The 57,671-nt window shown below is 31.1% G+C and carries 46 protein-coding genes and 1 tRNA gene (1 of these 47 running past the window's edge); 21 read left to right on the top strand and 26 right to left on the bottom strand.

The window, feature by feature from the left end; translation table 11 throughout:
- The 6 genes from HY951_09350 to HY951_09325 all read right to left on the bottom strand — a co-directional run.
- On the bottom strand, positions 1 to 1,102 hold the 5' portion of the coding sequence (locus tag HY951_09350) for a BatA domain-containing protein (protein ID MBI5540249.1). Its footprint begins 941 nt before the window's first position; the window shows 1,102 of its 2,043 coding nt (coding positions 1–1,102); it begins with the start codon at positions 1,100 to 1,102; its stop codon lies beyond the left edge, outside the window.
- Between the two features lie 216 nt (positions 1,103 to 1,318).
- A complete protein-coding gene (locus tag HY951_09345) occupies positions 1,319 to 1,591 on the bottom strand; it encodes an HU family DNA-binding protein (GenBank protein MBI5540248.1) in 273 nt (90 codons plus the stop codon).
- A gap of 492 nt (positions 1,592 to 2,083) precedes the next feature.
- Entirely contained in the window at positions 2,084 to 3,241 is a 1,158-nt protein-coding gene (locus tag HY951_09340; GenBank protein MBI5540247.1) for a DUF4831 family protein, read from the bottom strand.
- 452 nt (positions 3,242 to 3,693) lie between these two features.
- Entirely contained in the window at positions 3,694 to 4,887 is a 1,194-nt protein-coding gene (locus tag HY951_09335) for a hypothetical protein (protein ID MBI5540246.1), read from the bottom strand.
- An 85-nt stretch (positions 4,888 to 4,972) separates the two neighbouring features.
- On the bottom strand, positions 4,973 to 6,184 hold the full coding sequence (locus HY951_09330) for a DUF819 family protein (GenBank protein MBI5540245.1): 1,212 nt from the start codon (positions 6,182 to 6,184) through the stop codon (positions 4,973 to 4,975).
- Between the two features lie 95 nt (positions 6,185 to 6,279).
- A complete protein-coding gene (locus tag HY951_09325; GenBank protein MBI5540244.1) occupies positions 6,280 to 7,167 on the bottom strand; it encodes a zinc-dependent peptidase in 888 nt (295 codons plus the stop codon).
- 269 nt (positions 7,168 to 7,436) lie between these two features.
- On the opposite strand from HY951_09325, the gene HY951_09320 reads away from it, so the two are divergent.
- Together HY951_09320 and HY951_09315 are read left to right on the top strand one after the other, a co-directional pair.
- Complete coding sequence (locus HY951_09320; GenBank protein ID MBI5540243.1) at positions 7,437 to 9,008, top strand: hypothetical protein; 1,572 nt, start codon at positions 7,437 to 7,439, stop codon at positions 9,006 to 9,008.
- Positions 9,009 to 9,589: 581 nt separating this feature from the next.
- Entirely contained in the window at positions 9,590 to 12,796 is a 3,207-nt protein-coding gene (locus HY951_09315) for a UvrD-helicase domain-containing protein (GenBank protein MBI5540242.1), read from the top strand.
- Between the two features lie 116 nt (positions 12,797 to 12,912).
- On the opposite strand, the gene HY951_09310 is transcribed toward HY951_09315, so the two are convergent.
- The 8 genes from HY951_09310 to rmuC all read right to left on the bottom strand — a co-directional run bounded on the left by HY951_09310 (position 12,913) and on the right by rmuC (position 25,399).
- Positions 12,913 to 16,233: a metallophosphoesterase gene (locus HY951_09310; GenBank protein MBI5540241.1), complete on the bottom strand. Its 3,321-nt coding sequence runs from the start codon at positions 16,231 to 16,233 to the stop codon at positions 12,913 to 12,915.
- A 268-nt stretch (positions 16,234 to 16,501) separates the two neighbouring features.
- Positions 16,502 to 18,214 carry an SBBP repeat-containing protein gene (locus HY951_09305; GenBank protein MBI5540240.1) on the bottom strand — a complete coding sequence of 571 codons (1,713 nt, stop codon included), beginning with the start codon at positions 18,212 to 18,214 and terminating at the stop codon, positions 16,502 to 16,504.
- 639 nt (positions 18,215 to 18,853) lie between these two features.
- On the bottom strand, positions 18,854 to 19,192 hold the full coding sequence (locus HY951_09300) for a GIY-YIG nuclease family protein (protein ID MBI5540239.1): 339 nt from the start codon (positions 19,190 to 19,192) through the stop codon (positions 18,854 to 18,856).
- A 450-nt stretch (positions 19,193 to 19,642) separates the two neighbouring features.
- Positions 19,643 to 20,221 carry a hypothetical protein gene (locus HY951_09295; protein ID MBI5540238.1) on the bottom strand — a complete coding sequence of 193 codons (579 nt, stop codon included), beginning with the start codon at positions 20,219 to 20,221 and terminating at the stop codon, positions 19,643 to 19,645.
- 237 nt (positions 20,222 to 20,458) lie between these two features.
- Positions 20,459 to 21,094: a PAS domain-containing protein gene (locus tag HY951_09290; protein MBI5540237.1), complete on the bottom strand. Its 636-nt coding sequence runs from the start codon at positions 21,092 to 21,094 to the stop codon at positions 20,459 to 20,461.
- Between the two features lie 772 nt (positions 21,095 to 21,866).
- Complete coding sequence (locus HY951_09285) at positions 21,867 to 22,985, bottom strand: DEAD/DEAH box helicase (protein MBI5540236.1); 1,119 nt, start codon at positions 22,983 to 22,985, stop codon at positions 21,867 to 21,869.
- A gap of 123 nt (positions 22,986 to 23,108) precedes the next feature.
- The gene (locus HY951_09280) at positions 23,109 to 23,990 is read right to left on the bottom strand and encodes a hypothetical protein (protein MBI5540235.1); all 882 of its coding nucleotides are present in this window, start codon (positions 23,988 to 23,990) and stop codon (positions 23,109 to 23,111) included.
- Between the two features lie 47 nt (positions 23,991 to 24,037).
- Positions 24,038 to 25,399 carry a DNA recombination protein RmuC gene (rmuC, locus tag HY951_09275; GenBank protein ID MBI5540234.1) on the bottom strand — a complete coding sequence of 454 codons (1,362 nt, stop codon included), beginning with the start codon at positions 25,397 to 25,399 and terminating at the stop codon, positions 24,038 to 24,040.
- 152 nt (positions 25,400 to 25,551) lie between these two features.
- Here rmuC and HY951_09270 point away from each other — a divergent pair, with 152 nt between their 5' ends.
- Positions 25,552 to 25,932: an SRPBCC domain-containing protein gene (locus HY951_09270; protein ID MBI5540233.1), complete on the top strand. Its 381-nt coding sequence runs from the start codon at positions 25,552 to 25,554 to the stop codon at positions 25,930 to 25,932.
- A gap of 16 nt (positions 25,933 to 25,948) precedes the next feature.
- On the opposite strand, the gene HY951_09265 is transcribed toward HY951_09270, so the two are convergent.
- From HY951_09265 to HY951_09255, 3 genes are all read right to left on the bottom strand, one after another.
- Entirely contained in the window at positions 25,949 to 26,872 is a 924-nt protein-coding gene (locus HY951_09265; GenBank protein MBI5540232.1) for a D-glycero-beta-D-manno-heptose-7-phosphate kinase, read from the bottom strand.
- 137 nt (positions 26,873 to 27,009) lie between these two features.
- Positions 27,010 to 27,861 carry a hypothetical protein gene (locus HY951_09260; protein ID MBI5540231.1) on the bottom strand — a complete coding sequence of 284 codons (852 nt, stop codon included), beginning with the start codon at positions 27,859 to 27,861 and terminating at the stop codon, positions 27,010 to 27,012.
- Between the two features lie 9 nt (positions 27,862 to 27,870).
- Entirely contained in the window at positions 27,871 to 28,380 is a 510-nt protein-coding gene (locus tag HY951_09255; protein ID MBI5540230.1) for a GNAT family N-acetyltransferase, read from the bottom strand.
- Between the two features lie 88 nt (positions 28,381 to 28,468).
- Here HY951_09255 and HY951_09250 point away from each other — a divergent pair.
- The 4 genes from HY951_09250 to HY951_09235 all read left to right on the top strand — a co-directional run bounded on the left by HY951_09250 (position 28,469) and on the right by HY951_09235 (position 31,533).
- Positions 28,469 to 28,540, top strand: a tRNA-Arg gene (locus tag HY951_09250).
- Positions 28,541 to 28,570: 30 nt separating this feature from the next.
- A complete protein-coding gene (locus HY951_09245) occupies positions 28,571 to 29,446 on the top strand; it encodes a T9SS type A sorting domain-containing protein (protein ID MBI5540229.1) in 876 nt (291 codons plus the stop codon).
- Positions 29,447 to 29,732: 286 nt separating this feature from the next.
- The gene (locus tag HY951_09240) at positions 29,733 to 30,131 is read left to right on the top strand and encodes a hypothetical protein (GenBank protein ID MBI5540228.1); all 399 of its coding nucleotides are present in this window, start codon (positions 29,733 to 29,735) and stop codon (positions 30,129 to 30,131) included.
- 145 nt (positions 30,132 to 30,276) lie between these two features.
- Positions 30,277 to 31,533: a hypothetical protein gene (locus HY951_09235; GenBank protein ID MBI5540227.1), complete on the top strand. Its 1,257-nt coding sequence runs from the start codon at positions 30,277 to 30,279 to the stop codon at positions 31,531 to 31,533.
- Between the two features lie 503 nt (positions 31,534 to 32,036).
- Here HY951_09235 and arsM read toward each other — a convergent pair.
- The 7 genes from arsM to HY951_09200 all read right to left on the bottom strand — a co-directional run bounded on the left by arsM (position 32,037) and on the right by HY951_09200 (position 36,525).
- Positions 32,037 to 32,867 (bottom strand): arsenite methyltransferase, encoded by an 831-nt coding sequence (gene arsM, locus HY951_09230; protein ID MBI5540226.1) that lies wholly within the window; start codon positions 32,865 to 32,867, stop codon positions 32,037 to 32,039.
- Between the two features lie 61 nt (positions 32,868 to 32,928).
- Positions 32,929 to 33,468, bottom strand: a complete 540-nt coding sequence (sigZ, locus tag HY951_09225; GenBank protein MBI5540225.1) for an RNA polymerase sigma factor SigZ — start codon at positions 33,466 to 33,468, stop codon at positions 32,929 to 32,931.
- Positions 33,469 to 33,533: 65 nt separating this feature from the next.
- The gene (locus tag HY951_09220) at positions 33,534 to 34,187 is read right to left on the bottom strand and encodes a DUF4395 domain-containing protein (GenBank protein ID MBI5540224.1); all 654 of its coding nucleotides are present in this window, start codon (positions 34,185 to 34,187) and stop codon (positions 33,534 to 33,536) included.
- Positions 34,188 to 34,236: 49 nt separating this feature from the next.
- Positions 34,237 to 35,208: an NAD(P)-dependent alcohol dehydrogenase gene (locus HY951_09215; protein ID MBI5540223.1), complete on the bottom strand. Its 972-nt coding sequence runs from the start codon at positions 35,206 to 35,208 to the stop codon at positions 34,237 to 34,239.
- Between the two features lie 16 nt (positions 35,209 to 35,224).
- Entirely contained in the window at positions 35,225 to 35,911 is a 687-nt protein-coding gene (locus HY951_09210) for a DUF4386 domain-containing protein (protein ID MBI5540222.1), read from the bottom strand.
- A 25-nt stretch (positions 35,912 to 35,936) separates the two neighbouring features.
- Entirely contained in the window at positions 35,937 to 36,167 is a 231-nt protein-coding gene (locus HY951_09205; protein ID MBI5540221.1) for a helix-turn-helix transcriptional regulator, read from the bottom strand.
- A gap of 1 nt (position 36,168) precedes the next feature.
- Positions 36,169 to 36,525, bottom strand: coding sequence for a hypothetical protein (locus HY951_09200; GenBank protein MBI5540220.1), 357 nt, complete (start codon positions 36,523 to 36,525; stop codon positions 36,169 to 36,171).
- Between the two features lie 649 nt (positions 36,526 to 37,174).
- Between HY951_09200 and HY951_09195 the strand changes: the two genes are divergently transcribed.
- The 8 genes from HY951_09195 to HY951_09160 all read left to right on the top strand — a co-directional run bounded on the left by HY951_09195 (position 37,175) and on the right by HY951_09160 (position 44,499).
- Positions 37,175 to 38,458, top strand: a complete 1,284-nt coding sequence (locus HY951_09195; GenBank protein ID MBI5540219.1) for a TolC family protein — start codon at positions 37,175 to 37,177, stop codon at positions 38,456 to 38,458.
- Between the two features lie 10 nt (positions 38,459 to 38,468).
- Complete coding sequence (locus HY951_09190; protein MBI5540218.1) at positions 38,469 to 39,500, top strand: efflux RND transporter periplasmic adaptor subunit; 1,032 nt, start codon at positions 38,469 to 38,471, stop codon at positions 39,498 to 39,500.
- A gap of 17 nt (positions 39,501 to 39,517) precedes the next feature.
- Positions 39,518 to 40,243, top strand: coding sequence for an ABC transporter ATP-binding protein (locus tag HY951_09185; protein MBI5540217.1), 726 nt, complete (start codon positions 39,518 to 39,520; stop codon positions 40,241 to 40,243).
- Positions 40,244 to 40,268: 25 nt separating this feature from the next.
- The gene (locus tag HY951_09180) at positions 40,269 to 40,496 is read left to right on the top strand and encodes an ABC transporter permease (protein MBI5540216.1); all 228 of its coding nucleotides are present in this window, start codon (positions 40,269 to 40,271) and stop codon (positions 40,494 to 40,496) included.
- 33 nt (positions 40,497 to 40,529) lie between these two features.
- A complete protein-coding gene (locus HY951_09175) occupies positions 40,530 to 41,480 on the top strand; it encodes an ABC transporter permease (GenBank protein ID MBI5540215.1) in 951 nt (316 codons plus the stop codon).
- A gap of 57 nt (positions 41,481 to 41,537) precedes the next feature.
- Entirely contained in the window at positions 41,538 to 42,761 is a 1,224-nt protein-coding gene (locus HY951_09170) for an ABC transporter permease (GenBank protein ID MBI5540214.1), read from the top strand.
- Positions 42,762 to 42,803: 42 nt separating this feature from the next.
- Positions 42,804 to 43,493, top strand: coding sequence for a response regulator transcription factor (locus tag HY951_09165; GenBank protein ID MBI5540213.1), 690 nt, complete (start codon positions 42,804 to 42,806; stop codon positions 43,491 to 43,493).
- 226 nt (positions 43,494 to 43,719) lie between these two features.
- On the top strand, positions 43,720 to 44,499 hold the full coding sequence (locus HY951_09160) for a HAMP domain-containing histidine kinase (protein MBI5540212.1): 780 nt from the start codon (positions 43,720 to 43,722) through the stop codon (positions 44,497 to 44,499).
- 58 nt (positions 44,500 to 44,557) lie between these two features.
- On the opposite strand, the gene HY951_09155 is transcribed toward HY951_09160, so the two are convergent.
- Together HY951_09155 and HY951_09150 are read right to left on the bottom strand one after the other, a co-directional pair.
- On the bottom strand, positions 44,558 to 46,924 hold the full coding sequence (locus HY951_09155) for a TonB-dependent receptor (GenBank protein ID MBI5540211.1): 2,367 nt from the start codon (positions 46,922 to 46,924) through the stop codon (positions 44,558 to 44,560).
- 369 nt (positions 46,925 to 47,293) lie between these two features.
- On the bottom strand, positions 47,294 to 48,208 hold the full coding sequence (locus tag HY951_09150; GenBank protein ID MBI5540210.1) for an AraC family transcriptional regulator: 915 nt from the start codon (positions 48,206 to 48,208) through the stop codon (positions 47,294 to 47,296).
- Positions 48,209 to 48,459: 251 nt separating this feature from the next.
- Here HY951_09150 and HY951_09145 point away from each other — a divergent pair, with 251 nt between their 5' ends.
- The 6 genes from HY951_09145 (at position 48,460) to HY951_09120 (ending at position 57,229) form a co-directional block, all read left to right on the top strand.
- Positions 48,460 to 51,780 (top strand): PAS domain S-box protein, encoded by a 3,321-nt coding sequence (locus tag HY951_09145; protein MBI5540209.1) that lies wholly within the window; start codon positions 48,460 to 48,462, stop codon positions 51,778 to 51,780.
- A 349-nt stretch (positions 51,781 to 52,129) separates the two neighbouring features.
- A complete protein-coding gene (locus HY951_09140; GenBank protein ID MBI5540208.1) occupies positions 52,130 to 52,579 on the top strand; it encodes a hypothetical protein in 450 nt (149 codons plus the stop codon).
- Positions 52,580 to 52,717: 138 nt separating this feature from the next.
- Positions 52,718 to 52,882 carry a hypothetical protein gene (locus HY951_09135; GenBank protein MBI5540207.1) on the top strand — a complete coding sequence of 55 codons (165 nt, stop codon included), beginning with the start codon at positions 52,718 to 52,720 and terminating at the stop codon, positions 52,880 to 52,882.
- 204 nt (positions 52,883 to 53,086) lie between these two features.
- The gene (locus HY951_09130) at positions 53,087 to 53,848 is read left to right on the top strand and encodes a hypothetical protein (protein ID MBI5540206.1); all 762 of its coding nucleotides are present in this window, start codon (positions 53,087 to 53,089) and stop codon (positions 53,846 to 53,848) included.
- Between the two features lie 40 nt (positions 53,849 to 53,888).
- A complete protein-coding gene (locus HY951_09125; GenBank protein ID MBI5540205.1) occupies positions 53,889 to 55,031 on the top strand; it encodes a T9SS type A sorting domain-containing protein in 1,143 nt (380 codons plus the stop codon).
- A gap of 173 nt (positions 55,032 to 55,204) precedes the next feature.
- The gene (locus tag HY951_09120) at positions 55,205 to 57,229 is read left to right on the top strand and encodes a T9SS type A sorting domain-containing protein (GenBank protein MBI5540204.1); all 2,025 of its coding nucleotides are present in this window, start codon (positions 55,205 to 55,207) and stop codon (positions 57,227 to 57,229) included.
- The last annotated feature ends 442 nt before the right edge of the window (positions 57,230 to 57,671 follow it).

The raw sequence follows: 57,671 nt of genomic DNA, 5'->3' as shown, positions 1-57,671 counted from the left end.
ATTGAAAAATCTGGAAATTAATATTTTTCTCAGCCATCTCTGTAAAAGAAAATAGTGAATCGTCTTTAAAAAGATTGTAGAAATATTTGGACTGAATATCTCCGTTTATTGCCAGTATATTAATTTTATTGGTAACATCATAGTTGAAGAAATATGAATTGTCATATGTTATCGGATAATCGGTAAGTTCAATTTTTCCACGAATTATACCTTTTGTGATATTTGAGTATGCTAAAGTAATTGTTTCGCTACTGTTTCCTGCGATTGAAAAGTTACTCATAGTCTTAATCGAATCGTTAACAAATAACTTTACAGGAATATTTTGGTAAGAATCTCTGGAATGATTTACAATCTTAACCTGAAGTTTTTCCTGTTGATTTATATTGTGTTCGGGATATTCGAACCAACACGAATCTATTGAAATATTTTTTGCAGGTAATGGAATAGATGGAAATAACATTAAAGAAAGACTTGAATCAGCATTAATATTTTCAGGGTCGATAAAATATTTCTGAAAATCGCTAATCAAACAAAAGTTAACAGGATTGTATTCGTTGTTAGTTTTTGCAATATCTTTTGCTCTTAAAATAATATCAGAAAGTTTAATAGAACGTGGAGATGTGCGTATTGCCGAAATATAATCTATAAGTTGGTCGCTGTTTAAGATATGTTGATGTTTTGGTTCCAGATCATTAGTAATTAAAGCAAAATTAGTTGATGCAGGGTAAACAGAAATAATTTCGAGTGCTTTGTTTTTTGCTTCTTCAATGAGGTTTCCATTAGTTCCGTCGGCATTCATCGAAAAAGAATTATCGATATAAATTGCAACTGCTGGTGAATTTGTTTTAGAAGTTTGATTTTTTGCAGGAATGAAAGGCTGTGAAAATGCGAAAACAAGACAAATAATTGTAAGTATTCTGGCAAGTAATACAAGTAAATGTTTTAATCGGTTTCGCGAACGTGTTTCTTTTGCTACATTGAAAAGGAATTGTAAGCTACTAAAATAAATAGTTTTGTACCTTCTAAAATGAAAGAAGTGTATTATTATAGGAATAGCAATTAAGCCTGTAGCAAATAAAAATGTTGGGTATAAAAAACTCATTACTTAAATAATTGCAGCAAAGTTAATCGTATTATGCAAAATATTTAATTTATATTTTTTTGTTCATAATGTTTAAAAAATAAAAAATGTTAAATATTAATTAAAAAGCTTATGATGCTTATAAATGGGATATTTTAAGAAGTCTAAAAAATAAAATAATAAACAAAAAAAAGAGGCAACCTAAAAGATTGCCTCCTTCTGAACAGATTAATGTTCTTACTTTACAGCTTTTGCTAAGCCTTCGCCAGCTTTAAATTTAGCTACTTTTTTAGCAGCTATTTTAATAGCTTTTCCAGTTTGTGGGTTGCGACCGTTTCTAGCAGCTCTTTTAGCTACTGAGAAAGAACCGAATCCAACTAGAGCTACTCTGTCACCTTTTTTAAGTGCTTTTGTAATAGTAGCAACGATAGCGTCAATAGCTTTTCCTGAATCAACTTTAGTTAATTTTGATTCTTTTGCAACTGCATCAATTAATTCTGCTTTGTTCATGAAGTTTGGTTTTTAGTTAATAATTAATTTTACATAAACATAACAAAGATAATATGTTTTCTGTTGTTTCAACATTAAAACAATAGTAAAATTTGCAATAGAATAAAGCCTCTTAGGGCATATATAGGGTTAAGTTATTGATTATCATAATAATTAAGCTATTAATAACTTGTTGATAATTCAGTGATTGCACATAAAAAAAAATAAAATAATGTGCTAAATCGTATATTAACAGCGTGCAAAACAGCATCCGTTTTTAGCCTGAAATGCTCAAAAACGTCATTTTTTTCTTAATATGATTGAAAACTGAAAAAAAATCGAAATATTTTGGCATTCCACAATACCTGTTTTAGTCATTATTAATAGTATTTATGGCGTATTTTTAATCTGTAGTCTAAAAAATAAACCTTAATGTTAACAGGCTATTTGTAATTTTGAGTGATTGCACTATCATATTATTATTGGAAAACTACTATAATATATAGTGTAAATTTATTTTCCGGTTTTAGTAATGTTTCCGCTAAGTGGATTAAATTCAATATCACTGCAATTACCCTTTAAAGAATTTACAGGTAGATTGTTTAGAATACCAAACTGAGCAATCGGAAATTGTTTTTCTAATAATGCATTATTTCCAACTGAAAGGTTTATTGTTGCCATTTCGGGTATTCTATATACAATGCCCTGTTTTGTACTTGCTTTTTTATGTTTGCTTATTGCAGTATCAAGTTGTGATAAATTACCGTTTCTGTTAACCTCTATAATTAATGGTAAGGCTTTATTACTCTTTTCGGCAAATAACCCTTTTTCGGGGTATAAAAATGCCATAACTTCTCTTTTACCGCAATTCTCAATTGCCGGATAATATAAGAAACGATAATTATATTTTCTTGTATAAGTTTTACCAATAAATAATGAAAGATATTCTTCTTCCTCTTTTCTTAGCTCAGTTATTATTATTTCAGCCGATTTAACTTCGGGTAGCTTATTGTATGCTCCGGAAAGAAGTTTAAACAGACGTTTCCTTAAACGCATAATATGATGTGCAGCTTCTTTTGCTTTGTCTTCAAATGTTGGAGCCTCTATTGTTTTTTTTTGAACAGGTACACGAACCCAGCTGGTATCAACCTTTACCTGCTTCCAAACAGTATCAATAATTTCTTTTACATATTCTTTTTGTGAAAGGGTGGTAAATATATTGGAAGGAAAATACTGTTGGTTATAATTAGCGTTCTTTGATAATGAAGGTATATTATATTCATTTTTTGTACTATTAATAGATAGTAATATGCCGTTATCTGTAAGGTTTAAGCTTTTAATTTTTTTACTGCATTTAGGAAAAACAAAATAATAGTTGTTCGAATCTGGTTCTGCAGAAAGTGTTATATCTGAATTTGAAATAAAATATTCCTGTTTGTTTGTTTGTGGTACATTCTGAATGCCCATATATTTTTCGGCATACTCAGAATAAGGTCCTCTCATTGATCTTACTTCAGTTACTTCTACGTCAATAGCTAATACATTACGAGGAAGGGCATATACCATATAATTCTTGGAAATCTTTTTAGCGTATTTTACATTAACAACCTGAATACCCGAACATGCAGCAAATAATACAGTCAGCGAAATAAAATAAATAAGTTTCTTCATTTGAAAAATAAGATTTAGAAATTTGATTAACGCAGCAAAGATAAAAAGAATACCAATAAATGTTTTTGAATTATTTTTTGTGAAAATAAAATTGTTTGCTAATTCGTGTTTCGAATATATACAAAGTTGCTTTTTCGAGTAACGAAGTGTATCGAGAAGTGGGGTTATGTAGTTTCTGTTGTTCTCGATTATACTCGAACAAGCATTGTGGAGTAGGAGAGCTAAACCCTTTGCTTCTTCGTCCGCCGCGGCGGAAGCGCAGCGTATCGAGAAGTGAAGTTATGTAGTTTCTGTTGTTCTCGATAAACTCGAACAAGCATTTGTGAGGTTTATGTAGTTTCTGTTGTTCTCGATTACACTCTCCGCCGCGGCGGACTTGCATTTATGGTGATGTAAAGTAAAATCACATGCTTCTTCGAGTAGTGAAACGTATCGAGAAGTAGGGTTTATTACTATTTCTTCTTCCTGCATTTTCCTTTCAGAAAATCAATCTTTATTGAAGCATATAAATCAAAGCCCTTATTTACTCCAACACCTACCGAACCTAGAAGGTTATCTGTGCCAACTGTTATTTTCCAGAATCTTAATGCCAGACCGACCCTTACATATTTAAAGTCGGAAATTGAAATAGGTAAACTTGCTTCGTATAATCGTTTCTCATATCTTGGAGCAACAGAAATCATAGTTGGTCTTCTAATTGAATATTGTGCAAGTTCAAGCGACTGAACAAATGCTCCGTGAAAATACCAGTTATGAGATTTTGTTGCAGGATGGTAATCAAACTGAAAACATATTGCAGTGGGAAGTGCAACAGAAAATTTATCTTTTGCTAATGATGAACTATAACTCTGCAATGTAGAGTCATTACTATTATTAATAGTATCCTGACCGGCTAAATTGTAATTAAAATTAGTAGAGCTTACACTTTTCGAGAATCTTAATGATCCTATATCAATTATTGATATTCCAAATTTATATCTGTAGTCGTAATATTTTTGCTGACATAATTTAAGAAATGGCTTTACACTTTCGTTGTTTACCTTTTTATGATACGTTACTCCAATGTCGAAACCAAAACCTTTTCCGTATCCCATACCACCACCGCCTAACATTCCACTGTTCCGAATATTTTCGTATGGGTCATTATTAAACGAACCACCAGCATTGCTTGTTGCGTAATAGGCTCCGCCAGCACCGAACAGCATTTTAGCAGTTGCTCCAACAGCCCACATTGATTTTTCAACCCGGTAAAGCACATGTGCGTAACTTAGTCCAACTTCGCCCCATGCGAGACCAGCAACTTTATATTGATTTGCCAAACCATCATTACTTGAAATTCTTTTGTATGAGATGGCTGTTCTTGCAGCGTTAACAAAAGCAAAACAATGTTTACCATTGTTAACCATAAATGATGGTCCGTTAAGTCTGAAGTTTGCAAATGCATTCTTACTCATATCGGTTTGATAAAATATATTAGGAGTAAGTACATTTATATCCAGATATAATTTTGAATCTGCCATTGAGCTTGGATTCATCGAAAGACCATTTACTCCGGCGTAATTACTTCCTATAATACCAAGCATTTCCTGAGCAATAGTAGACATACCATATATTAATATGAAGCAACATACTATTAATTTTTTCATAATATGGTAACGTATTATGTTAAGGTTAAATTTTAGCAAATATAAAAAATAATGCTAAATCATTAATTTTCTTTTAGAATAAAAATTAGAAAGGCATTAAAAGATTTCCAATAAATATTCCAAAGTAATTACCTAATATATAACCTAACGACCCAACAAGCATTGCCGGAACTATCATATGATTCCAACCTTTGGCAATTGCCATTGCAGCTGCAGTTGTTGGTCCACCTATATTTGCATTCGAAGCCATAACAACTTCCTCAATTTTGAAACGGAATAGTCTTCCGAATAATAAGGTAAAGATTAGGTTTATAATTACAATAATTGCACAAAATACCAGTAACCATGGTGATTTTTCTATTATTAATGATACTGAAGCCGGAATTCCTATGACAACAAAAAAAACCTGAATAATAAATGCTCCAATTTCCTGCGATCCACCAAGATTACCAAAAAATCTTGAAAAGAAAGAAGCCAGTAACATTGTGAGAGTTGTTAAAATTAAATATTTATTGCCCAGTAATTCTCTGATAAATGATAAGCTTATATCTGATGCAGGAATTACAGAGCTGAAATAACTAGATATTACTTCAGAAACCCATACTATTGAAAGCGAAAGTGCAATACATAATGCAATGTCCTTTAACGAAATCTCTTTTGCTTTCCAGAAATCGGCTGATAAATTACTTTTATTATTTGAATTTTCGGCAACCTTATTTTTATCATTCTTATGACTAAGAAATTTTATAATAAACGAAATTGATGGTAATGCAATCAATAATAAAAAATATAAAGCCATTACAAGATTGTCTGAGACAACTGCAGCAGATGCAAGTTCACCTGAGGCTTTGAACGATTGTGCCATTGCAATAAAATTTACACTACCACCAACATATGAGCCTGCCATCATTGCTGCTACTTTGTATAGTGATGGGATCAAACTTTTTAAAACAAAAAAACCAACTATGGTTCCTACAAGAGTTCCCAGCGAGCTAAATAAAAAAAGTATAACCAGCCTTCCGCTTTCTTTCCATATTTTTTTAATATCGGCTTTAAACAGTAATAATGGGATAGCCATTGGAACTAAAAATGTCCAAACGTCATCGTAAACCTTTGCTTCAGTTGGTATTATTTTAAAGTTCGAGAAAAGTGCAGCAATAACCATTGCTAAAACACAACCGGTAATTTTTGATGCCCATTTATATTTTTGTTCTAATATTATACTAGTGGCAGCAATGGCAGTAATGATAGTCCATAATGCTAAGGTGTTGTCGGCACTTATAAAAGTTGTTCCCATCTAATAATTATAAAAAAGAACGAAGTAATAAATAAATATAGATATATAAAAATATTAATTGCACTAATGTAATTGATGAAACTTCTGATGCTATCTTATAATTTGTTATAATCTAAACAAAATGGAATGTAATTATCAGTTGGAGTATAATCATTGAAAGTTTCAGGTTCATGAGGATACTTTAAAATACTATCCCAGGAAATATTCCCTATTTCATTTTTTAAAGGATTCTGTTTAAACAAAACACATAGATCCCGATAAGTTCCCCAATAATGCTCAATTAGCTTTTCTGGTAACTCAAAGAAAACTTCTACGGCTATTGAAAAAAACTCATGTGGAGAACTGTATGCATATTTTCTGAAAACTGGCTCTTTTCCATTTTTAACAGCTTCAATTTCCTTTTTACCGCAATAAAAAATATGTTTTACTATGCTGTATTCAAAAACAAATTCAGGCTGAGACTGCATCATTTCAATTACTAAGGCATGTGCCAGTTCATGAATTACTAAATTTACTCCATCATGCAAATTAGCATTGCCTTTTAAAATGTCCTCCCACGAAAGTGAAATGTACCCTTGTAATGATGTTTTCCCTAAATATTTTACTCTTTGTTCTATAGCTTTGTATGAATGTGGAAAAATAACTATAGTATGAAAAGTATATAGTCTTATAAAGTCTCTTCCCATACTTAATTTTGCAAAACCCGCACCTATAATTATTTTCATCTCGGGTGTGATATTCAGACCGTCTTTCCCATAATATTTAAGGTTACTGTTAAATCTTTTGATTATGTTTATGAATAGTGTTTTTTGATCAGTATTTAGCCTTAAGTAATAATCATAACCATTTAAAAATGACTCGATCTCAGATTCGTATTTTTTTCTGGCTCTTGGTTTTAAATATATTAAATTGAAGAAATAGTAAACAAGACCAATAACAATAATTATTAATATAAAATTATCTGTATTAATATATCTCATCATATTTAAAATAAGGAAAAATATATCTTTTTGAATGTTACAAAGAAAAGAATGTTTAAGATAAAATCATAAAAACTATTAAAATTATAATTCATAAATTCAAAATATTGTAACTTGCAGCAAACATTAATAAATACCAAATTCAAAAAACCAAATTCAAAAAACAAAGAATCAATATGAGATGTGAATCAACTATAAAATCAAAAAAAGAATAATAAACTTTTAACTTTCGACTTTATAACTTTAAACTTTGTAATTTTCAACTAAATACTATGAAACAAACATTTTTAACTATCAGTTTAATCGTTGCGATTATTTTTTCAGGGATGGCGCAATCTGTGCTGCCAATGAAAAAAGTTTCTCTTTTTAAAAATTCTACTTGTCTTGTCAGTAAAGAAGGACAGCTAAAATCAAAAAACGGAGCATTTGTTTTACCCGTTCCAACTACTGCCCTTTATGGAACTTACTGGATTGGATCGGCAAAAGAAAATATGCTAAAATCAGTAGTGTTTAAAAGTGATACTCTTAAAACTACATCAAAAGCAAAATATATTGATCAGCTTATTCGCGCTAATATTGGTAAAGATGCTATTCTTGTATTACAAACCGGAGAAAAAACCGATAAAACAATTTCGGGAAAAATACTGTCGTATATACCTGAGTCGGGATTAGTGAAAATTAAAGATGATAATGGAAAAATTACTTTTATTCCTTATTTGAAAATTGAATATGTAACTTTTGCTACCGATAATTCAGAATATACGAATGACAGTATTGCACGCACCGCCACTTTGAAATTTGAAAAAAACAGTGATAACGTTTCTCTACAGGAATATTATTTACAACAGGGTATGAGCTGGATTCCTTCATATTTCCTTAAATTAATTAACGAAAAAGAAGCCCGTCTCGAGATGAAAGCTACAATCGAAAACTATGCTGAAGATATTACTGATGTTGAAACCGAAGTTGTTGTTGGCTCACCACAACTTTATTATGGTATGTTGTTAGATCCTATTTCTTATGATTACATGCAATCGCCTACAGGTTCAACAACAAGGACTGCATATGACAGAAATGATAATTTCCTTTTAAGTAATGCAATGCAGCAGGTTCAGACAACAGGGGGTTATGCCGAATCTCAGAATCTTCCTGCATATTTTGAAGCAAATTTTGAAACCGAAGGTGAGAAAAATAACGATTTGTATTATTATAATCTAGGAAAAATAACATTACCCAAAAATTCTAAAGGAATTTTCCCTGTTTTCTCTTCGGTGCTTGGTTATAAAGATATTTACAAAGCTGATATTAGCGATAAAGTAAATTTTGCATCAACTCAATATTGTAATAGTAACGAAGATTATTGTGATGTTTTTCATTCTATCGAATTAAAAAATGCAACAACATTCCCATTCACTACTGCTCCTGTTATGGTTCTTACAGAAAAAGGTCAGTTTATGGCACAGGATCAGTTGAAATATACTCCAACCGGAGCGGTTTCTATTATTAAGCTTTCTAAAGCAATAGATGTTGTTATGAAAAACAATGAGGAGGAAGTTTCCCGATTAGAAAACTTTAAAAAGATTGGAAAAACAACGTACCATAAAGTTTTGTTAAAAGGTGTAGTTACTGTTGAGAACCTACAACCAAAACAGGTAATTATTGATGTGGTAAAGCATGTTAATGGTAGCTTTACAAATGATGGTAATGGTAAAGTTAAAAAACAGAAAACTTATAATTCTGTAAACGCTTATAGCGATTTAAGCTGGCAGGTTACACTAAATGCAGGCGAGAAAAAAACTTTAACTTACGAATACGAAGTATTGTTTGCTCCGTATCCGTATTAATTTTATTGTCATTCAGAGCGTCCGCCGCGGCGGATGAAATTGAGCGATGAATCTAGTTCGAGTGTATCGAGAACTACATAAACTACATAACCCGCACTTCTCGATACGCTGCGCTACTCGAAGAAGCAACAAGGTTCTTCGTTACACTCAGAATGACAAAATGGGAATTAGAAAATGAAATGTGAAAATTAAAATAAAAAAGTCTCTTTGTCATTCAGAGCGTAATGCAATGGAGCGATGAATCTAGTGTGGATTACGTACCAGATTCTTCGCTTTTCCGCCGCGGCGGACAGAATGACAAAATGGGAATAAGAAAAAAAAAGTGAAAATTAAAATAAAAAATGTCTCTTTGTCATTCAGAGCGTAATGTAGTGGAGCGATGAATCTAGTTCGGGAACACAGACTAGATTCTTCGCTTTGCTCAGAATGACAAGACAGGAATAAAAAGGAAATGTGTAAGTAAAAATAAAAAATGTTTCTTTGTCATTCAGAGCGTAATGCAATGGAGCGATGAATCTAATGTAGATTACGTACTAGATTCTTCGCTTTGCTCAGAATGACAAAAGTGAGAAGAAATATAAATGAATCTAAAAATATATAAAGCATCAGCAGGGTCGGGGAAAACATTTATGTTAGCCAGAGAATATCTGCGCCTTGTTATTTCAAATCCTTTGATTTATCGAAATATCCTTGCAGTTACCTTTACCAACAAGGCAACCGACGAGATGAAGGAAAGAATACTAGAAGAACTTTACCTGCTTTCTTCCGATAAAAAATCAGATCATTTATGCTTTCTTATTTCTGAATGCAAGCTCACTGAAGAAAACGTAAGGAAAAATGCAAAACGAGCATTCAATCTAATACTTCACGATTATTCTAATTTCTCTGTTTCTACTATCGATAGTTTTTTTCAGAAAATATTCCGTGCATTTTTATACGAGCTTGATATTAAATTTAATTTTGATTTGTTATTAAACGATAACGAGGTTCTTGACGAGGCAGTAAAGCAAATGGTGGAGAGCCTTGAGCCAAACCAACCTGTTACCGATTGGCTGATGCAGCTTATTGATAATAAAATTGAAGATGGTAAAAGCTACAGGATAGAAAGCGATCTTGCAAAAAGCGGAAAAGAAATTTTTCGCGAAAGATTCTCGGAATATCAGAATGAACTCTTTAGCAAGATAACCGATAAAACCTTTTTAAATAAGTACAGAGCCGATTTAAAAGCAATAAAATCGGAATACATAAGCAAAATAAAACAAATTGCACAAAAAGCTGTAAGCGAGATAGAGAAAAACGGTTTTGATGTTTCCGATTTTAACCTTGGCAGCCGTGGCTTTGCAAACTACATTTATAAATTATCAAAGATTACCGAAGATACTAAATTTGAAAATATACAGACAGCTTCTGCCGAAAAATATTTTGTCATTATAAATGGTGATGGTAAATGGTATTCCGGTTCAACAAAGAGAAAGGATGAGGTTGAAAGTTTTTGCGAAACTACATTAAAACATTTATTAGCTGAGGTTTTAAATTATGTTGATAACAATAAACAGAGTTTTAATTCTGCAAACCTGATTTTAAAAAATCTTTATAATCTTGGACTTTTATCTGAGATTGCCAGCGAAGCAAAGTCATATACAACAAAGAACGGATATTTTTTACTTGCAGAAATTCCAAAATTTCTTTCGGATATTATTGGTAACGATGGTGCTTCTTTTGTTTATGAGAAATCAGGTAACCGATTCAGTCATTATATGATTGACGAGTTTCAGGATACTTCGCAGATGCAGTACAAAAACTTTTTACCTCTTATTGAAAACAGTCTGGCGCAGGGTTATGATAATTTAATTGTGGGCGATGTTAAGCAATCTATTTATCGCTGGCGCAACAGCGACTGGCAGCTGCTTTCGCAATCATTACAGAATGATCTGAAACAATTTAATCCCGAACTCATAACATTAGGCGAAAATTACCGGAGCAAACCAAATATTATTGCTTTTAATAATTCATTGTATTCTGTGTTACCAAAGCTGGCAGCTTCTGCCATTGATGAAGAAAACGAAAAACTAAGAATTGAAAATTTATATACTGACCATTTACAGGCTACTCCTGCAAAGGATTTTGCAAATGATGGTTTTGTGAAAGTGAGTTTTTTTGAAAAAGATATTTTTTACGATAAGGTTTATGGCGAATGGCTTCCACAAACTGTTTTTAATTTGTGGAACAGGGGAGTAAAGGATATTGCAGTTTTGGTGCGCGAAAACAGATCTATCCCCGAGGTGTTCTCAACATTATTTAATTTTAAGAATGAAGTAGGTGTACACCCGTGCAGCGATTTCAGGATAGTATCAGGTGAGTCGCTTTCGCTTACTGCTTCGGGTGTTGTTAATTTTCTGGTTTCGTTAATAAGATATACTGTAAATTCTAACGACAGAATTAATATAGGTTTGCTTTTAAATGAATATAATGTTTATTTAAAACATAATGCAGAAAATCCCGAAACATGGTTTGGTAACGGCATTAAAGAAATTGAAAATTTAATTCCCGAATTAAAAAATCCCGAATTTGTAAAGGCTGTAAACCTTTCGTTTTACGAGATGGTGGAGCAGTTTATAAGCATTTTTAATTTGTATTCTATAGTTGAAGAAATTCCTTTTATTTTAAACTTTCTGGATTGTGTGCGCGATTTCTCTAAAAAGCCATTAGCAAGTATTGATAAATTTATTGAGTGGTGGAGTGAAAACGGCGACAAACAACTGGTTTCAATGTCGGATGAAAAGGAGGTTGTTAAAATTGTTTCTATACACAAATCTAAGGGTATGCAGTATGAAGCTGTTGTTATTCCTTTCCCCGACTGGGCAATGCTTCCCTCTAAACACCCGCCGGTGCTGTGGTGCAAGTGTAGTAAAGAACCTTACAATGGCTTGCCTGTAATACCTGTGCAGTTTAATAAAGATATGCAACATTCGTTATTTGCTGCAGAATATTATGAGGAGGTAATACGCTCGGTTATTGATAATGCAAATTTACTTTATGTTGCAACAACACGCGCAAAAACTATATTGGAAATTGCATGCCCTGTAAATAAAAAGGAGGGACAGATTGATATTAATAAATTAATACTTGACAGTTTAAACTCCGATACCGATTGCAATATTAAAGGAAAAGCTAATAAATTTAATTCATTTTTAAATAAAGAAACTCAGATATTTGAAATTGGAAATTTAGACGATATAAAACCTGTAGCTGCCGAGGCTGCTAAAAAACAAGCTATTGCAACATCCGGTAATTACTCTGTATTTAATACAGAAATATTAGTTGCCGATAATAGTTTTGGCACTATGAATGCCGAAGTTGATGAGAAAATTAAATACGGAATTTTACTGCACGAAATTCTTGCACAAATAAAATATAAAGATGAAGCATTAAAAGTATTAAGCCGTTTTTGCACCAAAGAAAAAATTACAAAGCAAGAGCAGAAGCAACTTGGCATAATGTTAACCGAGTTATTTAAAATACCCGAGGCAGGTGAGTGGTTTGATGAAAAAAACGAGGTAATGACCGAAATTGGGATTGTTGTTAAAGGCAAAGGCATACAACGCCCCGACAGAGTTGTGCAGCGCGATAACAAAATAATTGTTATTGATTATAAAACCGGAAAAGAAGATACACAAAAACACAAAAGCCAGGTAAACCGCTATGTAAATCTTATTAAAGAAATGAATTACACCAATGTAGAAGGCTGGCTTTTATATACAGATTTGATTAAGGTGGAGAAGGTGTAAAACATTTTTAGGAACTGTTGAGGTGTACCCTAAAATGATAAATGCTTTATAAATGTTTATTGTTACAAAAGCATTTCGCTTGCCAAGTTTTTGCCAAATATTTTATGCCAGTGATTTTATTGTTTCATTTCTAATATTTTTTTGTCATTATCATCACGATATAAGTCGAAAATTCTTTGTTCATAATATGTACTATTAATTCCATTTTTATTTCTTTGAAACCATTCTATAAAGTTTTCATCTAAATGTAATTCATCAATATATAGTTTTTCTTGATTTTGAGCACCACATAATCTCCAAACAAAAGAAGAATATCTAAACAAATTCAAAAGTTGATCGTACCTTTTTTGTTTTGACCAGTACTCCCATGCTAAAAAATGACACTTGTTTAATAGGTTTTGAAGTCGCTGGTAGAATGAATAGGTATATGAAACATTTAGTCCTAATAAATCAGAATATGTAATCTCATTAATATTTTTTGAGCCTAAAACAATTTCAGCTTTTGCAGCCCAAGCTCTTACTTTTGTGTAAATGTCATTTTTTGATTCAACAATAATTTTATCAAGAAGCTTAATATTACTTTCATCATTGTTCATTCTGCAAATTTCCAATATTATATTAGCTTTAAGAGTATTAAATCCTAATTTTTCAGCCTTATTTTTCATTGAATTTAATTTTCGAATTTTTTCAGTTTCATCTTCAATAAATTTTGCTATAACATATTCTGCTGAGAGATATACTGAACTATTTTTATTTTTCTCATTCGTTTTAATTTGGTTGGCATAATCTATAGCTTCATCCTTTTTATCTGAAGAATCATAAGCAAATGCAATACTTAATCTTATGTCATTTCTATCACTTTTGCTTAAAGAATTATTTTCGTCATCACATATTGATTTTAAGATTGTTATAGACTTATCGTAAAAGGAAGTCATACGAAGATTTTGTCCTAACTTTTTTGTTAAAAAAGTTCTAGTATCCTCAAAATCATCAATTATAACATCTTTTATAAGTAATAAAGTTTCTTCAATTAGTGAAATAGCATCTTTATATGCTCCATTTACAGAAAAATGTTCAATTAGAGAAATAGAAATACGTGTCATTCGTTTTATCTCAGTTTCTTTTTTGTTTTCTATGCCATGAGATAGAATAAATCTAATTGCAATTTGAAGATTCTGATAGACCATTAAATCCAATTCAGCATCTTTTGGTTGAATCAATTTTATATTATTTCTCCAATTGTTGCCTAAATATAAATCACAAGCTAATTTATATATATCCAATTTTTCTTCTTCATCAATTAAAGAACTGACATAATCTCTAATTATTCTTGGTACTTTAATAATTTTAATTATTTCACTATCATTTTGTTGGTTGTCAAAAATTGAATTTACTTGTAAAGTTTCAATTAATTTGTTTTTTAATAAGTATGAAATATCCTCTTGATGGAATGGTTTTGTTGAATCAAATCTTTTAATACGATCAAATGTTTCTCCGTTATGTAATAGTGATAATATTGATAGTAGAAAGAATTTACGATTACTCTGTTTGTTATCATTTGTTTGTAAAAATCTGATTTCGTTTTTTATAGCTTTTGCCAAAATGTTATTAACTTCATTAGCCGAAGAAGTTTCTAATTCCATATCACCTAAATCTGATAATGGACGGAATTTCAATTGCTCAATAACTTTATCAACATATAGCGGAATACCACTTGACAATCTATGGATTTTTTCAAAATCTAAAGAAGTAAAAGTACTATGTAATTCTTGTGAGTTCTCAACAAATTGCTTAACAGCAGGAACGTCTAATGGAAATAGGTCAATACTGTTGAAAAACTTATCATCAGGTTTAAATGAAGAAATTATTACGATTTTCAAGTTTGAACTAAAATCAAATATTGTCTTAATGAACTCTTTTAACTTAACAGATTCATTTATTAAGGCATCATTTAGTTTATTGAAAACTATTAATGGTCTATCAAGTGTATTTATTATATCTAAAAATTCTGTAATGTTTTGAGAAAAAGTGTTTTTAAATGTGTTAATTAAATCATCAAGCGTGTTTGCTTCTTCACAATTTAAACTAAAACAATTGCCATGATTTATATTTGAATCACTTAAAATTGAACCAATAAATTCATCTTCACCAAGTCCAAATTTAGTTACTAGCCAACAATACTTTTGAGAATTAAATTTATCTATAGCTAACATTCTTTCATGCAATCGTATACTCAAATGTGATGGGATAGTTTTGTATATACTACGAACTAAACCTTTATCAGTTATATTTTTCTTGTCAAAAAGATTCCCCCCTTTTTTTTCAATGCTTTTAAATGTTGCATCGTCATGATCTTTAGTTTTAATTTCAAGTTCATTAAATGATTCTTTTAGAACCTCAAAATATGAAAGTGTAGTTTTATCTAGATTGAATTCATCATTTTGAATGATTTTAAGAACATTCGATTGCGTTCTATGAGATATTCTTGGCCAAATTGTTTTAGAAATCTTTCCAGCGTCAATGTTATAATAACCTGCATTATAACCATGAATTCTAATAAGGCTCGACTTATCATTATAATACTCCAGACCAAATAATGAAGGAGCAATGGATATCCTATTTGTAGAATAACCATTTAAAGACCTGTGTGTACATGCAGGTTCATGCATGTGACCACATAAATGGTCTAAGTAACTATCCTTACAGTAAATTTCATTATGGAATTCTTCTTTCGAGTTAGGTTCAAACCATGCAGAATGATGATGTGTTAGCAAAATTGATAAATCATTTGATTTTAACCATTCAAAATATTTATCCTTAAATAGAAAATAGATTTGCTTGTTATAAACACCAAGTTTTCCTTTAGCGTCTCCACCATAAAGCTGTAAAAAAGATGTGTTCAATCCAACAACTCCTAATTTTGAATTATTTTTAATTATTGTAGTATAAAAATCGCCAGGTAAAAATCCCATACAAATATTTTCTGGCTTCTTTATCAAAGTGTTTTCATGCCAATCAGTATAATTGGCAAATCTTTCTATAATAAAATTATGATAATCATTTGGCGCTTTCCAAAAATATTCATTTTTAATATCATCATTTATCCAATTAATAAGTACTTTATTTGTGGCATGGTTAGGATCAATTATTCTTTCTAAATCATGATTTCCTGGTACACATATCAAATATGGATTGAGGCTGTGTTTGGAAAATAATGCCCAAAGTTCTTGGAGAAAAGCTTCAAGCAGTTTGAACTCATTTTTGTGTCCTTTTTGAACTAAATCCCCCGAAAAAAATACAATGTCAAGTGAATCCAGTTTTTTTAGAATAAATTCAATATCTTCGAATAAAATGCTTTTTGTTTGAGAAATTAATCCTTTTTGATTATTGTCGCCGATATGTAAATCAGAAAAATGAAGGAAGTTTATTTTTTCCATAATAATATTTTTTTTGATTTCAAATTTGCTTTCCTATAAACTCTTTGTTTTTATTCTATTTATTTTTTTAAGTGAATGTTACAAATATGTTTGTTGAAAATAGTCATACAGATACATCAAATATTAGTGTATTATATTGTTTTCTCATTAATTTTTTCGTTTCACACCCTATAGTCGAATAAGTTTAAAATAGTAACCACGGTTTTTAAATTATTTTTATAAAAATATTATAATGTAATGATAATGAGGGAGAAAAAATTTATATTTTTTATTCTTTTATTAATTTCCCTCTTCCAACAACATCAGTTTTATTTTTTATTTCATAAATATAAATGCCCTTTGTTAAATTTTCGGTTTGCAGGTTTATATTATTAATAAAATTATGTTGCAATATTTTTCTATTTGTTATATCATATAATACAACATCAAATTGCTCATTAGATTTTGCTTTAATTGAAAGGTTGTTACAGAATGGGTTTGGAAAAATATTAAAATCACTTGTATTTTCTTTCGAAAATTCATTTATTGTTGTAGTTGTTGCACTATATTTTGCAAAGAAAATATCCCAGTTATACATTCCTAAAGATGAAACGTTTGCTGTTCCTGCTTCAGGGTCAAAGTCAACAGTGTTTCCAAAAGTACCTATTAAATAAACGTTTCCCAGACTATCAACTGTAATTCCATTTCCCTGATCATTATCTGTACCGCCCATACTTCTTGCCCAGAAATATTTTCCATCTAAATCGTATTTTGCAAAGAAAATATCACAGGTATCAGCACAAACTGCAGTTAAATTTGTGATGCCTGGTCCCGGGTCAAAGTCGGTAGTGCACTGAAAACCGCCAGTAATGTATAAGTTGCCTGGATTATCTACTTTAATACCAAAACTTTGTTTATAGTTCATTACAGCTATATTTTTTGCCCATAAATAATTTCCATTGTTATCATATTTTGCAAAGAAAATATCGGCATCAATATTTATTGCTGTAATATTAGCTGTTCCTGTACCAGGATCGAAGTCAGATGTTCCTGAAAAATAACCTGAAATATATATATTCCCAAGACTGTCAAGGTCGGCACTGTATGTAAAATCATCATATGAGCTGCCAAATCTTTTTGCCCATATGTAGTTTCCGTTGCTGCTATTGTATTTTGCAAAGAAAATATCATAATATCCATTATATGCAGGAGTAAGATTTACTGTAGATGTTCCAGGGTCGAAATCTGATGTACGTTTAAAATATCCCGAAATAATAACATTACCAGTTGGATCAATTTCTATATGTGTTCCCCAGTTATCGGAACTGGTTCCGCCAATTTTTTTTGCCCATAAATAATTTCCATTGTTATCATATTTTGCAAAGAAAACATCCTGAACAATTGGTGTTAAGCTTGCGGTTGCGCCACTTGGATCGAAATCGGTAGCAGCCCAGAAATATCCTGTAATGTACACATTGCCCAAAGCATCAACTGCAAGGCTTCTGCTCACCGAATTATCAACGCTTTTAGCCCAGATGTAGTTTCCATTGTTATCATACTTTGCAAAGAAAAGACCACCAAACCCAACTACTGTAAGATTTGCATTTGTTGGTCCCGGGTCAAAGTCTGCAGTGCCCGAAAAGCTACCGGTAACATATATATATCCAAGGTTATCAATTGAAATGCTATAACAATCTTCCTGATTTGTTCCGCCAATGCTTTTAGCCCAAATAAAATTTCCAAGATTATCGTATTTTGCAAAGAATATATCTTCTGAACCTACTGTTGAAAGATTTGCAATACCAGTTCCCGGATCAAAGTCAGTTATGTCTGAGAAGGTTCCTGCAATATAAACATTACCAAGGTGATCAACTGTAATACAATTGCCCGCATCATTAGTTGCACTTCCTACACCTTTTGCCCATTGGTAGTGTTGTGAGAAGCACATATTGCTAAGATTAGCAAAAGCGATTAACAAAATAGGAAAGATGAATTTTTTCATACCTGTGATAAATTTTATACATTGTTGTGTGTCAAATTTATAAAATTAAAATAACATAGCATAAGTTTTATTTAAATATATTGTTAAATTGTATTTATTGTTTTTGTTAGTTTGTTTGCTGCCGTGTTGCAACAGTAGCGAAGCGTATTGAGAAGTGTGGTTAAACCTAACTGCTACTTCGAGTAGCGTAGCGTATCGAGAAGTGCGGGTTATGTAGTTCTCGATAAGCTCGAACTAGCAATACGGAGGAGCGAAACTAAACCCAATTGCTTCTTCGAGTAGTGAAACGTATCGAGAAGTAAGGGTTATGTAGTTCTCGATTACACTCGAACTAGCATTTGTGAGTTAAGTAGGTAAAAACCTAGTTGCTTCTTCGAGTAGCGCAGCGTATCGAGAAGTGCGGGTTATCTCGTTTTTGTAGTTCTCGATAAACTCTCAGCCGCTCCGCCGCGGCGGAGGACTAGCAATACGGAGGATCGAAACTAAACCCAATTGCATCTTCGAGTAACGAAGTGTATCGAGAAGTAATGGTTATGTAGTAGCTGTAGTTCTCGATTACACTCGAACTAGCATTTGTGAGTTAAGTAGGTAAAAACCTAGTTGCTTCTTCGAGTAGCGTAGCGTATCGAGAAGTGCGGGTTATGTAGTTCTCAAAAACTCTCCGCCGCGGCGGACTTTCAATTTTGTATTATAGTTTATTTTTTTAGCAAGTAATTTCAACTTTTCCCAGTCTTCATTAATTAAAGCAGTTTTCTTAGCTTTAGACCATTTCTTAATTTGTTTTTCTTTTCCTAAAGCAAAGTTTATGTCATTTGTTTCTGTAAACCAGACAAGTTTAACAGGTCTTCTTTTTGCAGTATAACTGTCTGGATTTTCTCCACTAATATGTTCTAATAATCTTCTTTCAATGTCATTTGTTACACCGGTATAGTAAGTGCCATCTGAACATTCAAGAATATAAACATAATAAGTTTTCATAATGTAAAGATAAATAAAATGAATTTATTAAAAAGTGTTTGTTATTCTTGTTGTTCTCGATACACTTCGTTACTCGAACAAGCATTTGTGAGTGAGTAGAGAAGAACCAAGTTGCTTCTTCGAGTAGTGAAACGTATCGAGAAGTATGGTTTATGTAGTTTTTGTTGTTCTCGATAAACTCTCCGCCGCGGCGGACAAGCATTTAAGAGATGCATAGAAAAGAACCTAGTTGCTTCTTCGAGTAGCGCAGCGTATCGAGAAGTGAGGGTTATGTAGTTTCTGTAGTTCTCGATAAACTCGAACTAGCATCTTTTTAGGTATGCAAAATGAGATTTTGCTTCGCAAGATAATAGTTGCGGGTCGTTGCCCGCAATGACGAAAAAATAAATAACATAAAAAAACCGGACAACTTTTTAAGTCTCCGGTTTTTAAATTATTTACTGTAAAATGTTATTGTTTGATACCTAAATCTTCCAAAGTTTTATCTCTTGCCTGAGTATCTTCTAACTCGAAATCATATTTCTTTGCAAAATCTTCCTGAAATTTAATAAACACATCACATGCACTCTGATGTTTTACACCAATAATACTGTCAAGTTCAAAGCATTTAGCTCTGTCAGTTTCTGTAAATTCTTCACCTTTTCCTAATAGATCAATAATCTCGGTATATTCTTTATCGCACATTGAGCCCATTGCTTTATAATAATCTAATGCAATTCCTTTGAAATCGGTAAAATCTTTAATTCCCTCATAATCCTTTTTATCATTTACTGTGGTTAAAGCAGTGTTTATTTCTTGTTTAACTGTTTGTAAAGATGTTTTTAATGCTTCAAATTGTACTACGTCAAATGTATCAACATCATACTCATTCCAGAATTCTTTAAATGAATCGTAAGCTCTGTCGAGACTACCAGTAGAATTCATAATATACTTGTTACATTCTAATGCTTCTTCAGTAGAAGGAGCAAATTTGCATGAGAACATAAAGATACTAATTGCAATAGCTAAAATAAGACTGAGATTTTTCATATTTAAAATTTTAAGTTTTGAAAAATGATTATTAATATTTTATTTCAAAGATAATATTTATTTTTAGTTCAACTATTTTTTGTATTAATGATTTTTTATTTGCAAATAACAACGTGCAGGTTATGTATTTAAAATAAAATCAAAATGTTTTGCCGATGTTTATTTGTATCAACATGGTAACAATTAACACTAAAAAATGTTTTTTTTGTAATAAATTAAAAATATCTGAAAATATATCTAAGAAACAGGATATCTCTTTTCCTGACCATACTTTTGAAGTAGTTCGTTAACTTCTTTTTTTAGTTCAACCATTCTAATTTCTCTGTCAATAAAATATCTGTTTAACCTTTCCAGTTCTTTTGTTTGTTTAGATAAAGCAATTTCAGCTATTTTACATTCATTTATATCACGAACTACAACCATTACTTCAATTACACTTCCCTGCTCATTTTTAAAAACACAGGCATTGAATAAAACATCTGTGAATTTAATGCCTGATTGACAAATAGTAAGAGGGTAATTTGTAACAAATCCATTTTCTAATACATTTTGAAATATTTTGCTAATTTTTTCTGGTTCTGTAAAATAGTCAGAGAAAAAGGTGCCAATCAATTCTTTTCTTGATAAATTAGTAATATTTTCTGCAGCCTTATTTACATTGGTAATTATGCCATCTGTATTAATAGAAACAAATGGATCGAGAGTTGCTTCAATTAAACTGTTTGAATATACAGTTGCTATCCTCAAACTTTCTTCCATAAGCTTAAGTTTTTCTATATCATTGTCATAAAGCTCTTTTAATTGTGAATAATCATGGTTTATTTTTTTTAACTTAGTTAAAAGTTCCTCTCTGGTTATTTGCTGGTCAATCATAATTAATATTTTTTTTAAAGCTTTAAAAACAATATTGTTTTCATTTGCAGGAAATTAAATAATATTATACAACTTGATTTTGAAATTATTACAAAAAGCTTCATCATATTATATTATTATTTTGCAGCCTATAGTCGAATAAGATTAAAAAAGTAACCACAGATTTTTAAATATTTTTATTAATAATTAATAATATGCTTATAATCAGCAATGAAAAAAAAGTATTTTTTTTATGGAAGTAATCAGTTCAAATAATGTGCAATTCATAATTTATATACATAAAAAATGAATTTTGTGGGTAGGGAGTGATAAAAAAAATATTTTTCACATTATTAACTATAACCTTTTAATTGCTGTTTTTATTATGTAAGACAATTTGACAATTAAAAAAGTTGCCTGCAAAAAAATAAATAACAAATAATAAAGAAAAATAAATATTTGCAATTTATTACTAAACATTTTAGATTTTAAGTAAGCTATTTAATGTCAGTTTTGTAAGGTATAAGAAGTTTAATCCTTATTTGTTATTGTATAGGTAATGGTACTTATTATTTGTTATTAATAATGTTCCATTAAATTATAACAATATTGAAAATAAACTGGATTTTGTGTGAATTTATAAGTTGAATAATGTAAAATGAGATTACGTGTAGTGGCAAGCAATGATGAAATTAGGGGAGTAGAACAAATTCTATGCGCCACTGTCCACAAGATTTGTTGTTTCCCTGAGCATCCTTTACCGCAGTGGAGCGGCGAACTAACATCAAAATTATTAAAGAATAATTTCTTTAATAGAAATATCTAAATCGCGTTCAATAATTTTTAAATCAGCAATGTCTCTTTGATTAACCAGACATAGTGAAATTCCTTTATGCCCTGCTCTTGCGGTTCGTCCGCTTCTGTGAGTATAATATTCTATCTGATCAGGAAGAGTATAATGTACAACATATGCGAGCTCATTAACATCTATACCTCTGGCTGCAATATCTGTAGCAACGAGTATCTGAAGTTTAGTGTTTTTAAAAGCTCTCATTATTTTCTCGCGTTCTTTTTGCATCAAATCACCATGCAAAGCACAGGCATTGTATTTTTCGGAAATAAGTTTATCGGCAACAGCTTGCGTATCCATTCGCGATCTGCAAAAAACAATACCTCTGTTATTGCCTTGCTTTTTTAAAAATCTTGTTAAAACTTTAGGTTTATCATGATTTTCGCATATTACAAATTTATGATCAATACTTTTATTTATAACATCGTGCTTATGAACTTCTATTTTTACTGCACTTTGTGATAAATATTTTGCAATTATTGCTTTTATACCTTGAGGCATAGTAGCAGAAAATAACCAGGTGTGACGTTTACCGGCAGTATAACTTAATATTGTGTCAAGTTCTTTTTTAAAACCAAAACTAAGCATTTCGTCGGCTTCATCTAAAACTATTGTTTTTATTGATGAAAGGTCAATTGCTTTACGTTCTAACAAATCAACCAAACGTCCGGGAGTAGAAACAACAATATGTGTAGGTCTTTTTAATGCAACAATTTGTTCGTCAATTTTTTTTCCTCCGGTTATTGATTCCACAAATATTTTTTTGTCGGCATATTTACTAAACTTAAATAATTGCTTTGCTATTTGCTGACCTAATTCGCGTGTTGGTGCAAGTATTAAAGCCTGAATTTTGGGATTTTCAGAATAAATTGCTTGTAAAATAGGTAAACCATAAGCAGCAGTTTTGCCTGTTCCGGTTTGTGCCTGACCAATAAAATCTGTTCCTTGTTGTACTAAGAATGGTATTGCTTGTATTTGAATTGGTGTAGGCTCTGTAATATTGTTTTCTTCTAAAGCCTTTATAAATGTATCGGAGATACCTAAATCAGAGAATGTTTTCAAATTGTATATGATTAATTAAATGCAAAAGTAAGCATTTAAATAATCGTTTTTGTAAACTGTTTGTAATAAATATTTTAATTCATCATCTTGCCTTTAGTATTACATTCTTAAAGGGTATTTATTTTACATTATTTTTTTTCTTTTAAACCAGTAAAATATTAATAAAGAAATAATAATCATAAATATAACAACAAATAGGTAACCGTATTTTAATCTGAGTTCAGGCATAAAGTCGAAATTCATTCCATAAACTCCAACCAAAAAAGTTAATGGTAAAAAGAATGCCGAGAAAATAGTAAGTAATTTCATTACATCATTGTTCTTTGTTGTTGTAAAAGATAGATATGTGTTCATTAGGTTGTTAGCGTCTTCTGCAACTTCGTCATAAATCAAAATTAAACTAATAATACTATCCTTAACATCTTGCAATGCAGTTTGTGATTCTTGTGTAACTGTTATCTTATTTACTACATCTTGTGTTATTTGCAATATTTTTTTACTAATTCGTGTTTGCGATTTTTGAAAATATAAATCTTCCAGAGAAATTTTAGTGTAATCTTTTAAAAAAATAACTTTCTCAACTTCACCTATTTTAATGCTATGCCAGTTTGCAGGTTGGGTAAATGTTTGTACCATTTGATTAATAATGTATGTAAGCAGTTGTTGTGAATGCGAAAAATCCTGTTTAATCTGATCTAAAAAATCAAATTTAGCTCTGTGAATTGTTATAATTTTTTCGTCGTTATAAAAAAAAGCAATCTTATTGGTAAGTTCACTTACAGTTGAGAATTTATCTCTGTTTTTTGCAGTGTATGCTCTTAATATTATAAAACAATAGTCTAAATGTTTTTCAAATTTTGGTAAATGCCCATGCTCCAAACTATCTCTGATTTGAAATAAATCAAGTTTAAAGTCTTGTGCAATTTCTTCAAGTTGTTCTTTTTGTGGTTGAAAAATATCAATCCATTTAAACTTTTCGTATTTAATCTCTTTTACATTATTCATTTTTAAAGTTTAAATGTTGTTGTTTGTAATTAAAATTAAAACTTAAATTATTCTTCTGTTTTAAATTCATCTGCCAAATCTAACAAATCTACAGGTAAGCTCTTTTTTGCTTTAGCACCTAAACTTTTCATTTCTTCGGCTCTTTTAAGTATGTTGCCTTTTCCTTCGTGTAATTTGTTAATAGATGATTCAAGGCTTCTCTGGGCATCGTCAAGTTTCTTTTTAATCCCTAATAAATCTTCAATAAAACCAACAAGTTTATCGTATAAATCGCCACCACGTTTTGCGATTTCTAAAACATTTCTGCTTTGATATTCCTGTTTCCATAATGACTGAATTAATTTTAATGCAGCTATAAGGTTAGTTGGTCCGATAAGAAGAATTCTTTTATCATATGCAAAATTCCATATTTCAGGTTCTTTTTGTATTGCCAGCATGTAGGCAGGTTCAATTGGTAAAAACATCATAACAAAATCCAGTTGATTTTGCTTGTACAAATCCTGATAATTTTTCTGACTTAATCCGATAATATGATTTTTAATTGCAATAATATGTTCTTTCATTGCTACGTCCTGCTCCTCAATTGTGTTTGCAGAAGCATATCTTTCGTATGCAACAAGAGTAACTTTACTATCAATAATTACATTTTTATTATCAGGTAATGTTACAACAATATCTGGTTGAAAACGCTTGCCATCTTCAGTTGTAACTGATTCCTGAGCAAAGAATTCACGGTTCTCAACCAGTCCGGAGCGTTCTAAAATTGTTTTTAATATTACTTCGCCCCAGTTTCCTTGTGTTTTTACCTGACCTTTCAATGCATTAGTGAGATTTGTTGCGTCTTTACTAATTTGAAGGTTTAAGTCGGATAGTCGTTTTAATTCTTCTTTTAAAGAAAAATTTTCTCGCGATTCCTTATTATAAGTTTCTTCAACTTTCTTTTCAAAATCTTTAAGTTTTTCGCCTAATGGTTTTAAAAGTTCATCGAGTTTTTCTCGGTTTTGTTCTGTAAATTTTTTAGTTTTTTCTTCCAGTATATCGTTTGCAAGATTTCTGAATTCGATATTCATTTGTTGTCGAACAGATTCTAATTCTTTTTTCTGTTCCTCTATTTTTTGAAGCATGTTTTGCATATTAGCTTCACTTGTAGATAGTTTTGAAGTTATGGCTAATAATTGGTTGTTTTTTTCTTCAAGTTCAGCTTTGTGTGTTTTAATTTGTTGCTCAAGTATTTGAACTTTCTCATTAACAACACCATAGTTTAGTTTCGCAGTATCGCGCTCATTTTGTATTGCCTGTAGTTCAACTAAAGCAACACGTTTTTTCTTTTTTCTGATAAAAAAAGAGATAGTCCAACCTAAAAGTACGCCTACTTTTATACCTATAATTAAAATCAAAAAATCATTCATGTTGTTTCAATTAGCCTATTACTATTATCATTTACATATAAATAATAATGCTTAATAATTTTTATTCCTCAAATTTAAGTTTTTTTTATCAGGAGTATATAAAATTATTTTGTTTAATATATTTGTATATTCAATTTTGAAAATTTTAAACAATGAAAGATTACAAAAAGTACTATATAATTCATGCGCCTATAGATGAAGTATATATGGCTTTAACTAATGCTAATTCAATTACTTTATGGACTGGCGAAGAAGCCGAAATGTCAATCGAACCCGGATCTGAATTTTCACTGTGGAGTGGGAGTATAGTAGGAAAGAACATTGAATTTATTAAAAATAAGAAAATTGTTCAGCAATGGTATTTTGACGGTCAGGCTGAAGAATCTATAGTGACTATTATTCTTCATCAGGATAAAAACGGTACATCTGCTGAGTTACGACATACTAATATTCCGGATAGTGAGTATGACGATTTTGTGGAGGGTTGGGAAGAAAGTTATTTCGGTGCTTTAAAATTCTTTTTTGAAGATTAAGCCCAGCATAACTGGTTTAACTGAAAAATCTGTTACAAGCCTGCAAAAGTGCTTCTTTTTCAACAGGAATAACTCCGACTTTTTCGCAAACAAGCCCACCTGCAATATTTGAAATAGCTGCTGTATCTGTTGAGTTTAGTCCGGCTGCTTTGCATAATGTTGCAACACTTATTACTGTGTCTCCTGCACCTGATACATCAGCAACATCACGAACCTGAGTAGGTATTGTTTTATATTCTTTACCGTTACTAATAAATATTCCAAGCTCAGATAATGTTACCATAACCTCTTCAATGTTCTTATTGTTATGGAAAAGCTGAACTGCTTTAAATATTCCTTCAAAATCATTCTTTTTCAAATCTAATTTTAACCCTTCAGTTAGTTCGCGGAAATTGGGTTTAAATAATGAAATGTTTTCATAAGAAAGGAAATTTCTTTTTTTAGGATCTACGCAAACAGGAATATTTCTTAATTTGGCTTCTTTTGTAACAGCCTGAATTAATGATGGTGAGATTACTCCTTTATCATAATCTTCAAAAACTATAGCATTTATGTTTTCTTTGTTAAGAAGAAGGAATATTCTTTCTGATAATTTTTTAGTTTCTGATTCTGATATGGAAATATCAATTTCTTCGTCAACTCTTAGTAAATGCTGATTGCCGCCAATTACTCTTGTCTTTACAGTTGTTGGGCGATCATGTAATGTTATAATACCATCAATGGCAATTCCATTTTGTTCGCATAATTCATTAAAAATAATACCTTTTTCATCATTACCAATTGCAGCACAGATAACAGGTACTGCCCCAAGTGACCTTAGATTTAAAGCAACGTTTGCTGCGCCACCAAGACGGTTCTCTCTTTTAATTATGCTAACAACCGGAACAGGTGCTTCCGGAGAGATTCTTTCTACCTTACCCCACAAATAAGCGTCAATCATTACATCTCCGATAACCAAAATCCTGAAATTTGAGAATGATTGAAATAGAGCATTTAATTCAGTTGCTTTCACAATAATTATATTTTTGGCAAAGTTAAAAAAAATGAATAAAAATGTTCATTTTAAAGAAATTTGAATTATGGGATAGGATAATCTCTGTTAAATCTACCAAGTTTTTTTAGTAATGGTATAGGTTTATCTGTCTGTATAATGTCAACATTCTTTTTTAATGCTTCAATATTTTGTGCATCTGTGCTGGCTTCCCATACCATAACAAACAGGTTGTTGTCATGTGCCCTTTTTACATCTTCTTTAGTAATGCTGCTTCCAAAGCCAACGCCATAGGCACCAATAGTATTAGCCCATAAAATTGCCTGATCCATATCAGCAGTTTGTGTAACGAATAGTTTTGCAGATACATTTTGTTCCTTTAAAATCTCAAGAAATTCTACTTTGCCTTCAATAATAAGCTTGTCGGTTAAATTATATTTTGTTGCATGTTTTTTTATTGCTCTTGCAAATCTTCTCATAAATTCAGTTTTGTTTTCTACGTCAGGTATTTTGCAATCAAATGAAAAGTAATGTTGTGATGGCTGTGTAATTACTGAAAACAAATAATCTAAATTTAAAACATAAACATATCTTACAACCGAATGAAATACACAATCATCAATATCTGCCCAGTATTGGTCACATATTCTGTTTTTACATGTAGTAGTAAGATTCATTTCTTCATCATGAAAAGCAACCAATACGCTGTCTTTGGTCATCTGAACATCTATTTCAGAACCTTCTGCGCCAATTCCCATTACAGAAATTATCGATTCTTTAGAGTTTCTGGGATATTTGTAAAATGTTCCCATTCCACCATGACCTAAAACAATTACTTCACCGTTATTTAAATTATCAAGTTCAATTTTCTCGCGTTTGCATGAAATAAGAAATGCAATAGTAATTATTGAAATGATAATTATTGAAGTTGCTCGCATTATAAAGTCTTACTTATAAATAGCATAATAAATTTCATCTAAAAATTGTCCGTTTTTATAAATTGTGTTTTTGAATTTTGCTTCAAATTTAAAACCCGCTTTTTCCAGAACTTTTTGAGAAGCTAAATTTGAACCAAATGGTCTGGCAAAAATTCTGTTTATTTCGAAATTTTTAAAGCCATATTCTACAGTTTGTTTTATCGCATTTGTTATAACCCCTTTTCCCCAATGTTTCTCGGCAAGCCAATAACCCATTTCGGCATTTTTTTCGTGTATGTCTGTTTGCTGAAATACTCCAATTGCTCCACAAGCTTCGTTATCTATTACTATAGCAAAGGCTTTAGCAGGATTATAGCTTTCCTGAATTTTTATAAATTTTATCCCATCGTCACAGCTGTCTGGATTTGGAAAAGCATTAGTTAGATTATCGCTAATCTTTTTATTGTTAGCATATTTTACCAGACTGTCAATATCTGAAATTTGCCAAGGGCGAAGAATAAAACTTGTGCTTGTTTCCATTTAGTGAATATTATATTTTGTTCAAAAATAATTAATTTGACTATGCGAAAAATTAAAATCAAAGATTTTATTACTTTTGCAGTTCACTGGCCCTGTAGTTCAATGGATAGAACGGAAGTTTCCTAAACTTCAGATTCGGGTTCGATTCCCGGCGGGGCTACTACCCCAATAACTAATTACATAAATTTATATGAGAACTACACTATTATTATTTACAATTATGTTTTCTGTATTTTTTACAAAAGGTCAGCAAACAATAAATACTTGCATTCCTTATGAGAATGAAAATATTTGCCTGATTACAATTGATTCTGTAACTTTTAAAAATAGAATTACATGGGAAAACACACCAGGAGTTGGTACTGCAGGATATATTATTTATAAAGAAACAAGTTCTGATATTTATGATTCTATTGGATACAAAGGCTTTAATATGGCAAGTAAATTTATTGATTATACTTCTAGTCCTGAAGTTCATTCTGACAGATATAAAATTTGTGTTGTAGACAGTTGTGGAAACAAATCTCAAAAAAGTCCATATCATCAAACAATACATTTGCAGGTAACACAAGGTTTTCCAACTACAATAATAATATTAAACTGGACAAAGTATTTTGATGAAAGCGGAGTTTTTGTTCCTTCTAAATATTACATTTATAGAGGTACTTTACCTGATAATATGTCATTGTTAGATTCTGTTTCAGGCTCACTTAATACGTACAGTGATTTTAATGTATTTTCTAACTATTATTATGGTGTTGGATATAAAAGACAAATACCATGTCATTATAACCCTACATCAACAGAAATTATTTCTAATATCGCATTTAAAGGTATTAGTGTTTATCCAAATCCAATGAAGGAATTTACAAATATTAAATGGGATACTGAACTTGGCAATAATTGCACACTAACAGTTTTTGATGTTTCGGGAAAAATGGTATTTAATGAAAACGTTATAAATAGTTTTAATTATAGCATAAGTCGGGAAAATTTTAAAAAAGGATTTTATATAATTGAGGTTAGTGGAACAAAAACTTATAGATGTAAACTGGTTGTTGAGTAAAGCAAATTTGTACGAAAAAACATCTATCAAGAGTCCACGCTTGATATAATCAAAGTTAACATGAAAAAAATAATTTCGACTTTGTCCGATACTGCGGATACTCAATCGTGATCCTTAAAGTGGAGACTAAAATGAAAAGCAAATTTGAACTATTTTTAAAGCACACAAGAATGACTAATTAAAAAATTTTAATATATAGTATATTTAAGTGTTTGAAATATGTATGCCGATATACACAAACTATGAATAAGCAGAATTGGTCTATACATAAACTATGTGAATAAACATGAAATATTGGATTTTGATATTTGTATTATTTTTTTGTGTGCATGTATTTGGACAAACAACAAAAGACTTAATAAAAGAGTTAACAGAAAATAAATTTGTTACTGTTAATAAGAAAGATATTCCACTCGAATTAATAAAAACATTGGGTTATGACTCATATGACCAAATAGGTACAAGAAAAACACAAACAGGCTGTACTAGTGGAAAAAGAATAGTAATCAATTGGTTAGCAACAAATAATGATGGGCTATATGTTATGAGTATATCTACATGTGGAGCGTATTCAGACACAAATTACTTTATTGTTACAGGAAAAACAAAGTATAAAATCTCAATTGAAGGTTATTTTAATAATTTTAATCAATTTAAAAAAGCCTATTTGCATGTCAATTCTTAAAAATTCATAGTAATGAAAACATAACACGTAGATATAACATGCATACAAATATAACAAGAAATTAATCACATAGTCGTTTCATAATTCTTAGCTGAGAATACAAATGTCCGCCAATAATAACATTAAGCATATAAATTAAAAAAACATGACAAAAATATATTTAATTGTATTTCTTTTTATTTTGTGCATATATAGTCAAGCTCAAACTGAAAAAGTAGTTGATTGGAAGACCGATATTGAATTTCTAAAAAAGGAATTACCAATAAAGCATAAAAATTTATTTTTTTCAATGACAAAAACGGAATTTGAATCAAAGCTTGATTATATATCCTCTAACCTTTCTCAATTCAGTAATTTAGAGATAGCCATTAAAATGCAGCAAGTTATTGCTAAAATAGGTGATTCGCATACAACGATTTCTTATGGGAAATATATTAATAGTGACAAAATACTTCCATTACAATTATATTGGTTTAGTGATGGTTTATATATACTTAAAACTACAAAAGATTATGAAATACTTTTAGGTTCAAAAATCACAAAAATTAATGGAATTAATATAGGTTTAATCGTTGATAGTTTAAGTACATTGATAACAATAGATAATCAGGCAATAATAAAGAGTGATATCCCCAGTATGATACCGATTATTCAACTTTTAGAATATTTTGGATTTTCGAAAAACAACGAATTAAAAATTGAAGTAGAATCAATAACCGGAGTGTCTACAATTCATGAAATTAAACTAAGTAAAATAAATAAAAATAATATCGTAAGTTTTAAACCAGATTCAATTGCATTATGTTGGCAAAATCAGAAAGTTTTTTTCTATGACAAATATATCGAGAATGGAGCTATATATTATTTGCAATATAATAACTGCTGGAGTAGAGAGATTGAAAAAAAAACAGGCAATAAAAAAAGAGCCAAAGAATTTCCTTCTTTTGTTGAATTCGAAAAAAATGTATTTAATACTATTAAGCGTAAGCCAATAAATAAATTAATATTTGATATGCGATTTAATGGTGGAGGTAGCTCCAGACAAGGTACAGAGTTTATAAATAAGTTATCTGTAAATAAAATTCTAAATGAAAATATTAAAATATATGTAGTTATTGGTAGACAAACTTTTTCTTCGGCTATAATTAATACAATGGATTTTAAAGAGAAAACAAATGCAATTTTTGTTGGTGAAGAAACTGGTGGTAAACCAAATCATTATGGAGAAGTTAGAACTCTTGTGCTTCCATCTTCAGAATTAAAAGTAAATTATTCTACAAAATATTTTACAAGAATAAAGGATGATTTAAAAACGATAACACCTGATAAAAAAGTAGAATTTACTTTTTTAGATTTCAGCAAGGGAATTGACCCTGTATATGAATGGATAATTAAGCAATAGTATGCAAAGATTCATATAAAAAGTGAGAATAATGAAATTTGCAATAAGATTAATTCTATATTGTTAAACTTACCGTATGAAAAATTTATAGTGATTATATAACAATATTTATTAATTGTCATAAAAAGGGTAATGGAAAATTCCATTACCCTTTTTGTTTAATTATTTTGTAGTTGAATACATGATTGCATTAATATTGCATAATGTTATTTTATATAGATTTCACCTTCTAATTAAAGTTTACCTTGTCCACTTATTTCAACCCGATCGTTTAAGTATTTGCATTTTAATAATCCTTTTCGCTCGGAAAGTTGAATCGCAGTTAATTCGGTCTTCTTCAGTTCTTTTTACCAATATGGTATTAATGTAATGTTTAACTTTAGTCAAAGAAGTAATATTTGGATTACTGATTTGTGTTATAAAAAGAAAATTTGAAATGCACCAGCATCTCACAAAAAAACTGATGCGAAAAACTGGTGTTTTTTCAAAACTATTTCCTCCGGTTATATGCATTTATTAATTTTATTTTTTTTACTATAAATAGTTATACTTAGAACTTGTACACCAGAAGATCGAAAATCTATTAGTTCCTGTCCGTTTATGTATTGGAGTAAAAAAGTATCTGGTAGATAAACAACTTTTTCCTTTTTGATTTCAATTTGACTAAATCCGGCTTTTTCAATAGTTTTCAGATAATCTGTTTTAATCATTGCTCCCGCAATGCATCCTGCATAGAGTTCAACGATTTCGCTCATTTTTTTTGTCAATGCACTCGAAACCACAACATCTGAAATACTAAAATGCCCATCAGGTTTTAATACATTATATATTCCTTTGTATGCAGCAAACTTATCATTTACCAAATTAAGAACACAATTACTAATTACAACATCAATTGAATTTTCCGGTAGTGAAAGGTTTTCAATATCTCCAAGAATAAACTCAACATTATCAAAACCTAATTGGGTTTTATTTTGATTAGCTTTATCAATCATTGCATTTGTCATGTCAATACCAATGACTTTACCTTTTGCTCCTACAAGTGATCGTGCAACAAAAGCATCATTTCCTGCACCTGAACCAAGATCAAGTACGGTATGCCCTTCTTTTATGCCAGCAAAAGCAACAGGTATTCCACAACCTAGACCAAAATCTGCTTCGGGGTTGTAACCGGGCAGGTTGCTGTAATCTTCACTAAACCCTGTTAGTTCGGTGGTTGGTCCGCAACAAGTGCTTACAAAGTTGTTTGAAGGTGTGCAACATCCAGTTGATGTGTTGCGTTCTGTTACTATGCCCGAATAGGCTTCTTTGATTTTGTCTTTTAAGTTGTTCATGTTATTTTTTTTAATTATTACAACCTAAAGACTGTGCATTTTAAAAAGGACGCAAAAATATTTAAGAGCAGGGACAGGATTTATTTTTCTGATATTCCAATATGTTTCCATAGATGTCAACTTCAATTTGACAACACTGTTCAAATAACTTCTTAAGTTTTGCCCTTGCTCGCTGAACAACAGACTTAGCACCTGAATAAGAAAGTCCTGTCTTTTCTGCAAATTCTTTCTGCGATAACTTGCCTAAATCTGTTTGAAGCAAGGCTTCTTTATACTTGTTGGGAAGTTGAGCTATAAAAGGCTGCAAACAATCTACTATTTCGCTTTTATCTTCTGAATAATCCTCAAAATCATAAATAATCGTGTCAGAAATTATTACTGTTAGTTTTTTTTTCTTCAAATAATAATCAATAATTGTATTTCGTGTAATTTGATAGAGCCAACTTTTTAAGCTTTCTTTTTTTCTTATTTTTGAATAGTTTATGTGTATTTTCAATAAAACATCTTGCAGAATATCATTAACATCATCACTATTTTTCACTTTCCTGCTTATGAATTGTTTCAACTCATTTTGAAATTCTAATATTAATTGTTTACTCATTATTTCATAAATTGATATACTATATTTAGTAATAGACTAAAATATTAGAAAAAGACGCATATTATTTACACAGTATTATTAATGCCCATCAAATCGTATGGTTTTTCACTAAATCTATTGTTAAACAAATAACCTGTGAGAAAGATGAATGTAATAAATGCTAGCAAAATAAGCAATTGATTTTTAGATATTTTCTGAATATCATGTTTTTCTTTAATCTTACAAATCTCACCAGGGCAGTATTGTACTTTATTTTTAAAAAACAAAGGATAAAATTTACACCCCAAACAAATTCCAAAAGCCGATTCAAAAAATAGGAATATGAGGCAAATAAGACATACAATACCTGTAATTACACTATAAGCATTTATAATGATAAAAAACAAGAACATAGTAGCTGCTAGTATCACGCCAATCACCCAGGCAAACTTTTTTTGGGGAGCTCCAACATATTCAGGAACTTGGTTTCTAACAATCAAACGTCCAATAATCAGAGTAGGTGAAAATTTAGGATTAATAAAAACCCGTATCAAGAAATCCGTAAGGAATAGGGTAATTACATACTTTATTGGAGCAAAATTTCCTTTAAACAGTATAAACATTAATGAAGTAAAGGTCGCTAAAAACAATATTCCTGCAGCAGCACGTATTTCTCTCTCGTTTAAAACGGCGATATTGAATCCTTCAATATCTTCACCAAATTTAATTAGTTTTTTCATTTTATTTTCTATAAGATGTATTATTAAAATGCTTGGAACTTATTTGAGTTTAATTTGTTACAGTTATTACAATATTCCCTTTTTTGTTGCCATTTTCAAGGTATTTGTGGGCTTCAACAATTTGCTCTAGTGTAAATGTTCTGTCAATTACCGTTCGTAATTTTTTTGATTCTATTAGCTCTTTAATAAACTTCAGTGCTTCATTTTTATTAACAGACATGGCAAAAATGAATCTTTTACGGTTTACTAATTTAGTCCAAAAGGTAAAAATGTAGTTTTTTATTATAGCACCTGTTGTAACCATATAAAGCCCATTTTTTGTTAAAGATGACTTACAGTGCTTGAAGGAGCTCTTCCCTGCAGTGTCAAAAATTACATCATATTTTTTTCCTGATGTGGCAAAATCTTCTTTCGTATAATCAATTACCCTATCTGCTCCCAAAGATTTTACTAATTTTAAATTTGAGCTACTGCATATTCCGGTTACTTCTGCTCCAAATATTTTGGCAAGCTGAACTGCAAAAATCCCAATACTGCCTGAAGCTCCAATTATGAGTATTTTCTGACTTTCTTGAATATTCGCTTTGTTTCTTAAAAAAAATAAAGCCGTTGATGCTCCGTCAACAACCGATGCCGCTTCTTCAAATGATATATTAGACGGTTTTAATTCCAGTGATCCTTTTTCGCTCATACATTTGTACTCCGTATAGGTACCTGGATTAAATCCTGTAAAGCCAAAAACCTGATCTCCCTGTTTGAATCGTTTCACATTTTTCCCAATTGATTCAACTTCACCCGCCAGTTCAAGTCCCATAATTCTATATTTTTTTCTTGGTTTGCTAAATCCAAGAATTACTCTGCTCACAAATGATTCAGACTTTCTCATTATTCCATCGGCAGATGATACTGTTGTGGCATTGATTTTTATAAGAATATCATTATCATTAGGAATTGGTTTGTCAACTTCGCAGAGTTGAAGAACTTCAGGGGAGCCATATTTGGTGCAAATAACAGCTTTCATCTTCTAATAATCTTTTTTATGAGTTTAATTTAGAATGCCTTTCTCCTTTTATTAATAGCCAGAAGGCAAATAAAATTTCAGCAATAGCTGGTTCAATATAAACCCACGTAAACATTGTTTCGTAACGGGGAAAAAGAAAAGTAATGAAACTTCCCGTCAGATAACCAAAACAAGCTATAATCAAGAGAATTCCTAATAATTTAGGAATAAACTCAGACCTGAAGACCAAATAACCTAGAGGTAATAACCAAAGACCCCAAAATAGTTGTGCGATTAAAATACCATGTTTATGTAAGTCGAGAAAAAACATGATTTGGGATTGTAATTGTGCAGGTTCAAAGATGTTATGGTAAATAGAACCATTTAAAAGTAACAGAGGAGCAAACTGATTTGCCATATTCATACAGGCAATGGGAACAGGAACTAAAGCCAAGACAAACATGAGTCTAGCCTGATTTTGGTTAACCGTTTTAAACAACTTGTATAAGACCGAAGCTAGCAACACATGAAAAATTTGACCCATAAGATCACTCACAATGCTGGTTCTAAAAAGTGTCTCAGAAGTTAAAATATGACTGACAGTAGCTACAGTATCACCATGTACAATTATATTTGCACGAATAACTTGAGAGTAACCAGCAAAAACTGCAACAAGCAGATAAAACATCCCGGCTTTTCTTCCAGAGTTTTTAAATAGATTCATTTTTCCTTTTTGAAGATTGTTTAAGTTATGGCTTCTTTATATCTTGTGAGTTAAATGAGAATACTTCTTCTAATGGAACTTTAAAAACAATGGCAATTCGAAAAGCTAATTCCAATGTTGGAGAATATTTTCCGTTTTCAATGGCAACAATCATTTGTCGTGTAACGCCTGTTTTATCTGCAAGTTCTTGCTGGGTCATTTCATTAGCATTGAAGCGTAATTTTCGGATGTTGTTAGTTATAAAACACTTCCTCATATTAAAATCCTTTCCTGTAAAAATATAGTTTAGCAATTTCTGCTATTATACTTGATGCAAATCCTGAAAAAATCAATACAACAAACATTATATAAGGTTGCATACCTATTGCCTGTGAACCCATTGCCAGCATGAAGCCCAAAGTAAATATCCAATGCGAAATCCGAATAGCTTTTAAATCAATCAGCTTATCGCGTTCGTCCGAAAGGTTTGGAATATCCTCATTTGTAATCATTTTATTGATAATGGCAAATACAATATAAATTATAATTTGTGCTAAAATTGCCACTGGTATTAAGATTAAAAATGCTTTTCCCCAAAATTTAAAGTCGTTTATAATTTCCATATTTTCAGCCATGTACTTATAGTATATATATAAGGAATAACATGTAAAAACTATAATTGAAATTATTATAGATAAAATTATTTGTTTTTGTTTATGGTCCATATTTACCTCCCTTTATAAATTATAATCTTGAGTATGAAATTGTCGACACAAAGATAAATATATTTTACATTATGTCAAATATATTTTACATTATTTTAAAAGTGAGTAATAATCAAAAAGTTATTTTTTTTAATAACAGGAATTTATGTAGTTTGAGCTCTGTTTGGAATAAAAACTACTACTTAGTATGTTTTTCTGAAATCATATTTTTTATCTAAATAACGTGAGTTCGAAATAAGAAAACGATGTTAGTTCGCTGCGGCGAAGAGTGAAATTCTTTCAGAATTTCGTATCGAAAACTAGTCGTTTTGTTCATTTCGATACAAATTTTCTTCGAAAATTCACTCAATATAACAAAGCTATGTATTCTATTATTTTATTTCGAACTCACGTTAAATAGATCTGAACAAATTTCCAATACTATTGTCTATAAAACAGACTAAAAATTATTCTGGCTTGATCTAACAATTGATAACCGATACAATTTGTTACAATTTGGAAACATTTGTGTTAAACCTGTCTTGTTTCTTTGCAATTAAAATAAAGATTAAGCGAATATATGAAATATTGTATAAAAATTGTACTATTATTAGTTCTGATTATCACGAATAACAGAGCGGCAATTAGCCAGTCTGATACGGTTTCAATTTTAAAACTTGAAATTTGTATAAAAGCAGCTCTTGATTATTCTCCCGATTTAAAGGAAGGATTTATTCAAACAGAGATTAAAAAAACAGAAACATCTAAAGCAAAATCATCTCAGTTCCCATATTTATATAGCGCAGCCTCATATAATCTTACCGATCAAAATAAATTGGACAATAATTATAATTCTGTAAGCTATGGAATCAATGCAAATCAGGTATTATGGCAATATGGCAAAAACAAAGCATTACTGGAGCAATCAAAATTTCTTTATAAGGCTGAATTATCAAATTATAATGCCAAACAACAAAATGTAATAGTACAGGTTAATCTGTTTTATTTCGAATATTTGACATACATCAAATTGCTTGAACTTGCTAAAAATAATGAAGAACAAGCTGATTTATTTCTAAGAGCTGCTAAAGAAAAAAAAGCAATTGGTATTGGCAAAAACAGTGACATTTTAAAAGCAGAATCTGATGTTGCTGATGCAAAATACATTTCCAATATTTATGAAAATGTTATCCTGAAAGTCAGAAATGAATTATGGCAGTTGACCGGATTAAATATCACTGAAAACACGAAAGTTCAGGATGATTTATTTATTACTGACAATAAATATTCAACTATCAGCAAGGACTCGCTTTTTTCAATAGCAAAAAACAGTTATCCCGAATTAAAAATGATGGATGATTTGCTTTTATCTCAAGAATCTTATATAAAGTCAGTAAAATCGGACATATTTCCCAAAATAAGTGTAGGTGCCGGTTATAATTGGAATTATAATCCGCTTTTTGAAAATAATGACTTCTGGAATGCAGGATTAACAATATCATGGGATATTTTTAGCGGTTATCGAAAAAAGTATCAGGTAAAAATTGAAAAACTTCAAAGCAATGCGATTTCATTTCAGAAAGAAAATCTGTTGTTAAATCTCTGCAAAGAAATAAATAATCAATTTCTGACTCTTAATGAAAATTACAATCAGATAGGGATAATTGATACTCTACTGAAGAGTACAACCGAAAATCTTACTGTTGTTATGGAAGAGTATAAACAAGGCATTAGTTCTATGCTTGAATTAGCAAATGCCCGTACAGAGAATTTTATGGCAAAAGAAAAATATATTAATGCATGGTATGCATATCAAATTTCAAAAGTTCAACTTGAAAGAACACTTGGTGTTACTAATAAATAAATCAATAAACATGAAAATATCTTATCCGATATCATTATTCATTCTGACTGCAATCTTATTCACTGCTTGTAGTAGCGATAATAACGAAAAACAATATGAAACAATTATTATCAAACCAAAAACATTAAAGAATACTGTTTTGGCAACGGGAGTGATAAAACCTCAGGTAGGAGCCGAAGTGCGTGTTGGATCACGTGCATCGGGCATAGTTAAAAAACTTTATGTGAATGTAAACGATAAAGTCAGAAAAGGTGATTTTCTTGCCAAGCTTGATGACACGGAGCTAACTGCTCAATATAAACAGGTTCTTGCTAATCTTGAAAATGCAAAAACAAATTTTAAGTATGCAACACTTGAAAAAGAAAGGCAGAAAAATCTTTTGGATAAAGGTTTTACTTCACAGCAATCTTACGACTTAGCAGTAAAAAATTATGAAGTTGCTCAAGCGCAGGTTGCTCAGTTAAATGCAAACCTTGATTATGCTAAAATTCAACTCGATTATACAAACATCATTGCACCTGTAGGTGGAGTAGTTGCATCAGTTTCCACACAAGAAGGTGAAACTGTGGCAGCCATGTTTTCATCTCCTACTTTTGTTACTATCATTGATACCAGCCGTCTTGAAGTAAGGGCTTACGTCGATGAAACAGATATTAGTAAAGTGCAGACTGGTCAAAAAGCTGAGTTTACTGTTGACACATATCCCGATGTTATTTTTGAAGGAAAAGTTGTTTCCATTTATCCTAAAGCAGAAATACTGGATAATGTGGTCAATTATGATGTAATCATTGAGATTTCTGATAAGAAAGGAAAGATACTTCGTCCTGAAATGACGACAACGGTAAATATTTTAATGGATTCATTGAGTAATGTTATAGCAATACCTGAAAAAGCAATTAATACTACAAACGGAGAGTCTTTTGTTTATGTTCTCGAAAATGAAAAATCTGTTAAGAAAAAGATAACAACTGGAATGAAAAACAAATCACTTATTCAGGTTTTAAGCGGGTTGAAAACAAATGAAAAGTTGATTTTAAATTAATAACAAATAAACATAATATGTTACAATTAAAGAACATTTCAAAAATTTATGGCAAAGCGGATAGCCAGAAGGTATTTGCTTTGGACAATGCCAGCCTTATTATAAATAAAGGCGAGTTTGTTGCAGTTATAGGTACTTCAGGTTCCGGTAAAACAACGATGATGAATATTCTGGGTTTGTTGGACAGACCAACCTCAGGTGAATATTATTTTGAAAATAAAGAAGTAAGTACACTCTCAGATAATGACCGTGCGGCTATTCGTTCTAAAAAAATCGGCTTTGTTTTTCAGAAATTTCATCTGTTACCAAAAACTACTGCTATAGAAAACGTAGAATTGCCTTTGATTTATACAGATGTTAAAGATACTCGCAGTTTGGCAATAGATGCATTAAACAAGGTAGGTCTCTCCGAAAGGATAAAACACCGATCTAATGAATTGTCAAGCGGACAGCAGCAAAGAGTTGCAATTGCGAGGGCACTTGTTAACAATCCCGATATGATTTTGGGTGACGAACCTACAGGTAATCTCGATTCAAAAACCAGTCTTGAAATAGTTGGCATTTTTCAGGAATTAAATAAATCAGGGAAAACAGTGATTTTAATAACACATCAACAAAATATTGCCGAGCATGCAAACAGAATCATTCGTATTCAGGATGGTAAAATTGTAGAAGATTACAAGGTGCAAAATCCCAGAAATGCGGTTACAGAACTGTTGAAATCAGACTTAATAGAAAAATAGTTAACAAAGAATAAAATATTTAACAATGAAAAAAAGAATTATTAAAAGCGGTGTAAAATTCCTGCTACGTCATAAATTTCAGTCTTTTTTTATGGTACTTGGTATTATGATAGGTGTTATTTTTTTATGCCTGACTTTTTCTATAGGATTGGGAACGGAAAAACAAATAATATCTAAAGTAAAAAACTTCTTTGGCTCTGACAATATTTTTATCATAGCCGGTAAAGGAATGCAAATGAGCGGACCAAGATAGGGAGGTCCTGTAACATCTCTCAAAATTGAAGATATGGATGCAATTCTTAATGCAGTTCCGGGAGTAGCGAGATATGATCCTATGCAAACATTACCGGCTTGCGAAGTAATATCAGGCAATATAAATATTTCGACCACAATACAAGGTCGTTCTGTTGAAGGGGAAGTTATATGGAACAGAACTGTAACCTCCGGTGAATACTTCACAAAAGATGATGAAAAAAATGCAGCCAGAGTTGCGTTGATTGGTTCGAAACTCACAAAACAATTGTTTGGTGAATCAAATCCGTTAGGATCTCAAATCAGGGTAGGGTCTGTGTTTTTTACAGTAAAAGGCGTCTTAGAAGAAAAAGGAACCGACCCTCATGGAAATGATCTCGATATGGAGGTGATTGTACCCATAACCACTATGATGAGCAGACTAATAAATGTTGATTATATTGCCAGTGCAAAACTCGAAGTGGATGAAACAAAAATGACAGAAATAACAGATAAAATAACATCAGTTCTTAAAGAAAGGCATTCTGTAAATAATGGCGAAACAGATGATTTTTCGGTTATAACTCCAGTGCAAGTACAGGAAATGACCATGAAAATGAGAAAAATATTTACTGTCTATCTTCCTTTAATTTCAGGAGTAGTATTGATTTTAGGCGGTTTTATTATTTCTATCCTGATGCTTATGTCTGTTTCAAGAAGAGTAAGTGAAATCGGATTAAGAAAAGCGGTAGGCGCAAGTTCAAGGGATATTATGTTTCAGTTTCTCTCAGAATCAGTACTTATATCATTTGTCGGAGGTCTTTTAGGTTTACTTATAGGCATATTCGGAACGTGGGCATTTTTATCCAAAATGGGTTACCTGTTCTTTTTTCCTTGGCAGTCCATTGTCTTTGGCGTTTTACTACCTGTTGTTATTGGTATTCTTGCTGGAATATTTCCTGCCCGAAAAGCAGCCAATCTTGACCCTGTTAAAGCACTTTCATAAAACCAGAATTGAAGTATTACAGAAATATATTTTGTATGGATTGCACATTTTAATGCTATGAAATTAATTAAAAATATCCGGTTATCGTGGAAGGCATTATTATTAAATAAAATCCGTACTTTTTTTGCAATAATTATTCTGGCAATAGGTATTTCAACCATAATGGTATTGACCTCAATAAGCAAAGGTGCTGAAATAAAAATTTCCGAGCAGTTTGGGAATATGGGTACTAATCTTATTATTGTAAGTTCAGGAAAAACTGTTAAAGTAATCGGAAGACAGCAAAAAATAAATCAGGTAACAACACTTACATTAAATGATGCCGATGCTATTTTGAACGAATGTTCATTAGTCGGGAAGGTCGTTCCTTCTATCGAAAAAGCTGTCTCGGTAAAATATGGTAATGTTTCGACTAAAACTATGGTACAAGGTATTACTATTGACTATCCTGAAATAAAAAATTTCACAGTTATTCAGGGTCGTTTTTTCTCAGAGGACGAAGATAAACTAATGAAAAGAGTTGCTGTCATAGGGGATTACATTCAAAAAAATCTTTTTGGAAATTCAAATCCGATTGGCGAAACATTTTTTGTCGGAACTATCCCTTTTGAAGTGATTGGTGTTTTATCTTCCAAAGGTTTAAGTCCCGAAGGAACTAACGAAGATAATGTAGTATTAATTCCTGTACATACAGCGCAAAGAAGAGTTTTGAATATTGACTTTTTAAGCAGAATCTTCGTACAGGCAAAGATCAATGCCGACATGAATTCAGCAGAAAAAGAATTAGAATGTTTGTTGAGAGAGCGACATAAATTAAATCAATTAAACAAGAAAAATGATTTTACTCTGGATAATAAACTGAATGCAATAAAAGCGGAAAATGAATCACTTGGTTCATTTAATTGGCTGGTAACTATGGTAACTGGTTTTATTCTGCTAATTGGCGGTATTGGTGTTTTATCGGTAATGTTACTTTCTGTTCGTGAACGAATTTCAGAGATTGGTTTAAGGATTTCAATAGGTGCCAAAAGAAGTGATATTCTTAAACAATTTCTTTGCGAAGCAGCAATGTTAGGAATAACAGGTGGCATAACAGGTACTATATTTGGCATTATGTTATCGATTATTATTGGTAAGACTACAGAATGGCAAACCGATTTTTCTTTACAAACAGCAATGTTTTCAATAGGTCTTTCAATCTCTTTAGGATTAGTCTTTGGAGTTTATCCTGCATTTAAGGCAGCGAAGTTAGACCCGATACAAGCACTACAAAAAGAATAATTTGAATACTTTTGTAAACATTTACATTTATAATCAAAAACCGTGAAAAGTAAAATATTTGTAATTGATGATGACGAAAAGCTAAATGGACTACTCCAGGATTATCTTTCAAATTTCGGGTATCAGGTAACTACGTTTACTAATCCCCGCTTAGGACTGGATAAAATCAACAAGGAGTTGCCGGATTTAGTGATTCTTGATGTAATGATGCCTGAAATAGATGGTTTTACAGTCTGCAAAGAGTTGCGTAAAGAGCTTTCAGTTCCGATTATTCTATTAACCGCCAGAGGTGATGTTACAGACCGTATAGTTGGACTTGAACTTGGTGCAGATGACTATTTGCCAAAACCATTTGAGCCACGTGAATTAGTTGCCAGAATACAGACTATTTTAAGAAGATCGTCACAGGCAAAGGTTTCACAAGAGGTTTTAAGGTTAGATCGTCTGGAGGTATATCCTGAAAAACAAATCATTAAACTTGATGGTAAAAATCTGGATTTATCTACGCTGGAATTTGAAGCCTTATATTTGCTTATTCGGAAAAGAGGAAATGTTCTTTCACGTGATAATATTATGGATAGTTTACACGGTGTTGATTGGTCTGCATTTGACCGATCTATTGATATTTTAATAAGCCGGCTTCGACAGAAATTAAGTGATGACCCAAAGAAACCGGTATTTATAAAAACTATCTGGGGTTCCGGATATAAATTTATAGGTAATGAAGAATAGGAAAAAAATTGTCAGTAGTTCTGTAGTGTTAAAACTAATTCTGGTTTTGATATTGCTTGCCCTTTCCATAATTATATTATTATATGCCTTCTCAGGCGTGATAATGTCAACCACTTTCGATAGGAAATTACACCATTTTTTTCTTTTAATTCTTATTTTTCTGGTGATAATTGTTTTTATTATTGCGTCTATTGTTATCCATCAATACTTAAATCCCATTAAGAAATTGACAGAGGCTGTCAATGAAATCAGAAAAGGTAATCTTGACAAAAAAGTTTCAGTAAAAGGTCATGATGAATTTAGTAAACTCGCAGAAGCATTCAATTCTATGACTGCTGAATTAAAAAAAATGATACAGGCAAGAGAGCAACTTTTACTTGATGTAAGCCATGAATTAAGAACCCCTTTAACACGTTCAAAACTTGCACTTGAAATGATGCCAGATTCTAAAGAGAAAAATTCGGTTATTGAAGATGTCAAGGAAGTAGAATTAATGATAACAGACATTCTTGAAACTGCCCGTTTGAAAAACAATAAAATCACATTGGACATTAAAGATGTGCTTATTAATGATTTGATAAAGAATACTATTTCCCTTTTTGAAAATGAAAAGAACAGAATAAATATAAATCCTGTTTCAGAAAGTTTGTTTATAAAAGCAGATGAAGGTAGAATAATTACAGTACTTCGTAATATTATTGAAAACTCCTTAAAATATTCATCTCTTGAAAACAAACCAATAGAAGTTAGTGTTATTGATCGGATAGAAGAGATTATTATTCAGATAGAAGATTACGGCCACGGAATACCTGAAGAAAAATTACCTTTTGTTTTTGAGCCATTCTATAGGGTTGATGATTCACGTTCTAAGAAATCCGGTGGTTATGGTTTAGGCTTGCATCTATGTAAACGTATTATGGAAGCACATGGGGCAGAAATTACAATCAATAACAAATCGGATAATAACGGGATTATTGTTTGTTTAAGTTTTAGAAAATATCACTAATGATGAAATACAGGATGTTACAGTAAATCCTGGGCGAAAATTGCAGATAAAGGTTTTCTTAAAATTGAACTCTATAATTTAGAATAGGTAAAAAACCAAGCTGATAGTAAGTATATATTTCATTTTTTATAGGATTGTAATATTGACTTGCTATATTTTTGTGATTTGTTACATTTTGGAGCTCAAGAAAAATATAATGGGATGATTTTTTATTGTTTTTCCGATAACCTATTTTGAAATTAAATTTGAAATAATCAGGGCTTTTTTCAGTATATCTGTGCTCTACATCAAATACAGTTATTCCCAGTGTTCTTGATTTTTCAACATCAATAGGAGTTAAACGGGGTCCACCAGACCAAACAAATTTTATATCTGTTACTATTACATCAGTTTTATTTTTCCCAATTTTGAATTCTTTTCCCCCTATGAAATTTGTTATGAAATTATTATTGTATCGTGTGTTGCGCTCTACATTGTCCATAGCCTTATATTTCGATTCATAAAGAGATCCTGTAACCAGAAAGTAATAATTTTTCGAGAAATACTTTTCGAATGTAATTTCAATGCCATAATTTGTTCCGGTACCTTTATTTATAAGAGCAACATTTGCATTGTTATCAAACATTGTCGGGTATGTATCATTGAAATTCAGAACTGAAAAACCACTTTGTATGTTATTTTCTACAGGCACATCATACAGGTACTGATAATATGTTTCAATTTTTAACTTTAGATTTTCCGCCAACTGATTTTCATATGACAATACATAATGCTGGGCTTTTGAAAGTCGTAAATTTTTATTCGGAGTAACATATGTTCCATTAGTTTGTGGAATTTGAGCAAAGTATAATGTTAAGGGTTCTGTTTTACTGTGTATTCCTGCACCAATACTGAGTGACTGTATAGATGAAATATTCCATTGCAGACTAAATCTGGGTTCAAGTGAAGAGGATGAACTTAGTGCAAAATATGTTGAGTGGAAACCTGTGTTCAAAGTAAATTTCTCATTAAAACGATGCTTCCATTCTGCATAAAACTGAGCCAAATCAGTAGAACCATCACTATTAACATAAACTATTTGTTTAACTTTACTCTCCGACAAAAGATTGAACCGGATATTGCTGTATATAATTCCGGTTCTGAAAGTATTTTTTGAATTGAACTTATAATTAAGAGCTGAAGATATTCGTAAATATAGTCCCGAAACATTACTATTCAATGTTGAGTTAAAGACATATTTGTTATCCAATGAATCGAGTATAACCCCATTTTCATTACCTGATACAGAAACAAAAGATGTTAAGTATGCTTTTTCATTAAAAAAATATTTATGAATAAGACCTGAAGCAAACATATTGGATAATAATGTAGCTTCAAATTTGTTATAAGTGTTTTCCCATAATGCAGAATCTTTCTTTGCAAGTTGCACAGTGGAACTTATTCCACCAATTCCAAATAATGTGAAAGTACCTTTGTTCTTTGTTGGGAAATTAAATTTTAGTGTTAAGTCATGAAATCTAGGAATCACAACATCTCCTCCAAATAATTTTAACCCCATCTTATCAAAAAGACCAAGTGTTGAATAACGGTAATTAACGAGATAAGAAGCTCGTTTATTTTTAGAAAAAGGTCCTTCCATTTCAGCTTCAAGTCCCATAAAACCTGCTTGAATAGCATATTCATGTTTTTCACTATTCCCGTTTCTTAATTTAACATCAAATACTCCGGATAAAGCATTGCCATATTCGGCAGGGAAAGCACCTGTATAGAAATCAGAATTCTTTAACACATTTACACTTAAAATACTAAGTCCTCCGCCCGAACTTCCATTAGTTGAAAGATGGTTCAGATTTGGTACTTCAATTCCTTCTAATCGCCACAATAAACCTCTTGAGGAATTTCCTCTGATAATTAATTCGTTATATGTGTCGTTTGATGAAACTCCTGCATAAGATTGTGCTATACGTGATATGTCGTTAGCATTTCCGGCATATCTACTTGCTTCATCAACTGAGAATGATCTGGAACTTACAGATGCCATTTCATTAATTGGTTTACCTTTATCGGAGTTACCAGAAACTGTTATTTCTTTTAATTGAGAAACAGATTCGGTCAATTCAATAGATAAAAAAACTTCCTTACCTGTACCTACCAAAATTTCTGGTATAATTAAATTTTCGTAACCAATATATGTTACTACTAATGTATGGTGTCCAACTGGTACTTTTTCTATGCGAAAACTTCCGTTAATATCTGAATTACAACCAAGTATTGGGTTTGTATTCTTTACAATTATATTAACTCCGATTAATTTTGTTTTTGAATCTTTATCTACAACTGTTCCTTTAATTGTTTGTGTGAGTTGCGCAACAGACTCAAAATTAAATGTTATAACAACTAGAATAATTATTAATAACCTTTTCATATTTTAGAATTACCAAGATGCAAATATAAAAAGGTATAAAATTAAAAAAAAATACAATTCTTGTGATAATGTTATTAATTCCTGCTAATGTGTTAACATTTCTTGCGATTCTCTTATATATTTTCGAGGTCGATCAATTTAACAATGTGTAATAAATAATTTTTTGTTAGTTTGTTTAAAAAAATAACGTGAGTTAGATATAAGAAAACGATGCTAGTTCGCCGCGGCGAAGAGTGAAATTCTTTGAGAATTTCGTATCGAAAACAAGCCGTTTTGTTCATTTCGATACAAATTTTCTTCGAAAATCCACTCAATGTAACAAAACTAGGTATTCTATTATCTTATTTCTAACTTACGTTAAATAATAATTTATGCAGGCAAAACAGGAATATAAATTCTATGTGTGTTCATTTCCAAAGGAGTTTCCCAGATATTATTAGCAGGAATGGTAATTACATGTTCATGTGTAACTCTGTAGCCACTTTCGGGCAGCCATATATTACTCCAATATGTTACAGCTTTAATCATATCTGTTATACCACCAGTGGCAGTGAAACATGAATAGGTTGTTGGCGGCAATTCAGAATAACAAATCAAACCAGAAACCTCAGGTTCAGTTTCAACGGAGATACATGTTAAGAATCTGCATTTATCAAGAGGGGTATATAATGGATAGTCTTTCATCGACCCGAAAATTTCTGTATCAGGTGTTAACAGACCTCTTACATCTGCCCACCTATAAATCTTTTTAAAACTTTCTAAAATAAGCGATATGTCATCAAGAGAGGTTTGGAGATAAATAAATTTTTTCTCTGGTCTTTTAATAATTTCAACTTTAAAGTCGGAAAATTCCAATTTTTTATTTGAGTTGATAAAATATGCATCAGGGTTGCCAAGTTGTTTCCTCCCATTGTTGGGAATCTGACAGATTCTGATTTTTTCAAGTTCGCTACTTTTTCTGAAGTTGTCAGGACTTATCTTGTAATAATCTTTGAAAGCTCTTGAGAAAACAATAGCAGATTTAAATCCACATTGTATTGCTACCTCAATCATACTTTTTTCAGGATACAATGCAATTACATGAGCAGATTCATCCAGGCGGAGTCTTTTTATAAATTGTTTAGGTGTTTCCTGAATAAATTCTTTAAAAATTCTCTGAAAATGAAATGGTGAAAAACAGGCAATGCTTGCAAGTTCTTCAAGTGGCATTTCTTTATCTATATTATGCTCAATATGACGAACAACTTTTGCTACGCGTTCTATTATTTCCTGTTTGTTTTTCAACCTTGATAATATCTATATACTGAAGAATAAAAACAATGTAAAATTAATAATTAATATATTTTATATTCTCTGATTTAATACTTTCATTAATAGTTTTTTTTGTGTGTTAAAAATTTTGTAATTTTCATGTATTGATTCTTTTTTGTAACTTTCGATTAGCAAACTAGATCTTTATTTCCTTGTAGATAATGAGAAGTACTAATAAAATAGTATAATTAATTTTTGTAAATATTCATTTAAAATAACTTAAAATGAAATTTCAAATATTAAAAAAAATCAAGTTTGAGCATAAAATAGGGATAATCTATTTTATAATTGGTTTTTTATGGATTTTTCTATCCGACACATTTTTTGATAATCTTTTAGAGAATAAACATATATTAACAAAAATACATATACTTAAAGGGGTATTTTATGTATTTGTTACATCGTTATTATTGTATTATTTTGTAAAGCGGCACATGAATAAGTTGCAAAAAGCCAAAGAAAAAGCAGAAGAGGATGAACATAAACTTGAAGAAGCGCAATCGCTTGCACATATTGGCAATTGGGAATTAGATTTAATCAATAATAAATTAACATGGTCAGATGAGATATATCGGATATTTGGCTGTAATCCACAAGAATTTGCAGCTACTTATGAAGCATTTTTAAATTTTATTCATCCCGATGATAGGGATTTTGTAAATAATTCATATCTGAACCATTTAAATTCAAAAGAACCTTATGACATTGTTCACAAAATAATATTGCCAAACAAGGAAATAAAATATGTTCACGAGCGATGTAAATCAGATTTTGATGAGCAGGGAAAACCACTTCGTTCAATAGGAACTGTAACTGATATTACAGAGAAAAAAATAGCTGAAGAAAAGCTTCTTCGTACACAGTATTCTATTGATAATATTACTGATAGTATTTTTTGGGTTGATAAATCAGCGCGATTGGTTTATGCTAATCAAGCTGCATGTCGAAATCTTGAGTATTCCTTAGAGGAATTATTTAGTTTGAAGGTTTTTGATATTGATCCCATATTTCCAAAAGAAAGGTGGGAAGAACATTGGGAAGAAATATTATTGCGTGGTTCATTTATAATTGAAACTGTACACCGGACAAAGAATGGAAGACAATATCCTGTTGAAGTAACGACCAATAAAGTGGAGTTTGGCGGAGTTCAGTATAATTGTGCTATTGCCAGAGATATTACAGAACGTATTCAAGCAGAACAGGCAATTTTAGAAAAACAACAAGTTTTTCAGGCATTAGTTGAAAACTCACCAGATATTATTGCACGTTATGATATTAATTGCCAACGTACATATGTCAATCCGCAATACCTCAAGACAGCTCAAATTTCCCAACAGGAACTAATTGCTACATCACCAGTTCAACTATCACCACTACCAAAAGATAGTGCAGGTATACTTCAGGATCTGCTTCGCAGGGTAATCGATACAGCCATTCCTGAAGCGGCAGATCTCAGATGGCCAAAGGAAGATAATATTGAACATTGGTACAATGTACACGCTTTTCCGGAATTTGGCCGCAATGGTGATGTTGTAAGTGTGATGACAATTTCACGAGACATCACCGAACGTAAGCAGACAGAGGAAGCAATAGAAACGGAAAGGAAAAGAATGGAGGTTTTTCTTTCTTCACAAAATACAGGACTTTCGTTAATTAATCCCGATATGACGATTGCCTGGGTTAACCAAAAAACTCGTGAGATGTTTCCCGATAGAGGAGAGCCTGTGGGAATGCCATGCCATGACTTTTACGAATCCAGGGCAACTGTATGTGATGGGTGTGGAACATTAAAGGCTTTTAAAAATGGAAAGATTTGTGAATGTGAACAGTTTGTTTCAACAAATGGCAGATGGTATTATATTGTTTCACAACCAATCAAGGATGAAATCGGACATGTGGTAAATGTGCTTGAGGGTATTACCGACATTACCGAACGAAAACATGCAGAAAATAAATTAGCTCAAAATGAAGCGCTGTTAAATACATTAGTTGATACGATTCCAGATTTAGTATGGCTTAAAGATGAAAAAGGTGTTTATCTGCATTGTAATAAACGATTTGAAAACTTTTTTGGAGCATCAAAAAATGAAATTATCGGAAAAACAGATTATGACTTTGTTGATAAAGAATTGGCAGATTTTTTCAGACAAAAAGATAAAGCTGCTATAGCTGCAGGGAAACCATCTATGAACGAGGAACAAGTTACTTTTGCCAATGACGGACATATTGAATTACTTGAAACCATAAAAACACCTATTTATGCAAAAGATAAACAAATTATTGGTGTATTAGGTATTGCCCATGATGTTACAAAGCGTAAGCAAGCAGAACTTTTACTTAAAGAAAAAAATGAAGAATTTAAAGCTCAAAATGAGGAATACAAACAATTAAATATTGAATTGCAAAAAGCAAAAGAAAAAGCTGAAGAAAGCGACCGTTTAAAATCAGCTTTTCTTGCCAATATGAGTCATGAGATTCGAACACCTATGAATGGTATTCTGGGCTTTGCTGACTTACTGAAAAAACCTAAGTTAAAAGGTGATAAACAGCAAGAGTACATCAGTCTTATCGAAAATAGTGGACTAAGAATGTTGAATATAATTAACGACATTATTAATATTTCGAAAATAGAATCAAGAGTAATAGAAATTAATATTTCTGAATCGAATATAAATGAACAAATTGAATACTTATATACTTTTTTTAAACCGGAAGTTGAACAAAAAGGACTTCAGCTTATTATAAAAAATCTGTTGCCAACAAAAGAAGCTATTATAAAAACTGACCGTGAAAAAATTTACGCAATTCTTACTAACCTGGTTAAAAATGCTATAAAATTTTGTGATAAAGGTATTATTGAATTTGGTTACGAAAAAAAAGGTACAGATCTGCAGTTTTTTGTGAAAGATACCGGGGTTGGTATTCGCCAGGACCAAAAGGAACTTATTTTTGAAAGATTTAGACAAGGTAGCGAGTCACTTACACGAAATTATGAAGGTGCAGGACTTGGATTATCTATTTCTAAAGCGTATGTGGAAATGCTTGGTGGTAAAATTTGGGTAGAAAGCGAAGAAGGAAAAGGTTCAATATTCTATTTTACCATTCCATACATCAATGAACTATTAGAAAAACAAATTACTGAAAATATTATTTCTGATCTTAAAGAAAAAAAACAAATTAATAATTTAAAAATATTAATTGTTGAAGACGATGAAACAACAGAAAAACTAATCACAACAATAGTAGAACAGTATAGTTCTCAAATTCTAAAAGCCGGGTCAGGAATAGAAGCTGTACAAATTTGTCGTAATAATCCAGATATTAATTTAGTATTAATGGACATTAAAGTGCCTGAATTAAATGGATTAGAGGCAACAAAACAAATTCGACAATTTAATAAAGAAGTAATAATTTTTGCCCAAACCGCTTATGCTCTCTCGGGTGACAGAGAAAAGGCAATAGAAGCAGGATGTAACGATTATATATCTAAACCGTTTGGACAAGATCAATTAGCTGTATTAATTGAGAGATATTTTAGCAAATAAAAAATACAGATATGATTATTCTTTGATATGAAAAAACTAAATTCGCTAAATTATTAGAGTCTTCTAAATTATTAAAATGAACCCATTATTGATAGGCATTTCTCAAGGCACATTGCTAAATGAAAGTAAAAGATTAATTATTGTTAACATATTAACAATAGTCAGTGTTGTACTAAATTTTACTTGTTTTGTAATTCTTTTTTCAATTGGAAACATATTTTATACATTTTTAAATCTTGCCTGTGGGATTATTTTAGGCTTTGACAATAAATTAGAACTATACTTCCAAAAAAGAAACAATTGTGTGATTTTATTATATGTATAAGATAGTTATAGCCTATTTTAAGAAATGAATAGATCTAAACTTTTAATATTATTCTTCATTTTGACAATTTCACAAAATTGTTTTTGTCAATTAGGACCTACCCTAAATTTATCTTCAGGACAAGGAGATAATTATAAAGGCTCTTTATTACTTTTTTCTGCATTAAATGTAACTATTACGACTTTGAATATTGTAAACATTAACAACTCTGGGAAATTGAAATCTAGTGCAGGTTTCGGAATTGTGACTGGTTTAAGTCAAATTACATATGGACTAATATATAAACCAAAAACTAACAATAAAGAGTTTGTAATTTTAAATATTGGACTTGGTACTGCTACCATCGTGACAAGTTGTTTAAGACTTTTTAAAAATAAATCGAATAAAAGTAATGCAACGTCTTGGAATCTTTTTTATGTTCCTATAGAAACTAATAAATTTGGTGTGGGAATTTCATTGACAAGAAAAATATAAAAACAAGAATAACCTATGCAATATAAAGGTATACTGGCAATAGTTATAATTTTGTACTTAATTTTTTCAATAAAAAACAGTATTAAGATTTTAAAATCTAATACTATTCATAAAAATCAAAGAATAATAAACTTAATCTTGACTTGGTTAATCCCATTCTTTTGGACAATTAAAGTAAATAAAATAATTAAGGCTAAAAAAATTGAGATTATAACTAAAGAAAATAGAAATATAAAAACAGGAGACTTTAATGACAATTGTGAAGGTTCAGCTGTACTGGCTGACTTAAATGGACCTCATTAAATAAATATAAAAAAAAACAGGCTATAACACCACCTACGAAAACAACGAGCAGTAATGGGCAAATTGACAAATATAACAATGTGTACTAATATTAGTGTTTTGATGCCGACTGCAAGCAGTTGCTCATCGCTCCGTTGCTACAACCGTTAACGCCATGTGTAAGAGACAAACAACGACAGCCATAGAATTGAAAAGTAAACCATTGTGAAATACAAAGAAAATGATAAGTCATATGACATGAAAAAAAGTATTAAAATATTTATTTTACTTTTATTTTTTAGTTTCCATTTGTATGGTCAGGTGAATGAAATAGACACTATTCAATGGTTAGTTTTCGATAAAAAACCTGACCAAATTATGGGGGTTGATGATAAAGAATCAATAAAGCCAATTAGGCATATTAACTTAAAAGTTAAAGAACTTACACCAATATCAAATAATGATTCAATAGTTAAATATATTGATAAAATAAATGACAAAGAAATATTAATTTATAGAAAAGTATTTCAACCTGATAAGCATACCTACGATTTCGAGAAAAACCTTATTGATGGAAAAGTCGCTTTTGGGCACGACGGATTTTCGTCAAAAGAGTATGTAAATATCAATTTTCATTTGGAATTAGCAGGAATTAAAATTATTGACAACAAACTTCAAACAGACATAAATATTGTCAATTCTAATTTTCCTGTATTCATACACCCTACCTTAACAAATAATATCGGAAATTGTGTCATTAAATTTTTTAGAGTTGAGAAATATTTTAAATATGTATTGGTGATAACTGGCGGTGGAGGTGGTGCAGGTTCCTATGAAAATTACATATTAATCGATATTTACGACAGGGGTTGGATATTTGCTAAGGATATCTACACGGAGACTATTAATTTTGTTCCAATATCTAATCAAAAAGATCCATTTATAAAGCAAGAAAAAAAGAATTGGTATCACATCCTATTTAAGTAAATTTATTTTAAGAAAATGATAACATAAAACAGCAAACAAAATGAAAACAAGAATACTTATTTTTACAATGTTGACTACAATAAGTCTGCAAACATTTTCTCAGACCTATCCGACTTTTGGCGCAGAAAAGTTAGTAACAATTACCGGACTAACTTTTGATGCAATGGAGCCATTTATTTCATTAGATGGGAACACGCTGTTTTTTAATTCATTAAATTCTGGCGGCAACACAAACCTTTACTATGCAACAAGAATTAATGATACGACTTTTACATATGTCGGACTTGTTAACGGAACATACGATTCTTCGCCAAATCATCTTGATGCTGTTGCATCAATAGATTCAACAAATAATTTTTTCTGGACTTCACTGCGAAGTATCCCAAATCTCTACAGAGGCGTTTACCTTGGTGGTAACGTAAATAATATTTCCAAGGTTTATGGAACTTGTAATATTCTTACTCCTGGCTGGATTATTATGGACGCAGCCATTAATTATCAAGGCAATTTACTCTATTACTGTAATGGTTATTTTGGCCCAACTTATACTGAGTGTGTAGGTGTTCCTTGCGAAGCAAAACTTGGTGTTGCGCAAAAAGTTAATGATTCTACATTTAATAAAACTATATATTCTGATGCTATTTTTTCAAATGTAAACGATACAAATTATATTGTTTATGCTCCACAAGTAACAAAAGATGGACTTGAATTATTTTACACACGACTCTTAAAGGGTAATTATAATACTGAAATATGCGTTTCTGTGAGAAATACTGTTTCAGATATTTTTAGTTTACCGATGGTAATTTATTCAAGCTTCGGATATTTTCCGGAGGCAGCAACTCCAACCACAGACAAACAAAAAATATATTACCATAAGAAAAACGGAGCCTTTATTTATAGTATTTACTTACGTTATAGAACAGGTACTACAGGTATTAAAGAACAATCAAATACGGAGAATTTTAGAGTGTATCCTAATCCGACAAATGATATTTTAGACATCATATTACCTAATATTTCAGGGCATTTTACAATTTCCGTTTACTCCTCACTTGGACAAGAACTATTCAAAATGTCCAACAAAACATCAATTGACATTTCAAATTTGCCAAATGGAATATACTTTTTGACAGTAAAGAATTATGACAGAATTTGGACAACTAAAATTGTTAAAGAGTAATGTTTAAAATGTTAACACCATGCAACTATTATCGAGTTGAATTTCTTAAAAAAAACTGCACGGTGTTGGAGAGGCTTAACCGTTGTGTGCCAAATTAAAGAACGCACTTGTTAGATTATTTAACAATAGATTTATTTGAAACTAAAGAAGAATTAGAAAAGAATGGTTAACATATGAAAAAACTAATAATTATTTCTATATTGTTTTATAATGTTGCAATTGTAAGTGCACAATGGCAATCAACAAATGGTCCTGCAGGTGGATTTGTAAGAAATTTTATATTCGACAATACCAGCGTTTATGCAGCTACGGGTGGAGGTATGCTTGCAACTGATAACAATGGTGTTTCATGGTCGTTTCGTAACACAAATCTGAAAAGTTGCGATACCAAATCATTGACTCGGATTGGTGATTATGTTTTTATTTCTACCGACGAAAATGTTTTTCGTTCCAATGATCACGGACAGAATTGGGAGTCTGCCGGAACAGAATTAGATGGCAAATATGTAAAAACAATTGTAGCTTGTAACAATGTGCTTTTTGCCGGAACTTATTTACATGGTATTTATCGTTCTCTTGATACCGGAGCAACATGGGTGGCAGTAAATAATGGTATGCCTGCAAAATATGTGTATTGGCTAACAACAGACAGCATAAATGTTTATGCTGCTACCTATGGCAATGGAATATACAGGTCAACCAATTTAGGAAATAATTGGTCAGCGGTTAACAACGGAATAACAGATTTAAACATAATGGTTATGACATATTTTGCAGGCAAACTATATGCAAGTACGATGGGGTCAACTATTTTTGTTTCTACGAACAATGGTGCTTCCTGGACAACAGGAACAAGCGTTCCCTCAGTAAAAGGATATACAAGTTTGAATGGAAATTTATATGCAGGATCATTTGGAAGTGGAGTATATAAATCTACTGATTCAGGACAAACATGGGTAACAATGAACACTGGTTTAACCGAAAAAGATATCTGGGCTATTGGTGCAAGTAATTCTGTGTTATTTGTTGGAGTAAGCAGTGGTCATATCTACAGAAGTACAAATAATGGATTATCATGGTCGCTTTGCAATAACAGTAATACATTTAAAACAGGTGTGGGTTCCTTAACCTCAAGTGGAACAAATTTAATAGCTGGTTCTCATGGTTCAAAACTTTTTACTTCAGCAAATAATGGTTCCACATGGACAGCCACGAGTACGATAGGTACTGTAGAAATCCGTTCTGTAATTTCTAATGGTTCTTTGGTATTTGCAGGAACTGATATGTTGGGCTTATTTAAATCTACAAATAATGGTTCTTCTTTTACAGCATCTAATACAGGCTTAACTAGTGCTTGGATTCAATCTTTTACTTTTTGTGGTAGTAAGATATTTGCTGGTAGTGGCGAAGCCGGAATATTTTCATCAGTAAATAATGGTGCCAACTGGACAGCAGTAAACACTGGAATGGGATGCAATAACATTACAGCTTTAGCATCTGATGGAACCATTGTATTTGCCGGAACAGCTGATTGTGGTGTTTATGTTTCCAATACTGCAGGCACAAGCTGGACTGCTATTAATAACGGATTAATAACTGCAAATATCACCTCAGTGCAATATGTTAATGGATATCTTGTGATAGGAACAAAAACAAGTGGGATATTTGTTTCAGCGGATAATGGAATAAATTGGAGTTCAGCTTCAAATGGATTGCCAGTAAATTCAAATATTCGTTGTCTGTACGTTTATGGTACCGACATATTTGCCGGAACAGGAAATGGCGAAATATTTTTAACTAATGATTATGGAAATAACTGGATGTCGGTAAGCGATGGCTTGGTGGGTGCTCCTGTTTTATCGTTATGTGTTTATTCTAATTTTTTATATGCAGGCATTAATGCAGGTGGAGTTTGGACAAGACCATTATCAGAAATTACAGAAATTAAAGATGAAAGTGAAACAGCTTTTATAAATGTTTATCCAAACCCTACTAATGGTGAATTACATATTAATTATTACTCTGATTTTAGTTCATTAGAAATAATAAATGTTATTGGTAATGTAATATATAAATATACTCCAGATAATTCTATAACATTAAATAAAATTGACCTTACAAAAGTTCCAAAAGGAATTTACTTTGTAAAAGTTGACAATGGGAAGAAAGTTCATATTGAAAAAGTCATTCTTAATTGATATAACAATAATAACATAAATCATTAATAAATTAATATAATGCCATATTTAAATCTACAGATTAAATAAGGGCAACATGTGAATAGAAGGGTTATGTTTAAGCCACCCATTCTAAAAAAGCGTTAAGAACAATTTTTTTGAAGTTTTTGATGTACTTGGATTTTTTAATAATTATTAATTTCCAGCTATACACGCAGCTAGACTATTCAAAAATTTTCAAAAACTTCGCATGAATAAAAAGAAAAAAGCCCAAATAAATCGGACTTTTCAAACTTTTTCAAAGTATTGCATCTCTGTATCAGCGGAGAGAGAGGCTCAAGAACCAAGCTCTCCTGTATATTGTTTTTCAAGCTATTACAAAGAGGTTATATCCTTAACCAGCCGGAAAACCAGCCAAAATTCCATAACACACTTTCAAACTCAAAAAGAACGGTTAACTGAA

The organism is Bacteroidia bacterium, assembly GCA_016218155.1.
In the GTDB taxonomy this organism is placed as follows: domain Bacteria; phylum Bacteroidota; class Bacteroidia; order Bacteroidales; family GWA2-32-17; genus GWA2-32-17.
Note: the sequence above shows the minus strand (reverse complement) of the source record. Positions and strands in the feature narration are given on the sequence as shown.

Bases quoted from the DNA above. Each gene is read 5' to 3' on its own strand.
- HY951_09340 (MBI5540247.1), bottom strand. From the start codon at position 3,241: ATGAAGAAACTTATTTATTTTATTTCGCTGACTGTATTATTTGCTGCA.
- HY951_09175 (MBI5540215.1), top strand. From the start codon at position 40,530: ATGGATGCAATTCTTAATGCAGTTCCGGGAGTAGCGAGATATGATCCT.
- rmuC (MBI5540234.1), bottom strand. From the start codon at position 25,399: ATGAATGATTTTTTGATTTTAATTATAGGTATAAAAGTAGGCGTACTT.
- HY951_09220 (MBI5540224.1), bottom strand. From the start codon at position 34,187: ATGAAAAAACTAATTAAATTTGGTGAAGATATTGAAGGATTCAATATC.
- HY951_09120 (MBI5540204.1), top strand. From the start codon at position 55,205: ATGAAAAAACTAATAATTATTTCTATATTGTTTTATAATGTTGCAATT.
- HY951_09195 (MBI5540219.1), top strand. From the start codon at position 37,175: ATGAAATATTGTATAAAAATTGTACTATTATTAGTTCTGATTATCACG.
- HY951_09125 (MBI5540205.1), top strand. From the start codon at position 53,889: ATGAAAACAAGAATACTTATTTTTACAATGTTGACTACAATAAGTCTG.
- HY951_09320 (MBI5540243.1), top strand. From the start codon at position 7,437: ATGAAACAAACATTTTTAACTATCAGTTTAATCGTTGCGATTATTTTT.
- HY951_09180 (MBI5540216.1), top strand. From the start codon at position 40,269: ATGAAAAAAAGAATTATTAAAAGCGGTGTAAAATTCCTGCTACGTCAT.
- HY951_09190 (MBI5540218.1), top strand. From the start codon at position 38,469: ATGAAAATATCTTATCCGATATCATTATTCATTCTGACTGCAATCTTA.
- HY951_09300 (MBI5540239.1), bottom strand. From the start codon at position 19,192: ATGAAAACTTATTATGTTTATATTCTTGAATGTTCAGATGGCACTTAC.
- sigZ (MBI5540225.1), bottom strand. From the start codon at position 33,468: ATGAGTAAACAATTAATATTAGAATTTCAAAATGAGTTGAAACAATTC.
- HY951_09310 (MBI5540241.1), bottom strand. From the start codon at position 16,233: ATGGAAAAAATAAACTTCCTTCATTTTTCTGATTTACATATCGGCGAC.
- HY951_09155 (MBI5540211.1), bottom strand. From the start codon at position 46,924: ATGAAAAGGTTATTAATAATTATTCTAGTTGTTATAACATTTAATTTT.
- HY951_09205 (MBI5540221.1), bottom strand. From the start codon at position 36,167: ATGAGGAAGTGTTTTATAACTAACAACATCCGAAAATTACGCTTCAAT.
- HY951_09260 (MBI5540231.1), bottom strand. From the start codon at position 27,861: ATGCGAGCAACTTCAATAATTATCATTTCAATAATTACTATTGCATTT.
- HY951_09335 (MBI5540246.1), bottom strand. From the start codon at position 4,887: ATGAAAAAATTAATAGTATGTTGCTTCATATTAATATATGGTATGTCT.
- HY951_09235 (MBI5540227.1), top strand. From the start codon at position 30,277: ATGACAAAAATATATTTAATTGTATTTCTTTTTATTTTGTGCATATAT.
- arsM (MBI5540226.1), bottom strand. From the start codon at position 32,867: ATGAACAACTTAAAAGACAAAATCAAAGAAGCCTATTCGGGCATAGTA.
- HY951_09145 (MBI5540209.1), top strand. From the start codon at position 48,460: ATGAAATTTCAAATATTAAAAAAAATCAAGTTTGAGCATAAAATAGGG.
- HY951_09345 (MBI5540248.1), bottom strand. From the start codon at position 1,591: ATGAACAAAGCAGAATTAATTGATGCAGTTGCAAAAGAATCAAAATTA.
- HY951_09325 (MBI5540244.1), bottom strand. From the start codon at position 7,167: ATGATGAGATATATTAATACAGATAATTTTATATTAATAATTATTGTT.
- HY951_09185 (MBI5540217.1), top strand. From the start codon at position 39,518: ATGTTACAATTAAAGAACATTTCAAAAATTTATGGCAAAGCGGATAGC.
- HY951_09200 (MBI5540220.1), bottom strand. From the start codon at position 36,525: ATGGCTGAAAATATGGAAATTATAAACGACTTTAAATTTTGGGGAAAA.
- HY951_09270 (MBI5540233.1), top strand. From the start codon at position 25,552: ATGAAAGATTACAAAAAGTACTATATAATTCATGCGCCTATAGATGAA.
- HY951_09255 (MBI5540230.1), bottom strand. From the start codon at position 28,380: ATGGAAACAAGCACAAGTTTTATTCTTCGCCCTTGGCAAATTTCAGAT.
- HY951_09290 (MBI5540237.1), bottom strand. From the start codon at position 21,094: ATGATTGACCAGCAAATAACCAGAGAGGAACTTTTAACTAAGTTAAAA.
- HY951_09240 (MBI5540228.1), top strand. From the start codon at position 29,733: ATGAAATATTGGATTTTGATATTTGTATTATTTTTTTGTGTGCATGTA.
- HY951_09210 (MBI5540222.1), bottom strand. From the start codon at position 35,911: ATGAATCTATTTAAAAACTCTGGAAGAAAAGCCGGGATGTTTTATCTG.
- HY951_09315 (MBI5540242.1), top strand. From the start codon at position 9,590: ATGAATCTAAAAATATATAAAGCATCAGCAGGGTCGGGGAAAACATTT.
- HY951_09170 (MBI5540214.1), top strand. From the start codon at position 41,538: ATGAAATTAATTAAAAATATCCGGTTATCGTGGAAGGCATTATTATTA.
- HY951_09245 (MBI5540229.1), top strand. From the start codon at position 28,571: ATGAGAACTACACTATTATTATTTACAATTATGTTTTCTGTATTTTTT.
- HY951_09215 (MBI5540223.1), bottom strand. From the start codon at position 35,208: ATGAAAGCTGTTATTTGCACCAAATATGGCTCCCCTGAAGTTCTTCAA.
- HY951_09280 (MBI5540235.1), bottom strand. From the start codon at position 23,990: ATGAATAATGTAAAAGAGATTAAATACGAAAAGTTTAAATGGATTGAT.
- HY951_09330 (MBI5540245.1), bottom strand. From the start codon at position 6,184: ATGGGAACAACTTTTATAAGTGCCGACAACACCTTAGCATTATGGACT.
- HY951_09295 (MBI5540238.1), bottom strand. From the start codon at position 20,221: ATGAAAAATCTCAGTCTTATTTTAGCTATTGCAATTAGTATCTTTATG.
- HY951_09305 (MBI5540240.1), bottom strand. From the start codon at position 18,214: ATGAAAAAATTCATCTTTCCTATTTTGTTAATCGCTTTTGCTAATCTT.
- HY951_09140 (MBI5540208.1), top strand. From the start codon at position 52,130: ATGAATAGATCTAAACTTTTAATATTATTCTTCATTTTGACAATTTCA.
- HY951_09265 (MBI5540232.1), bottom strand. From the start codon at position 26,872: ATGATTGACGCTTATTTGTGGGGTAAGGTAGAAAGAATCTCTCCGGAA.